The sequence below is a fragment of the Methylobacterium sp. Leaf123 genome, from assembly GCF_001423405.1.
Lineage (GTDB): Bacteria > Pseudomonadota > Alphaproteobacteria > Rhizobiales > Beijerinckiaceae > Methylobacterium.
The window spans coordinates 111,028-159,152 of record NZ_LMNS01000005.1 but is presented as its reverse complement, the minus strand read 5'-3'; the positions used below and the strand labels follow the sequence as shown (position 1 = coordinate 159,152).

40 protein-coding genes, 1 tRNA gene and 1 pseudogene are annotated in these 48,125 nt (G+C 68.3%); 14 read left to right on the top strand and 28 right to left on the bottom strand.

The window, feature by feature from the left end; all coding sequences use genetic code 11:
* Positions 1–500: 500 nt before the first annotated feature.
* The 5 genes from ASF53_RS06970 to ASF53_RS26260 all read right to left on the bottom strand — a co-directional run bounded on the left by ASF53_RS06970 (position 501) and on the right by ASF53_RS26260 (position 4,726).
* The gene (locus ASF53_RS06970; protein WP_200943178.1) at positions 501–1,547 is read right to left on the bottom strand and encodes a sulfate/molybdate ABC transporter ATP-binding protein; all 1,047 of its coding nucleotides are present in this window, start codon (positions 1,545–1,547) and stop codon (positions 501–503) included.
* Between the two features lies 1 nt (position 1,548).
* Positions 1,549–2,448: a sulfate ABC transporter permease subunit CysW gene (cysW, locus tag ASF53_RS06965; protein WP_056195980.1), complete on the bottom strand. Its 900-nt coding sequence runs from the start codon at positions 2,446–2,448 to the stop codon at positions 1,549–1,551.
* Entirely contained in the window at positions 2,441–3,295 is an 855-nt protein-coding gene (gene cysT / locus ASF53_RS06960) for a sulfate ABC transporter permease subunit CysT (protein WP_056195977.1), read from the bottom strand. The genes cysW and cysT overlap by 8 nt, the downstream gene beginning before the upstream one ends.
* A 4-nt stretch (positions 3,296–3,299) precedes the next feature.
* Positions 3,300–4,349 (bottom strand): sulfate ABC transporter substrate-binding protein, encoded by a 1,050-nt coding sequence (locus ASF53_RS06955; protein ID WP_200943176.1) that lies wholly within the window; start codon positions 4,347–4,349, stop codon positions 3,300–3,302.
* A 230-nt stretch (positions 4,350–4,579) separates the two neighbouring features.
* Positions 4,580–4,726, bottom strand: a complete 147-nt coding sequence (locus ASF53_RS26260; RefSeq protein WP_200943175.1) for a hypothetical protein — start codon at positions 4,724–4,726, stop codon at positions 4,580–4,582.
* 277 nt (positions 4,727–5,003) lie between these two features.
* On the opposite strand from ASF53_RS26260, the gene ASF53_RS06950 reads away from it, so the two are divergent.
* A complete protein-coding gene (locus ASF53_RS06950) occupies positions 5,004–5,300 on the top strand; it encodes a hypothetical protein (protein ID WP_056195973.1) in 297 nt (98 codons plus the stop codon).
* Between the two features lie 340 nt (positions 5,301–5,640).
* Here ASF53_RS06950 and ASF53_RS06945 read toward each other — a convergent pair whose 3' ends face one another.
* A complete protein-coding gene (locus ASF53_RS06945) occupies positions 5,641–5,844 on the bottom strand; it encodes a hypothetical protein (protein ID WP_012605665.1) in 204 nt (67 codons plus the stop codon).
* Positions 5,845–6,051: 207 nt separating this feature from the next.
* Here ASF53_RS06945 and ASF53_RS06940 point away from each other — a divergent pair, with 207 nt between their 5' ends.
* Positions 6,052–6,471 carry a cupin domain-containing protein gene (locus ASF53_RS06940; RefSeq protein WP_056195969.1) on the top strand — a complete coding sequence of 140 codons (420 nt, stop codon included), beginning with the start codon at positions 6,052–6,054 and terminating at the stop codon, positions 6,469–6,471.
* A gap of 85 nt (positions 6,472–6,556) precedes the next feature.
* Here ASF53_RS06940 and ASF53_RS06935 read toward each other — a convergent pair whose 3' ends face one another.
* The 3 genes from ASF53_RS06935 to ASF53_RS06925 all read right to left on the bottom strand — a co-directional run bounded on the left by ASF53_RS06935 (position 6,557) and on the right by ASF53_RS06925 (position 9,668).
* Entirely contained in the window at positions 6,557–7,192 is a 636-nt protein-coding gene (locus ASF53_RS06935; RefSeq protein ID WP_056195966.1) for a cyclic nucleotide-binding domain-containing protein, read from the bottom strand.
* A 105-nt stretch (positions 7,193–7,297) separates the two neighbouring features.
* Positions 7,298–8,626, bottom strand: a complete 1,329-nt coding sequence (locus ASF53_RS06930; protein ID WP_056195964.1) for a flavin monoamine oxidase family protein — start codon at positions 8,624–8,626, stop codon at positions 7,298–7,300.
* Between the two features lie 88 nt (positions 8,627–8,714).
* Entirely contained in the window at positions 8,715–9,668 is a 954-nt protein-coding gene (locus ASF53_RS06925) for a Kelch repeat-containing protein (protein ID WP_056195961.1), read from the bottom strand.
* A 177-nt stretch (positions 9,669–9,845) separates the two neighbouring features.
* On the opposite strand from ASF53_RS06925, the gene ASF53_RS06920 reads away from it, so the two are divergent.
* From ASF53_RS06920 to ASF53_RS06910, 3 genes are all read left to right on the top strand, one after another.
* A complete protein-coding gene (locus ASF53_RS06920) occupies positions 9,846–10,571 on the top strand; it encodes a sulfate transporter family protein (protein ID WP_056195957.1) in 726 nt (241 codons plus the stop codon).
* A 274-nt stretch (positions 10,572–10,845) separates the two neighbouring features.
* A complete protein-coding gene (locus ASF53_RS06915) occupies positions 10,846–11,100 on the top strand; it encodes a hypothetical protein (RefSeq protein WP_056195954.1) in 255 nt (84 codons plus the stop codon).
* A gap of 736 nt (positions 11,101–11,836) precedes the next feature.
* Positions 11,837–11,910: transfer RNA gene (locus ASF53_RS06910), tRNA-Gly, on the top strand.
* Positions 11,911–11,995: 85 nt separating this feature from the next.
* Here the strand turns inward: ASF53_RS06910 and ASF53_RS06905 are convergent.
* The 6 genes from ASF53_RS06905 to ASF53_RS06880 all read right to left on the bottom strand — a co-directional run bounded on the left by ASF53_RS06905 (position 11,996) and on the right by ASF53_RS06880 (position 21,887).
* Positions 11,996–13,159 (bottom strand): FAD-dependent monooxygenase, encoded by a 1,164-nt coding sequence (locus ASF53_RS06905; protein ID WP_156635411.1) that lies wholly within the window; start codon positions 13,157–13,159, stop codon positions 11,996–11,998.
* 67 nt (positions 13,160–13,226) lie between these two features.
* Positions 13,227–15,650, bottom strand: coding sequence for a phosphoketolase family protein (locus ASF53_RS06900; RefSeq protein WP_056195950.1), 2,424 nt, complete (start codon positions 15,648–15,650; stop codon positions 13,227–13,229).
* Positions 15,651–15,730: 80 nt separating this feature from the next.
* Positions 15,731–16,906: an ABC transporter permease gene (locus ASF53_RS06895; RefSeq protein ID WP_056195947.1), complete on the bottom strand. Its 1,176-nt coding sequence runs from the start codon at positions 16,904–16,906 to the stop codon at positions 15,731–15,733.
* A gap of 1 nt (position 16,907) precedes the next feature.
* Positions 16,908–19,649, bottom strand: a complete 2,742-nt coding sequence (rbbA, locus tag ASF53_RS06890; protein ID WP_056195945.1) for a ribosome-associated ATPase/putative transporter RbbA — start codon at positions 19,647–19,649, stop codon at positions 16,908–16,910.
* Positions 19,650–19,656: 7 nt separating this feature from the next.
* Positions 19,657–20,688 carry an HlyD family secretion protein gene (locus tag ASF53_RS06885; protein WP_056195942.1) on the bottom strand — a complete coding sequence of 344 codons (1,032 nt, stop codon included), beginning with the start codon at positions 20,686–20,688 and terminating at the stop codon, positions 19,657–19,659.
* Positions 20,685–21,887, bottom strand: a complete 1,203-nt coding sequence (locus tag ASF53_RS06880) for an acetate/propionate family kinase (RefSeq protein ID WP_056196034.1) — start codon at positions 21,885–21,887, stop codon at positions 20,685–20,687. Before ASF53_RS06880 ends, ASF53_RS06885 begins: the two co-directional genes overlap by 4 nt.
* Positions 21,888–22,635: 748 nt before the next feature.
* On the opposite strand from ASF53_RS06880, the gene ASF53_RS06875 reads away from it, so the two are divergent.
* Both ASF53_RS06875 and ASF53_RS06870 read left to right on the top strand, forming a co-directional pair.
* Entirely contained in the window at positions 22,636–25,023 is a 2,388-nt protein-coding gene (locus tag ASF53_RS06875; RefSeq protein WP_056195937.1) for a glycoside hydrolase family 65 protein, read from the top strand.
* Positions 25,007–25,753 carry an HAD family hydrolase gene (locus tag ASF53_RS06870; RefSeq protein ID WP_056195934.1) on the top strand — a complete coding sequence of 249 codons (747 nt, stop codon included), beginning with the start codon at positions 25,007–25,009 and terminating at the stop codon, positions 25,751–25,753. Before ASF53_RS06875 ends, ASF53_RS06870 begins: the two co-directional genes overlap by 17 nt.
* Before the next feature lie 10 nt (positions 25,754–25,763).
* Here ASF53_RS06870 and mltG read toward each other — a convergent pair whose 3' ends face one another.
* The 5 genes from mltG to fabD form a co-directional block, all read right to left on the bottom strand.
* On the bottom strand, positions 25,764–27,179 hold the full coding sequence (mltG, locus tag ASF53_RS06865; RefSeq protein WP_056195930.1) for an endolytic transglycosylase MltG: 1,416 nt from the start codon (positions 27,177–27,179) through the stop codon (positions 25,764–25,766).
* Positions 27,180–27,426: 247 nt separating this feature from the next.
* On the bottom strand, positions 27,427–28,689 hold the full coding sequence (gene fabF, locus ASF53_RS06860) for a beta-ketoacyl-ACP synthase II (protein WP_056195927.1): 1,263 nt from the start codon (positions 28,687–28,689) through the stop codon (positions 27,427–27,429).
* A 138-nt stretch (positions 28,690–28,827) separates the two neighbouring features.
* Complete coding sequence (locus tag ASF53_RS06855) at positions 28,828–29,064, bottom strand: acyl carrier protein (RefSeq protein ID WP_003599981.1); 237 nt, start codon at positions 29,062–29,064, stop codon at positions 28,828–28,830.
* A gap of 263 nt (positions 29,065–29,327) precedes the next feature.
* Complete coding sequence (gene fabG / locus ASF53_RS06850; RefSeq protein ID WP_056195924.1) at positions 29,328–30,068, bottom strand: 3-oxoacyl-[acyl-carrier-protein] reductase; 741 nt, start codon at positions 30,066–30,068, stop codon at positions 29,328–29,330.
* A gap of 111 nt (positions 30,069–30,179) precedes the next feature.
* Complete coding sequence (gene fabD / locus ASF53_RS06845; RefSeq protein ID WP_056195922.1) at positions 30,180–31,112, bottom strand: ACP S-malonyltransferase; 933 nt, start codon at positions 31,110–31,112, stop codon at positions 30,180–30,182.
* Positions 31,113–31,457: 345 nt separating this feature from the next.
* On the opposite strand from fabD, the gene ASF53_RS06840 reads away from it, so the two are divergent.
* The gene (locus tag ASF53_RS06840) at positions 31,458–31,787 is read left to right on the top strand and encodes a hypothetical protein (RefSeq protein WP_056195917.1); all 330 of its coding nucleotides are present in this window, start codon (positions 31,458–31,460) and stop codon (positions 31,785–31,787) included.
* Positions 31,788–31,862: 75 nt separating this feature from the next.
* Here ASF53_RS06840 and ASF53_RS06835 read toward each other — a convergent pair whose 3' ends face one another.
* Both ASF53_RS06835 and ASF53_RS06830 read right to left on the bottom strand, forming a co-directional pair.
* Positions 31,863–33,056 (bottom strand): aminotransferase class I/II-fold pyridoxal phosphate-dependent enzyme, encoded by a 1,194-nt coding sequence (locus tag ASF53_RS06835; protein WP_056195914.1) that lies wholly within the window; start codon positions 33,054–33,056, stop codon positions 31,863–31,865.
* Positions 33,057–33,424: 368 nt separating this feature from the next.
* Positions 33,425–34,498: a hypothetical protein gene (locus tag ASF53_RS06830; RefSeq protein ID WP_200943174.1), complete on the bottom strand. Its 1,074-nt coding sequence runs from the start codon at positions 34,496–34,498 to the stop codon at positions 33,425–33,427.
* A gap of 306 nt (positions 34,499–34,804) precedes the next feature.
* Here ASF53_RS06830 and ASF53_RS26255 point away from each other — a divergent pair, with 306 nt between their 5' ends.
* Positions 34,805–34,969: a hypothetical protein gene (locus ASF53_RS26255; protein ID WP_200943173.1), complete on the top strand. Its 165-nt coding sequence runs from the start codon at positions 34,805–34,807 to the stop codon at positions 34,967–34,969.
* Between the two features lie 59 nt (positions 34,970–35,028).
* On the opposite strand, the gene ASF53_RS06825 is transcribed toward ASF53_RS26255, so the two are convergent.
* The gene (locus ASF53_RS06825; protein ID WP_056195910.1) at positions 35,029–36,393 is read right to left on the bottom strand and encodes an RsmB/NOP family class I SAM-dependent RNA methyltransferase; all 1,365 of its coding nucleotides are present in this window, start codon (positions 36,391–36,393) and stop codon (positions 35,029–35,031) included.
* 89 nt (positions 36,394–36,482) lie between these two features.
* Here ASF53_RS06825 and ASF53_RS06820 point away from each other — a divergent pair, with 89 nt between their 5' ends.
* Entirely contained in the window at positions 36,483–36,710 is a 228-nt protein-coding gene (locus ASF53_RS06820; RefSeq protein ID WP_056196026.1) for a DUF1674 domain-containing protein, read from the top strand.
* Positions 36,711–36,753: 43 nt separating this feature from the next.
* On the opposite strand, the gene ASF53_RS06815 is transcribed toward ASF53_RS06820, so the two are convergent.
* On the bottom strand, positions 36,754–37,524 hold the full coding sequence (locus tag ASF53_RS06815) for an NAD kinase (protein WP_003604954.1): 771 nt from the start codon (positions 37,522–37,524) through the stop codon (positions 36,754–36,756).
* 105 nt (positions 37,525–37,629) lie between these two features.
* Between ASF53_RS06815 and cutA the strand changes: the two genes are divergently transcribed.
* Positions 37,630–37,953 carry a divalent-cation tolerance protein CutA gene (gene cutA / locus ASF53_RS06810; RefSeq protein WP_056195906.1) on the top strand — a complete coding sequence of 108 codons (324 nt, stop codon included), beginning with the start codon at positions 37,630–37,632 and terminating at the stop codon, positions 37,951–37,953.
* A 69-nt stretch (positions 37,954–38,022) separates the two neighbouring features.
* Here the strand turns inward: cutA and ASF53_RS26250 are convergent, their stop codons facing one another.
* The gene (locus ASF53_RS26250; RefSeq protein ID WP_200943172.1) at positions 38,023–38,184 is read right to left on the bottom strand and encodes a hypothetical protein; all 162 of its coding nucleotides are present in this window, start codon (positions 38,182–38,184) and stop codon (positions 38,023–38,025) included.
* Between the two features lie 284 nt (positions 38,185–38,468).
* On the opposite strand from ASF53_RS26250, the gene ASF53_RS06805 reads away from it, so the two are divergent.
* Positions 38,469–39,008, top strand: a complete 540-nt coding sequence (locus ASF53_RS06805) for a PilZ domain-containing protein (protein ID WP_286134182.1) — start codon at positions 38,469–38,471, stop codon at positions 39,006–39,008.
* A gap of 242 nt (positions 39,009–39,250) precedes the next feature.
* Entirely contained in the window at positions 39,251–40,729 is a 1,479-nt protein-coding gene (gene zwf, locus ASF53_RS06800; RefSeq protein ID WP_056195899.1) for a glucose-6-phosphate dehydrogenase, read from the top strand.
* Between the two features lie 64 nt (positions 40,730–40,793).
* Here the strand turns inward: zwf and rocF are convergent, their stop codons facing one another.
* A complete protein-coding gene (rocF, locus tag ASF53_RS06795; protein ID WP_056195894.1) occupies positions 40,794–41,720 on the bottom strand; it encodes an arginase in 927 nt (308 codons plus the stop codon).
* A gap of 243 nt (positions 41,721–41,963) precedes the next feature.
* Here rocF and puuE point away from each other — a divergent pair.
* Positions 41,964–42,875: pseudogene (puuE, locus tag ASF53_RS06790) on the top strand (allantoinase PuuE); the annotation flags it as partial.
* Between the two features lie 6 nt (positions 42,876–42,881).
* Here puuE and ASF53_RS06785 read toward each other — a convergent pair.
* Complete coding sequence (locus ASF53_RS06785; RefSeq protein ID WP_056195887.1) at positions 42,882–45,242, bottom strand: PAS domain-containing sensor histidine kinase; 2,361 nt, start codon at positions 45,240–45,242, stop codon at positions 42,882–42,884.
* 185 nt (positions 45,243–45,427) lie between these two features.
* Positions 45,428–48,064 carry an aminopeptidase N gene (gene pepN / locus ASF53_RS06780; protein ID WP_056195883.1) on the bottom strand — a complete coding sequence of 879 codons (2,637 nt, stop codon included), beginning with the start codon at positions 48,062–48,064 and terminating at the stop codon, positions 45,428–45,430.
* Positions 48,065–48,125: the final 61 nt, after the last annotated feature.

Here is a 48,125-nt window from a genome sequence, read left to right as displayed (position 1 = left end):
GGTGGAGCAGCCCGGTAGCTCGTCAGGCTCATAACCTGAAGGTCGCTGGTTCAAATCCAGCCCCCGCAACCAACACGCTGACACCGATAAACACAGACCGACAAACACACCGACATCGCCGCACACCACCGCAAGCCCGCTGGCCACCATGCCCGCGGGCCTTTTGTCGTTCACGCCAGCAGATGGGGCAGACCAAGCGCGGAAACATCGCGCGGTCAGTGCAATCGCCCCGACGGACGAGAGCAGGTCAACGGGCACCACACCGCCCCCGCCGGCAGGGGAGGGGGCTTCGCACCAATCCAATACGCGACGGCCGTCAAATGCAGAGCAGCGAGCTTCGGTTGAACCAAACACTTCCTCCGCTCGTGCGCCGGTTCACCGCGAGGCGGGCTCACGAGAGGGCTCAGCGATCAGCAAAAAGCCCGCGTCTCGACTTTGAAGTGAGACGCGGGCCGGGGCAGGATTAGTAATCCGAGAGAAAAAACTCTCTGACCTCTGACTCAGGGAAACACGTGTCCGCCGACGATCCGCAGGCCGACCTCGCGGCCGGCGGCGAGGCGGGCGGTGTCGGCGGCCTCCACCACGACCACCTTCGCGCCGGGACGGTCGATCTCGATCCGCTGACGTCCTTGCGTCCGGTACGAGGAGCGCACCGTGCCCGTGAGATGGGCGGTGTCCGCTTCGGCGAACTGGAGCTGCCAGGGGCGAGCGTAGAGCTTGACCGGTCCGACCAACCCCTCTGGGGCCGTCAGCGGTGTGACCCTTCCATTCACCAAGACTTGACCGTTCTGGGCGATCGCTTCGACCTCGATCGTATCACCCAGGAACTTTAGCACCGTCGGCGAGACCGGGTTCTCCTGCACCTCGTCCGGCGTGCCGACCTGTTCCAGGCGGCCGCGGTCGAGCACCGCGACGCGATCGGAGAGTTCGAGCGCTTCGTCCTGATCGTGGGTGACGAAGATCGTCGTCTGTCCGGTGCGGTCGTGGATCTCCCGGAGCCAACGGCGCAGATCCTTGCGCACCTGCGCGTCGAGCGCGCCGAACGGCTCGTCCAGCAGCAGTACGCGAGGTTCCACAGCAAGGGCGCGGGCGAGCGCGATGCGCTGGCGCTGGCCGCCAGAGAGCTGGCTCGGGTAGCGGTCGGCAAAGCCGGAAAGCTTAATGAGGTCGAGCAGATTGCCGACGCGGCGCTTGATCTCGGCCTTGTCCGGCCGCTCGGAGCGTTTCCGGGCGTTGAGCCCGTAGGCGATGTTCTGCGCCACCGTCATATGCTTGAACAGGGCGTAGTGCTGGAAGACGAAGCCGACCGCGCGCCGCTGCACCGGCACCTGCGTGGCGTCGTCGCCGCCGAAGATGATCCGGCCGCGATCGGGGAAGTCGAGCCCGGCAATGATGCGCAGCAATGTGGTCTTGCCCGAGCCCGAGGGGCCGAGCAGCGCCAGCAATTCGCCCGCCCGCACGTCGAGGGTGAAATCGTGCAGCACCGCCGCCGTCTCGAAGGTCTTCGAGACATCCTCGATCCGGATCGCCGTCGCCGCTCCCGCCAGATCAGTGGCGGCGGGCCCCCGCCGCGATGTCGTCGGCGTAGCGCCATTCGAGGACGGATTTGACGGCGAGGGTGACAAGAGCGAGCCCGGCAAGGAGAGAGGCGACGGCGAACGCGGCAACGAAGTTGTACTCATTGTAGAGGATCTCCACGTGCAGCGGCAGCGTATTGGTGAGCCCGCGGATATGGCCGGAAACGACCGAGACCGCGCCGAACTCGCCCATCGCGCGGGCGTTGCAGAGCAGGACGCTGTAGAGCAGGCCCCAGCGGATATTGGGTAACGTCACAGTCCGGAAGGCGTGCCATCCGGAGGCGCCGAGAGTCAGCGCCGCCTCTTCCTCCGCCGTGCCCTGCTCCTGCATCAGCGGGATGAGCTGGCGGGCGACGAAGGGAAAGGTGACGAAGATCGTCGCGAGTACGATGCCGGGCACCGCGAAGATGATCTGAATGTCGTGCTCGACGAGGAAAGGGCCGAACAGGCCGCGCGAGCCGAAGACCAGCACGTAGATCAGACCGGACACCACCGGCGAGACCGAGAAGGGCAGGTCGATCAGCGTCACGAGCAGGTTCTTGCCGGTGAACTCGAACTTGGCGACGGCCCAGGAGGCCGCGACACCGAAGACGAGGTTGAACGGCACGGCGATCGCCGCGACGATCAGGGTCAGGCGGATCGCGGCCTGCGCGTCGGGCTCGGAGAAGGCGGCGAGATAAGCGCCCCAGCCCTTGGCGAGCGCCTGCGCGAACACCGTGAGCAGCGGCAGGACGAGGAAGAGACCGAGGAAGGTCAGCGCGACCGCGATCAGCAGCCAGCGCACGACCCGCCGCTCGGTGACGACGCTGGCAGGGAGCCGCAGCGTCTCGTCCCGCGCCGTGTCGGGGCCTTGAGCGAGCGCCTCAGACATAGCCGAACCTCCGCCGGCTCCAGGCCTGGATCAGGTTGATCGCGAGCAGGGTCACGAAGGAGATCCCCAGCATGATCACGGCGATGGCGCTCGCGCCCGCATAGTCGAATTCCGAGAGCTTGATGACGATGAGCAGCGGCGCGATCTCGGAGACGTAGGGCAGGTTGCCGGCGATGAAGATGATCGAGCCGTACTCGCCGACGCCCCGGGCGAAGGCGAGGGCGAAGCCGGTCAGCACCGCCGGGATCAGCGGCGGCAGCACCACCCGCGTCAGTGTGGTGATCCGCGAGGCGCCGAGGATGGCGGAGGCCTCCTCCACCTCCTTGTCGATCTCGGCGATCAGCGGCTGCACCGTGCGCACGGCAAAGGGCAGGCCGATGAACACCATGGCGATGAAGATGCCGACCGGCGTGTAGGCCGCCTCGATGCCGATGCGGGCGAGCTGCGCGCCGACGAGCCCGTTCGGGGCGTAGAGCGAGGCGAGGGCGATGCCCGCCACCGCCGTGGGCAGGGCGAAGGGCAGATCGACCACGGCGTCGGCGAGCTTGCGGCCGGGAAAGTCGTAGCGGGTCAGCACCCAGGCGACGATGCCGCCGAAGACCGAGGCCGTGAGCGCGGCGAGCAGCGACACGCCGAAGCTCACGCGCAGCGCACTGGCCACGCGCGGATCGGTGGCGACGTCCCAGATGCCGGACAGGCCGAGACCCGACGCCTTCACCACGAGGGTGGCGAGCGGCAGCAGCACGATCAGGCTCAAGCAGGTCAGCGTGTAGCCGAGCGTGAGCCCGAAGCCGGGAATCACGCTCCTCTGGCGAAAGCGCCGCCGGGGTTTTTCAGGTTCGCCCATGCGGTCAGCGTCCGGCCCGGCTCAACTGGTCGAACAGGCCGCCATTGTCGAAATTGGCCTTCTGGATCTCGTCCCAGGAGCCTTGAAGATCCTCGATCTTGAACAGCTTGATCTCGGGGAGTTGCGCGAGATCCTCGGGCTTGGCGGCCTCGCGCTTGATCGGGCGATAATGGTGCTTGGCGAAGATCGCCTGCGCCCGGTCGCCGTAGAGGAACTGGAGATAGGCCTCGGCCTGCTTGCGCGTGCCCTTCTTGTCGACATTGGCCTCAACGAGGGCGACCGGCGGCTCGGCGTAGATCGAGGTCGGCGGCACGACGATGTCGAACTTGTCCTTGCCGAACTCCTCCAGCACGAGGAAGGCTTCGTTCTCCCAGGTCGGCAGAACGTCGCCGAGGCCGCGCTGGGCGAAGGTCACGGTCGAGCCGCGAGCGCCGGTGTCGAGCACGGGCACGTTCTTGTAGAGCTGGCCGACGAAGGCGTTGGCCTTATCCTTGTCCCGGCCGTCCCGCTCGTAGGCGTAGCCCCAGGCCGCGAGGAAGTTCCAGCGCCCGCCGGCCGATGTCTTCGGGTTCGGGGTGATGACCTTCACATCCGGCTTGGCGAGGTCGTCCCAATCCTTCACGCCCTTCGGGTTGCCCTTGCGGACGAGGAACACGACGGTCGAGGTGTAGGGCAGGCCCTCGTTCGGGAGCTTGGTGCGCCAATCCGCCGGGATCTTCTTCGAGATCTTGGCGATGGCGTCGATGTCGGAGGGGATGCCAAGGGTGACGACATCCGCCGGGATGCCGTCGATGACGGTGCGAGCCTGCGCGCCCGAGCCGCCATGGGCGGCGCGCACGGTGATCGTCTCGCCGGTCTTGGCCTTCCACTCCTCGGCGAAGGCCGCGTTGATCTCGCGGTAGAGCTCGCGCGTCGGGTCGTAGGAGACGTTGAGGATCTCGCTCTGCGCCTGGGCGCTGCCGCCGGATGCAAGGCAGACGGCCATCGCGAGACCGAGAAGGACCGCGCGACGATAGGGTGCCGCGCCGGGCTTGATCGGATGTCCGTCGAACACGTCGTCTCGCCTCCATATCGCGGGTCGACACCCGCTACTGGCGACGGAGTGTTCGTTTTAAAGAACGATGTCAAGCGCAGCGCCACGTTGGATGCTTGATGTTCATTTCGAAGATGATGTCGCGCGCAGATCGTCCGAGACGATTGTTCTCCTCGCCGCCGGCGCTATGGAGGGAATTTCTCTCGCGGAGCGTTCTTTTGAAAGAACGTTTTCGGGGATGGAGCGCGGTGTCAGGCCGAAGCCCATTCGACCGCCATCCAGACGCCGCGGGCGATGATGAACCACCACGTCACCGTGACGGCCAGGGCCCCGAGCAGGCCGAGGGCCGCGAAGCGACGCTGGAACGGATTCAGGATGGCTTCGAAAGCGCTCTTCATCGCGGGACGTCTTCTCATCGCGTCGGTGGCTCGGTCTCGAAAGGGATGCCCGCCGTGCCGCGTTGGCCGTGACGGCGTGCCAACGCGAAACATTCAGGGCCCTCTCGGGTCGTCTTGCCCCTGCCGTGGCAAGTGACGAACCAGGGTTGCAACGAGGCCGCTGCCTCGACCGGGCGTACCGCCGCGGGACCATCGCGCCGGGCTTCGGATTTGCAGCGATGCGGAGGACCGTCCCGATTTTGGACGCTCCGATCGGCCCTCGAGAAAGCTTTTGGAAATGTCGTTGCCCAACCTCGCGAAGAACGCCTCGGATCGCGACCTGCAGCCGATCCTGTTCGGATTGCTCGAGGACGGGTCCGGCGAGGCGCGCTTCGCCGGCGCCGGGGGGGCGTTCGAACCCGTCGGTCCATCGTCGGAAGCAGGGTGGTTCTCGCCCTCCCGCGACTGGTACGGCCGCTGGGCGGTGCGGCCCCTGCACGGCATCCTGAAGCCGGATGCAACGCGGGGGGAGCGCGTCGTCTGCCCGGAGGACATCGTGATCCTGGCCCCGCGTCGGTACACCCGGCGCGCCTGAGAGGTCACCGCCGCGCTATGCGCCGCGCGCGCCATCCCTTAAGCTCGGACCATGGAGAATCACGAGCTACGCGAGTCGCGGGCGGCCCTCATCCTGATGGGCGTGGCGGTGCTTGCCGTGCTGCTGTTCGGAGCGGTGACGCTGATCGTGCAGGCGGCGGGGTGAGCGGCTTCAGCTGAGCGAACGATTCGCGTCCTGCAATCCAAGGGGCGAGCCCGCCTCTTGAGAGGCGCTCATGTGCGCGGAGCGTGCCGCCGCTTCACGTCTCTCACGGAAATTCCGCCACGGCTGCGGCCCCAGAAGAAAGATGATCGCCAATTGGGAGTTTAGTGGCGCACGCTCAGTCCGAGAGCGCGCGGAGCTGCCGGTCGAGCGCTTCCAGGGCGCGGGCCTGATCCGGCTCGGGCTCAGGGCCGCTGACATAGGCGAGCGTCACCCGGGCGATGCGCAGAGCCGTCGCGAGATCGCGACCTTCGCGCTGCGCCTGCTCGATCACGGTGGCGACATCCGCCATGACCTGGGCGTTTCCCTCGTATCCGCGCATCGTCTCCGGGTCATCAATGTCCGGGCCGCCAACCGTGCGGCCCTGCGAAAGCGTCGTCGTGTCCCGAAAGCCGGCGATCAACGCTCGGGACGACGCGCCATCCCTAACATTTTCGCCCGGTTGATGAAATGCGTGGGCCGCCGGGCCCTGTGCACCAGACATCTGCGCAGGCATAGTTGCCGCGGGACGAAACGGGAGCACCGCAGAATGGACGAGCAAGGATCGGCCGGACACGCGGTATTCGACGTGGCCGAGAGCGTACGCCGCCTCCCCGAGACTTCGGCGACCATGGTGGCCGACCACCGCTTCACCGACGACGAGGCGGCCAGCGCCCGCGTCTTCCGGGTCTACCGGCCGACGCCGCCGCACTATCACACCACCTGCGACGAGTATCTCTACGCCCTCTCGGGCCGCTGCCGCATGCAGTTCGGCGATGCGGCGCCGGTCGAGGTCGGGCCGGGCATGCTCGTGTTCTTCAAGCGCGGCGTGGTGCATTCCGTGCCGGAGATTTTGGAGGAGCCGGTGGTGTTCCTCTCGGTCGACACGCCCCGGCGCGGGCCCCGCGACATCCAGTTCGTGGAAGCGGGAACGGGCACGCCGGACAGCTTCATGCGGCAGTCCGATTGAGTGTCTCTCACAAAACTCCCGCTGCGCCGGCAGGCCCAGAGGGGACACGTTCGGTGATCGGAAGTTTTGTGAGGCACTCTGAGCCTCACAGCACCTCGCTGCCGGCCGGCGCGGTGTGGTGCGTGCCCGTTACCTCGGCGGCGCTCTGGAACAGGCGGTCGCTCGTCAGCTTCAGGAAGTAGAAGCCGAATTCCGGGTTCTGATAGTAGAGTTGCTTGACCTCGGAATAGGACAGGCAGCGCGCGGTGCCGGCCTCGACGCAGGCCAGCGAGCCGGTGCGGCGATTGCCGGGCGAGAGCATGCCGAGTTCGCCGACGATCTGGCCCGGCCGCACGTCGAGGCCGTGCTCGGCGATGCGGAAGCGCCCGCTCTCGATCAGGTACATCTCCTGGGCCAGGTCGCCCTTCAGGAACAGCACTTCGCCGGCCCTGAAGCGCCGGGAGGTGCCGAAGGATTTCAGCCAGTCGAGGGAAAGGTCGCCGGAGGCGGCCCGCTCGGTCTCGCGCACGAGGCGGACCATCTCGTAGAGCCGCCACGCATTGAACGGGATCTGGATCGCCTCGGTGAGCATCACCGGCACGCTGCCGATCAGGTAGCCGTATGTGATGACGGCGCAGCTCGCGCACAGGGCCACGATCCGCAGCGGGATCATCGTCCCCATCGCCGAGGAGGCGACGGTGAGCGCCGTCCCGAGATAGCCGATGGCTTCGACCCAGTTCATTGCGTCCCCCGACGTTCGGCCGGCCCTCGCTCCCGCGGGCGCTCCTGCGCGTTTGTCGCACCGGCGGTTCGCCCATCCGGGTGGGGGATGCAAGTGCGCGAGCGCTCAGGCGCTCGCGCGCCGTGGGGTACGATCGTCGGCGAGGGTGTCTGCGACGCGATCGGCCGCGCGCTGCCCTTCCTCGTAGGCGCCGCCCGTCGTGCCCCATTGCGCACGGGAATTGGCCTCGCCCGCGAACCAGATCCGCTCGCCGACCGGCTCTTGGAGCGTCGTCCGGGCCGGGGCATGTCCGGGGGGAACCACGGCCCAGGAGCCCCACGACCAGGGATCGTGCCGCCAAGCGGTCAGGGCCGGGATCGCGAGGTCGGCGAGGGCGCTGCGGCCGAAATGCTCGGCCAGCACCGCGCGGGTGAGGCGTCGCGCCCCGTCGGAGCCGGAGCCGGCGGCGTCGAGGGCGCGGGCCAAGGCTGTGTCGAGCTCGAAATAGTGGAACGGCGTGCCGTCGATCCGGGTCAGCATCCCCGGCGGCTTGTGGCGTCCGCCGACTACGCTGGCGAGCCGGTCGTTGCCCCGGAACGGCGCCGAGGGCCAGTGCAGCACGACGTGGTCGTAGATGCCGGACAGGAAGCCGTCGATGGCCGCGCGGGTCCGTTCGGGCAGCGGTGGATCGAAGCGGAAGGCCGCCTGAAGCACCGGCATCGGAACGGTGACGATGACGGCCCGCGCGGCCAGTCGCCCACCGTCGGCGAGTTCGACGCGCACGCCCGGCCCCGACCAATCGAGGCCGGCCACGGGGCATCCGAGCCGGATCGGCAGCCCGAATGCCAACCGAGCCAGATAGGCGCCGTAGCCGCCAGCGATGAAGAAGTTGTCGCCGTATTCCAGGCTCGGCCAGTCGTGCAGCGACACCTCTTCGAGGGGTCGGCCCGAGACCAGGGCGTGAACGCCGGCGATGCGCTGGCGCCAGGGCCCGAGATGACGGGGCAGGGCACCGGAGGCTGGCCCGTCCTGCGAGCGGGACGCCGCACCCGTGATCGCCCGGTCGGCGACGTCGAAGGCGCGGGAGAAGGCGGCTTCCTCATCCGCACGGGCCGGGCGCCGGCCGATCCAGAGATGCTCGTGCTGCGCGGCCCGCCGCAGGGGTTCGCCGCGGCTCCGGGCCAGGGCGACGAGGGGGTTGATCGGTCCGGCATGCAGCCAGTGCGCACCGAGATCGATCGCGTGGCCGCGCAGCTGCGTCGTCACCGCGCGTCCGCCGACCCGCCCGCGCGCTTCCAGAACCGCCACCGACAGGCCGCGCTCGATCAGCCGCCGGGCCGACGCGATCCCGGCGGCGCCCGCGCCGATCACGATCACGTCGGGCGCGGCGGGCACGGGCGCGCCGCGGGGCTCGACGGTCGGGCGGAAGCGGGCATGCTCGGGGGGAGGGCGCATGGTCTCGACGCGGATCCGGGAGGGCAGCGACCCTCATCTCGTCCGCTGAGCCGGCCGCGGCAAGCGTTCGATCGCCGCCTTCCGTCGCTCAGCGCGCCGGCGCGGCACCGTTCGGATCGAGCACCTCGACCGTTCCGGAGCGGTCGCCACCCGGCCGCGGGCTTCCGGTGAGGGTGAAGATGCGGCCCTTGTAGGTGACCGCGCCGAAACCGTGACGGGCGGTGGGAAGCCGGGCCAGGGCGCGCCAGAGATTGCCCGGCAGATCGAAGGCCTCGACCTCGTCATAAGTCTTGCTGTTCGATTCGCCGCCGATGACGAAGACCTCGCGGCCGAGCACGGCGGAGGCGACGCCGCTGCGCGCGGTCGGCAGGGGCGCCGCCTCGCTCCAGGCGTCCCGCGCCGGATCGTAGACCTGATTGGCGGAGAGGTTCTTGCTCGAATCGCCGTCGATCCGGCCCCCACTGGCGACGAGGCGGCCCTCCACCGTCTGCACCGCGAGATGGTCGCGGGGTGTCGGCAGGTCGGCGGCCTTGCTCCACGTATTGTTTGCCGGGTCGTAGACCTCGTGCGAGCGCACATTGCCGCGTCCCGAGCCGCTGCCGCCGACGACATGGATTGTGTCGCCGAGCGGTGACGCTCCGCCCGCGGCCCGCGGGGTCGGCATCGGCGCGCGGGCCTCCCAGGCTTTCGCCTTCGGATCGTACGCCCAGACCTTGTCGCTCGCCTCCCAGCCGTTGACGTAGCCGCCGAACACGTAGATTCGCCCGCCCTGTTCCGCGGCCATGGTGTGGTGGACGGGGTAGGGGAAGGGTGCGCCCTTGCTCCAGCGATCGGCGGCGAGATCGTAGATCAGCAGCTCGGTCGCGCCGTTGTAATCGCCGATGACGTAGGCTTTGCCGTCGAGCGCCGCGACCGCGACCTCGGAGCGCTCCGCCGGGGCGGAGCTGGCCCCCGCCCAGGCGCCGACCTCGTGGGCCGTGGCGGGACATGCGGCGAGCAGGGAGCCGAGCAGGACGAGACGGGGGAGGGACGGGCGGGCCATGGGCGGGTCTCCGGCGGAAGTCTCGGTGGGCATCTGTATTGGCTGGCAACGTCTCAACCGCGCTCAGGAGCCGCGCTTCGTCAGGCTTTCCGGAAAGGCGGGGCTTGCGCCATCCACGCGGAGTGGCGAGAACCCGCCTCGGGTGGGTGCGGATCATCGAGGGGATCGAAGGGCACGATGCTCATCAAGGCCGCTGCCGCCGCTATGCGGCAGGTATTCTCCCCCGCCCTGCGCGGCATCCTGTTCAAATCGCTGGCGCTCACGATCGGGCTGCTGGTGGTCGCGTGGTTCGGCCTGACGCGCCTGATCCAGGCCTTCCAGGCGAGCCACCACATCTCGGCCGACTACCCGTTCCTCGACACCCTGGCCTTCTTCCTGGCCGGTGCCGGGCTGTTCGTGGCCCTGGCCTACATCATGCCCGCGGTGTCGATCCTCGTGGCCGGCTTCTTCCTCGACGACGTCGCCGAGGTGGTCGAGCACAGCGATTTTCCCGGCGACACGCCGGGGCGCGCCTTGCCGTGGGGGCAGGCGCTCGGCTCGGCGTTCCGCTTCGCCGGCCTTGCCCTGATCGTGAACCTCGTGGCGCTGATCCTCGTCTTCGTGCCGGGGGTGAACCTCTTCGCCTTCTTCGGCGCCAACGCCTACCTTCTCGGCCGCGAGTATTTCGAGCTGGCTGCCGGCCGTTTCCGCTCCCTTCCGGAGGCGCGGGCGATGCGCGAGCATCACGGCTTCACGGTGATCGCGGCCGGCTGCCTGCTCGCCGGTCTGATGATCGTTCCGATCGTCAACCTCGTGACGCCGCTCTTCGGCGTGGCGCTGATGGTCCATCTTCACAAGGGCCTGGAACGCCGGGCGCTTCCCGGCCGGGCGGAGACCAATCCCCGCTTGCCGAACCGGCGCTGAGACACCGCGCTCACGGACGATAGGACGCCCAATTTGAGCGAGGTCGCGCGGCCGCGCGCAGCGCGTCCGTGGTGCAACGCAGCCCGCTGCGCGGCCTCCGGCAACCGCGTTCCGTCGGCCGGACCGAGGGGCAAAGGGCGGTTCGGGTTTAATCCCCGACGGTGCGTGTGCCTCGGCACCTCATGCTCAAGCTCGATTGCCTATATCAGTAATACCAGAGGACAAGACCGCGCTTCTCAAGAGAATGCGCAGAACGAGAGAAAGTGAACATCACATGAAGACCCGAGTTGCCGCCGTCGTTGCCGCCGTCATCATCGGCGTGACCGCGCCGGCCTCTTCCGTGATGGCCTTCGACCCGAGTGCTCGCCCCGCCGCAGCCGCCGACGTGGCGGTCACGGGTTCGCTCGGTGTCCACGACAGCCCCATGCACACCGCCTGCCCGATGAGCTCGGCGGCCGAGGGCAACGCGAACCAGCAGAACTTCCCGGTCAAGCAATATGGCCAGACGTCGGGCGGTACGCGCTGCTGAGCCTGGGGCGCCGAACCCAGGCGCCGCGAGGCTGTGATATTGTGCAAGTCGCCATTTCAAGTGGAACTTTATCGACAATAGTGGCCGCGACGGCCTCACATCTTCGCGATTCGAGATACACTTCATCGTCTCGGCGCATTTTTCTTGCACTCTCGACGGAATGACTGAGCGTTTCTGTCGTTGATGCTAATGACCGGGCCTCACTGGCCCGGTTTCTGCCTCTCCCTCCGCCTGCCAGGCAGTCGGTCATTCCGCGGTGACGCGGGGCTGACGCCGCAGGTTGGAGCCACCGACCGTAAGGAGTTGACTGAGCATGCAACTAAAGCCCTTCTCCTACGCCATGATCGCCGTTTTCGCCTGCGGCCTCGTGATGACCTTCGTCGGCTCGATGAACGTCCTGCTCGGCGGCATGTAATCGGCAGAACGGGCGAAAAGCCCGCTTCTCCTCATCCGTAGAGAACCGCGGCACCGGCCCCCCGGTGCCTCGGTCCGAGTTTCGGAAGCAATATCCCCCCGGCGTTCGATGGCCGGTGGGCGTGGGAAGGGTGGCGATCTCGACGCCTGGGCCAGGGGCACGGAACCGCGCCGCAGATCGGTTCGGTTGACGCGCCCGCGAGACGGCATCGAGCCCGTGTCCGCGCTTCTCAAAGCCGCCGGGTCATGCTATCGCCCCCAACACGATGCCGCTCCAGCGGAGGCGTGCCGGCCAGCCGGTCGCCTGACTGAGATGCCATCGGCGGGTGTAGCTCAATGGTAGAGCAGCAGCCTTCCAAGCTGAATACCCGGGTTCGATTCCCGGTACCCGCTCCAACTTTCCTTCTCCGATCCGTCTGAGCCTCCGCAGCCGTTCCGTCCCCGTCGGAACGCACCGCTTCGGCTTTGCCGCGCTCCGGCCTCAGCCCGTCGGCGTACGGAGCGGGCCATAGGTGGCGCTGTAGCTGCGCGGGCCGACGACGGGCAGCAGAAGGTTCCTCGCCCAATCCGGCAACCGCGCCGTGCGCGATAGACGATCCGTCATGGTTTGGACATGCGCAACGCGAGGGCGCCGCAGCCGCTCATAGTCCGGTCCGACCTGATCCCAATCCGCGCGCTCCGCCAGCAAGCGGGCCAGAACCCGTGCATCCTCCAGGGCGAGCGCGGCGCCCTGGGCCCAGACCGGCGCGGTGGCATGGGCCGCGTCGCCCAGCAGGACGACGCGGTCGCGGGTCCAGGCCGGGATGCGAACCTCTTCCAGCGGCGAGTGATAGACCGCATCCGGTTGCGACAGGACCGCATCGAGCGTGTCGCACACCAGGCGGGGAAAGAGCGCGAATGCAGCACGGATCGCGGCCGGATCAGCGCCACGCTCCCGCCCCGTACTCACCGAGGCCCAGCCATAGGCTTCGCCGCGATCGACCGGAATGAGCAGGAACAAGGCACCCGCTCCCGCCCACAACGTCCAGGCCTCGATGCCGGGATTGGACGTCATGAAACGCCAGCTCTGGGACGCCAGCATCGCCGCGCCGAGGGCCTGTTCCCCGAACAGGCTGCGGCGGACCGCCGAGTGAACGCCGTCCGCACCGACGAGCAGCCCGCCGCTTTCCGTCGAGCCATCGGCGAGTTCGGCCGTGACGCCCTGCGGCTCCTGCCGAACGGCGGCGATCTCGACGCCTTGGCGGATGTCACCCGGAGGGCGATCGCCCTGCAACAGGCGCAGCAGGTCGGTGCGGCGCAGGCAATGCGGCCCGGTTTCCGTACCCCAGAACGCGGTCTCGTCCACGGCGAAGAGGAGGCGTCCGCGCTCGGTGCGGTATTCGCGGCGCTGCACCGGCGAGCCGACCGCGCGGAGGGCATCGAGCAAGCCGAACTGGCTCAGCGCCCGCACCGCATTGCCGGGCAGATTGATCGCCAGCCCCGCATCCGCCTGCACGCCGCGCCGCTCCAGCGTGAGCGAGGGGATACCCTGCTGGTGCAGGGCCCGCCGGACGGCGAGACCGGCGATGCCGCCCCCGGCGGCCGGCCTGTTGCGTGTCCATATGTCCTCGCGCCCGTACCGGCACCGTTGCCCGCATCGTGCCATCCGCCGACGCGTGTCGGGTAGACCCGGCAGGGCGCATCGATGCAAGCCCGGAGCGGCCGGTGCCGTCTCAGTGCGGGGTTCCGGTTTCGTCGCGCGTCTCGTAGGGCCATTTCCAGCCCTGGATCTCGGGCATGTCCTCGCCGTGCTCGCGAATGTAGAGCTTGTGCGCGGTCAGGCGGTCCCGGAACGCCTGCTTGGCGCCTGCCGCCCGCGTCACCAGCCCCGGCACCCGGTCGATCGCCTCGATGGCGAGGTGGAAGCGGTCGAGTTCGTTCAGCACCACCATGTCGAACGGCGTCGTCGTGGTGCCTTCCTCGATGAAGCCGCGCACATGCATGTTGGCGTGGTTGGCCCGGGAATAGGTCAGCCGGTGAATGAGATAGGGATAGCCGTGATAGGCGAAGATCACCGGCTTATCGCGGGTGAAGAGGCTGTCGAACGCGGTATCCGTCAGGCCGTGCGGATGACCCCTGTTCGATTGCAGCGTCATCAGATCGACCACGTTGACGACCCGGATGCGAAGGCCGGGAACAGCCTGTTTCAAGAGATCGACGGCGGCCAGGGTTTCGAGCGTCGGCACGTCGCCGGCGCAGGCCATCACCACATCGGGTTCGAGCCCGCTCTCGTCCGTCCCGGCCCAGGGCCAGATGCCGATGCCGGCCGCGCAATGGAGCGCGGCCTCCTGCGCGCCGAGCCATTGCGGCTGCGGCTGCTTGCCGGCGACGATCACGTTGATGCGGTCGTAGGTCTTGAGGCAGTGGTCGGCGACCCAGAGCAGGGAGTTGGCGTCCGGCGGCAGGTAGACCCGGACGATATCGGACTTCTTGTTGGCCACGAGGTCGATGAAGCCGGGATCCTGATGGCTGAAGCCGTTATGGTCCTGGCGCCAGACATGGGAGGTCAGGAGGTAGTTCAGCGAGGAGATCGGACGTCGCCAGCCGAGTTCGCGCGACACCTTCAGCCATTTGGCATGCTGGTTGAACATCGAATCGACGATGTGGATGAAGGCCTCGTAGCAGGAGAACAGGCCGTGGCGGCCGGTGAGCAGGTAGCCTTCGAGCCAGCCCTGGCAGAGATGCTCGCTCAGAACCTCCATCACCCGGCCCTCATGGGCGAGGCTGACGTCGTAGGGCTCGATATTCTCGATCCAGACCCGGTTGGTCGCCTCGAACACGGCGTCGAGACGGTTCGAGGCGGTCTCATCCGGCCCCATGATGCGGAAGTTGCGCGCCTCGGCGTTGAGCCGGACCACGTCGCGGAGATAGCGTCCCAGCGCGCGCGTGGCCTCGCCGACGGAGGCGCCGGGTTGCGGCACGGGGAGGGCGAAATCCTGCCAGTCGGGGACCCGTAATTCGCGCCGCAGGAGACCGCCATTGGCATGCGGGTTGGCGCTCATGCGGCGGTCGCCCTCGGGCGCCAGGGCGGCGAGTTCGGGGCGCAGGCGCCCGGTCGCGTCGAACAGGGTCTCGGGCGCGTAGCTCCGCATCCAGTCTTCGAGGATCCGGCGGTGCCCGTCATCGGTGCGGGCATTGCCGACGGGCACCTGATGCGCGCGCCAGAAGCCCTCCACCCGCTTGCCGTCCACGGTCTTCGGCCCGGTCCAGCCCTTGGGGCTGCGCAGCACGATCATCGGCCAGCGCGGGCGCCGGAAGCCCATGCCGCCGCCTCGCGCTTCGGCCTGGATGTCCTTGATGCGGGCCACCGCGCGGTCGAGCACCGCGGCCATGGCCCGGTGCATGGGTTCGGGCTGGTCGCCCTCGACGAAGAAGGGCTCGTAGCCGAAGCCGGTGAACAGGGCCTCCAACTCGTCGTCGCGCAGCCGGCCGAGGACGGTCGGGTTGGCGATCTTGTAGCCGTTGAGGTGCAGGATCGGCAGCACCGCGCCGTCGGTGACGGGGTTCAGGAATTTGTTGGAGTGCCACGAGGCGGCGAGCGGCCCCGTTTCGGCCTCGCCGTCGCCGACGACGCAGGCGGCGATCAGCTCGGGATTGTCGAACACGGCGCCGAAGGCGTGGACGAGGGCGTAGCCGAGTTCGCCGCCCTCGTGGATCGAGCCCGGCGTCTCGGGGGCGACGTGGCTCGGGATGCCGCCGGGAAACGAGAACTGCCGGAACAGCTTGCGCATGCCCTCGGCATCCTGCGCGATGTCGGGATAGACCTCGCTGTAGGTGCCTTCCAGATAGGTGTTGGCGACGATGCCGGGCCCGCCATGGCCGGGGCCGCAGATGTAGATCGCGTCGAGGTCGCGCGCCCGGATGAGCCGGTTGAGGTGGACATAGATGAAGTTCAGCCCCGGCGTGGTGCCCCAATGGCCGAGGAGCCGCGCCTTGATGTGCTGCGGCTGCAGCGGCTCGCGCAGCAGAGGATTGCCGAGCAGGTAGATCTGCCCGACCGAGAGGTAGTTGGCCGCCTGCCAGTAGCGATCGATCAGGACGAGTTCCTCGCCGTCGAGCGCAGCGGATTGTCCTTGCGGGTTCGTGGATTCGGTCACGGGCTGTCTCCTGGCCGGCGGGGCACGAAGGGCGGCTGCCGGGTTGGCCGCGGCAGCACGGGGAGGGGGCACGGGGTGGCTCAATCTCCGAAGATCACGCGGCGGAAGCGGGCGAGCGCGAAGGCGAAGTAGAGGCTGCCCAGGGCCGCCAGCGCGAGGAGTTGCGGCCAGACGATCGACAGGCCGGCGCCGCGATAGAGCACGGCCTGGGCGAGGGCGACGAAGTGCGGCGTCGGGCTCACGGTCTGGACGACGATTTGCAGCCAGAACGGCATGCTCTCCATCGGCGTGCTGCTGCCCGAAAGAAGCTGCATGAGCAGCAGCACCGGGATCACCAGCAGGCCGAACTGGCCCATGGAGGTGGCGATGGTGCCGAGCAGGATGCCCAGGGCCGCGACCGCGAGGGCGTAGAGGCCCGCGCCGAACAGGAACAGCGCAATCGAGCCGGCGATCGGCACGCCGAGCCACCCTTCCACGACGAAGACCAGCGAGAGCCCGGCTGCCACGAGGATCACGAGCCCGTTGGCGATGACCTTGGCGAGCATGATCTCGACGGGCACCAGCGGCATCACCAGCAGGTGCTCCACGGTGCCCTGTTCACGTTCGCGGATCAGGGCGGCGCCGGTGAGGATCACCGTGAGCAGGGTGATGTTGTTGATCACCTGCATCACGGAGGTGAACCAGCTCGTCTGAAGGTTCGGATTGAACTTGGCGCGGGTGACCACCTGCACCGGCGACGCGATCGTCAGGTCGTTGCGTGAGGCGAAGCTGGCGATCTCCTGGGCGATGATGGTCTGGATGTAGACCGATCCGTTGCCGGCCTGGGTCATGGCCGTGGCATCGACATCGAGCTGGACCGAGGTCGGATGGCCGGACAGCACGTCCCGCTGCAGGCGCGGCGGCAAATCGACGACGAAGACCAGCCGGCCGGTATCCATGGCAGGATCGATCTCGGCGGGGGTGATCGGCACGACCGCCTTGAACAGGGGCGGGTTGAAGGCGCTCACGATCTGCCGCGAGAGGTCGGAATGATCCTCGTCGACGACGCCGATGGAGAGGTTGCGTGCCTCGGTCGAGGCGCCGGAGGCGACGGTGTGGACGGCGATCGAGAAGGCGTAGACGACGAGGAACAGCATCACCGGGTCGGCGCGGATGCTGCGCAGTTCCTTCACGATCAACCGGGCGACGTTCGCGGCATGGGTGCCTAAGCCCAGCTTGGTCCGAGCGGGCGAGGGGGCTTGCGTGAAGGCGGCCATCTCACGCCTCCTGCTTGCGCAGGAGCAACTGCGACAACACGAGGAACAGCAGGGCGAAGCCCGCCAGCACCACGATGTTGAGCCCGAGTTCATCGAAGGGCAGGCCCTTGGTGAAGGTGCCGGCCGTGACCGGCTGATACCAAGCCGGCGGCAGCGAGAGCCCGATCACGCGGGCGCTGCCCGAGAGCGACGAGATCGGGACCAGAAGCCCGGAGAAGTTGACCGCCGGGATGACCGACAGGAGCGCGGTGGCGAAGACCGCCGCCACCTGCGTCTTCATGAAGGTCGAGATGAACTGGCCAAAACCCGTGGTCGCCGCGACGTAGAACAATGTGCCGAGGGCGAGCGCGGTGAACGAGCCCTTCACGGGCACGTCGAACACGATCAGCGCGACCAGGACCAGCAGCACGAAGCTGATCATCGCGATGCCGATATAGGGAAGCTGCTTGCCGACCAGGAACTCGAACTTGGTGACCGGGGTCGAGCGGAAATTGGCGATCGACCCGGTCTCCTTCTCGCGCACCACCGCGATGGCGGACATGATGGCGGGGATCAGGATGAGCAGCAGCATCATCACGCTCGGGACCATGGCGTTGACGCTGCGAAAGGCTTGGTTGTAGCGAAAGCGCGTCTCCACGCTCACGGTCTGGCTGGATGCGCCGCCGCCGGTGCGCTCGATCGTCAGTTGCTGGGCGTACTGACTCGCCAGCCCGGTGACGTAACCCCGGCTGGTCTCGGCCCGGAACGGCATCGCCCCATCGAGCCAGACGGCGACCTCCGGCACCCGGCCGGCCTGGAGGTCGCGGCCGAAGCGGGGCGGGATTTCCAGGGCGATCTGCACGCTGCCGTCGCGGAAGCGCGCGTCGAGTTCGGGCGCGGAATGGATCGGCGGCTGTTCGCTGAAGTAGCGCGAACTGGTGAAAGCCTCGACGAGCCGCCGGCTCTCCGGGCTGTTGTCCTGATCGAAGGCCGAGAAGCGCAGATTCTCGACATCGAAGGAGATGCCGTAGCCAAAGGCGACCATCAGCAGCATCGGGCCGATGAAGGCGAAGACGATGCGGATGGGATCGCGCAGCAGCTCCATCGTCTCGCGCCGGGCATAGGCCCAGAGCCGGCGCGGATCGAACAGGTGGCGCTGCGGCGGCGGGCGCGGAAGCGCGTTCGGAAGATCCGCCGCTGCCGGCTCGGCCGGCGACGCGCGGTCGAGGCCGGCGGCCTCCGCGAGATAGCCGATGAAGCAATCCTCGATCGAGGCGCTCCCGCGCTCGCGCACGAGGTCGGCCGGCGTGCCGACGGCCAGCACCCGGCCGGCATGCATGAGCGAGATGCGGTCGCAGCGCTCCGCCTCGTTCATGAAATGAGTGGACAGGAAGATGGTAACGCCCTCGTCCCGCGAGAGGTCGATCAGGGTGCGCCAGAAGGCGTCGCGGGCGATCGGATCGACGCCCGAGGTCGGCTCGTCGAGGATCAGCATCGCCGGCCGGTGCAGCACGGCGACCGCGAGTTGCAGCCGCTGCTTGATCCCGAGCGGCAGGCTGTCGGGCCGCGCGTCCTTGACGCTCGCGAGTTCGTAGCGGTCGAGCAACTCCCCGATCCGCACCGGACGATCATCCGGCGGGAGGTGGTAGAGCTGGGCGTGCAGTTCGAGGTTCTGGAGAACCGTCAGCTCGCTATAGAGCGAGAAGGCCTGCGACATGTACCCCACGTTGCGGCGCGTCTCGAGATCGTTGCTGCCCACGGGGCGACCGAACAGCTTTGCGCTCCCCTCCGAGGCCGGCAGCAGGCCGGTGAGCATCTTCATCGTCGTGGACTTGCCGCAGCCATTCGAGCCGAGGAAGCCGAAGATCTCACCGCGGGCGATGCGGAAGCTGACGTCATCGACGGCGGTGAAGCTGCCGAAGCGCCGGGTCAGGTGCTCGGCCTCGATCGCCGGTACGGCGTCGAGTGCGGGCGGACGGGGGCGCAGCACGACGGGCTGGTGCAGCGCCTGCTTCTCCGGCGGAAGCAGCGCGATGAAGGCGGCCTCCATGTCGGGCTTGCCCGTCCGGGCGAGCAGGTCGGCGGGGCTGCCGCTGGCGATGACCCGGCCGTCATCCATGGCGACCAGCCACTCGAAGCGCGAGGCCTCGTCCATGTAGGCGGTGGCGACGATCACGCTCATGCCGGGCCGGCGCGCCCGGATCGACCCGATCAAGTCCCAGAACTGCCCGCGCGAGAGCGGATCGACGCCGGTGGTCGGCTCGTCGAGGATCAGGAGGTCGGGATCGTGGATGAGCGCGCAGCACAGGCTGAGCTTCTGCTTCATGCCGCCCGACAGCTTGCTCGCCGGTCGCGCCTCGAAGGGTTCGAGACCGGTCGCGGTGAGCAGGTCGGTGATGCGCTGCCGCCGTTCCCTCGGCCCCTGGCCGAAGAGCCGGCCGTGGAAGTCGATATTCTCGAAGACGCTGAGCGTCGGATAGAGATTCCGGCCGAGGCCCTGGGGCATGTAGGCGATGCGCGCGCCCTCCGCCGCGCGGTGGCGCCGCTCCGCCATGTCGCCGCCGAGCGCCAGAACGGAGCCCCGCTGGATCCGGCGCACGCCCGCGACGAGGGCGAGCAGGGTCGATTTGCCGACGCCGTCCGGTCCGATCACACCGACCATCCGTCCGGCTGGCAGGCTCAGCGACACGTCGTCGAGGGCGACGACCGCGCCGTAACGGTGCGAGACGTGGTCGAGCCGGGTAATCGGGGCCGCGTCGCTCATGCCGGCCTCATGGCAGCTTCACGGCGAGGTCGGGCGGCCACGCGACATCCGCCTTGGTGCGGACGAAGCCCATGCCGCGCACACCGGTCTTCACCCGCTTGCGGTAGGTCTTCAGAACCTGCGGATCGATCTGGAGCTTGATCCGGAAGGTCAGCTTCTCGCGCTCCTCCTCTGTCTCGACGCTTTTGGGCGTGAACTGCGCGTCGGCAGCCACGAAGCTGATCGTCGCTGGAACGACGTATTGCGGAACCGGATCGAGGATGATGCGGGCCTCGTCGTTGAGCGCCAGCGGCCCGGCCTGCGCGGCCGGCAGGTAGATCGTCATGTAGACGTCGGCGAGGTCGAGCAGCGTCAGGATGCGGGTGCCGGCGCCCACCACCTCGCCCTCCCGCGCCAGCCGGTACTGCACGCGCCCGTCACGCGGCGCCCGCAGCACGAGATCGACCAGCACGGCCTCCAGCCGCTGCACGTCGGCCTCGGCGCTCTGCACGGCGAACTTGGCCTGCTCCTCCTGCGCCTTGGCGGCATCGAGGGCGGCCTTGCCCGCCTCCGCCTTGGCCTTGCGCTGGTCGAAGATCTGCTTGGTCATGTAGCCCTTGCCGACCAACTCCTTGCCGCGCTTGAAGTCGGCCTCGGCGAAGGTGAGGTCGCTGGTGCGCTGGGCGATCAGGGCAACCGCCTCCGCGAGGCTCTTCTTGGCCCGCAGCACCTGGGCCTGGGCGCCGCGCAACTGCGCCTCGGTCTCGGGCGAGGAGATCGTCGCGACGACTTGGCCCGCGCTCACCTCGTCGCCTTCCTTGACGAGCAACCGCGCGATCCGGCCCGCATACTTCGCCGCGACATCGACCTGCGTCGCCTCGATGCGCCCGTTCGACTTGGCGATGCCCTCCGGCATCCGCTGGCCGCGCAACCGGTCGATCAACTGCTTCAGGCGCGATTGCGCGAGCGCGGGCGGCGGCGCGGCGACGGCCAAACCCGTGGCGAGCAGGATCGCAAGCAGGGCTCCGCGCGCCCTGAGGCCCGGCCTCGCCCGCCTCATGCGCTCGCCCCTGGCGCGATTCGATCCAGCAGACGCATCGTGTGTCCCGCGATCATGCGCTCTTCGTCGGTCGGGATGATCCAGATCTGCGCCCGGCTTCCCGATGCATCGAGTCTTGCGACGCCCGAGCGGTTGGCGTCATTGTCCAGGATCAAACCGGCCCAACTCAAATCGGCGATGACGCGCTGCCGGATCTCGGGCGCGTTCTCGCCGATCCCGGCCGTGAAGACGAAGGCGTCGAGGCCGCCGAGCGTCACGGCGAGGGCGGCGGCGGCCTGCGCCACACGCCGGCAGAAGAACGCGACCGCCAGGGCGGCCTCGGGCCGGTCGCTGGCCAGCAGCGTCCGCACGTCGTTGCTGAGCCCGGACAGGCCGAGCAGCCCGCTCTCGTAATACAGCATGTGCCCGACCTCGGCCGGCGTCATGCCCCGATGTTCGATGAGGTGCAGCACGACGCCGGGATCGAGGGCACCGCAGCGGGTTCCCATCGGCACGCCGTCGAGAGCGGTGAAGCTCATGGTGGTGTCCTGGCTCCGCCCGCCTGCAAGCGCACAGAGCGAGGCCCCGGAGCCGAGATGGGCGATCACCACGCGCCCGTCCGCCGTCTCCGGGGCGATCTCCCGCAAGCGCCCGGCGACGTATTCGTAGGACAGGCCGTGGAAGCCGTAGCGCCGCACGCCCTCGTCATGGAGGAAGCGGGGCAGGGCGAAGCGATCGGACAATTCCGGATGGCCGCGATGGAAGGCCGTATCGAAACAGGCGACTTGCGGCAGATCGGGCCGGCGCTCGCGCAGCACACGGATCGGATCGAGGTTGCCGAGCTGGTGGAGCGGTGCCAGCGGAATGAAGGTTTCGAGCCGGCGCAGCACGGCGTCGTCGATCAGCACCGGCTCGGCGAAGGCCGCGCCGCCATGGACGACCCGGTGCCCGACCGCGACGATCGTCGCGTCGCCGAGATGGTGCCCGAGCCAATCGGAGAGATGATGCTGGGCCGCTGAAGCATCGGGCACCTCGGCGGCATCAAAACGGCGGTCCTCCAAGACGGCACCCCTCCCGTCCGTCACCCGCAGCGAGGGCGTGCCGCCGATCCCGCTCATCCCCCCGCTGAGGCTCGGCAAGAGATCGGCGCCCTCGATGCGGTACAGCTTGAACTTGATCGACGAGCTGCCGGCGTTCACGACAAGGATGCTGTCGCCCATCTCAACGCCACGCCGGCGCCACGCCATGAGCAGGCGGAGGGACGGCCGCCGGAAACGACGGCATCCGCGCACTGCTTCCCAAAGGGCTATCGTTGGCTTGCTCGGGCAGCGAAATGCAGAATTGCATCAAATTCTTTTCCCTCTCGCGACCGCGTATCCAATCGGGTGAGCCGCTATCGGTTGGACATTGCCGAACGACGCAAACATCCTCCACAGCCAGCAAATGATGATCTCGGGCCTCTCGGTGAAGGCGTAGCAATCAATTGATTGCCAATTGTTCCCGATAACATTTGATGACGGATTGAAATGGTGTGCATGAAGACCCGTGCACCTGTCGTTCAACACGGACAAATCGGTCTGGTTGCGTTGATATGCTGCGATGACGGGACGAGATCTATATCGATTGTTGCCGAGTGCGGGAACCGACGTCGCGCAGCCTGCATTTGCAAAAGCGCAACGCTTTCTACCCCGACTGTTGCGCGCGCTCTCCAACACCCGTCCTTGGGTCAGGCAGGAGCTTTCGGCTCGTATTCCGACAGGTGGTTTCCGACGAGAACAGCAATCGTTTCGCAGAACCCTGGTCTTGCTGCTTCAGCAGACACGCGCGGGCTTAAGCCGAAGTAGGGACCGCTTCAGCGCGCAGGACAATGCGACAGCAGGGTTTGATCACATCAGCCGGTCCGAGGTGGTCGGTCACGATGCGATGGCCATGAAGCCGTCGCTGCGCCCCTGGAGATCATGACGATCGATGCTGCGCCCGCGCCTCATTCCGCCCGCCGACGTCTTTCCCCCGAACCCCTGGGCGGTCGATGCCGTCCGCTACGACGACCGGATGGCGCGCGAACTCACCGGGCAGGCGGAGACGATGTTCGCCCTGTCGAACGGTTATCTCGGGCTGCGTGGGGTCACCGATGAGGGGATGCCGGTCCGTGAGCCGGGCACCTATCTCAACGGCTTCTACGAGTATCGCCCCATCGTCTACGGCGAGCGCGCCTATGGGTTTCCCACGCTCGGGCAAAGCATCCTGAACTGTCCCAATGGGACGGTTCTGAAGCTGTCCGTCGATGACGAGCCCTTCACGCTCCCGGACGCCGAGATCCTGTCGTATCGCCGGGTCCTCGACTTCAGGACCGGCACGTCGAGCCGGGATGTCTCGTGGGTGACACCGGCGGGCAAGCGCCTGCATCTGCGCACGCTGCGCCTCGTCTCCTTCGCGCATCGCCACCTCGCCGCGATCTCTTACGAACTCACGGCCGAAAACGCCGAGGTGGCGGTGGTGATCGCGTCCGAGTTGCGGAACGATCAACCCCTGGCCACCGATACCAGCGATCCCCGTTTGGCGGAGGGGTTCGTCGGGCGCGTCCTGCATCCGACCGGAACGCAGTCGGAGGGGCTGCGCTCGGTCCTCAGCTATCGCACCGGGAGTTCGGGGCTGGTGCTCGGCTGCGGCATGGACCACGCCGTCACGGCCGATTGCCCCCTCGCCGTGCGGGCCACCTGCGACGACGATCTCGCCACTCTCGTCCTACGGGGCGTTCTCGCGCCCGGCGGAGCCATCCGCATCCACAAATACCTGAGCTACCATTACGCCGGCAGCGCAGCGCCCGAGCAGATTCGCTCCCAGGTGGCCTGGACGCTGGACCGTGCGGTCGAGAGCGGCGTCCCCGCGATCCTCGCGCGCCAAAGACGGGACATGGACCGCTTCTGGGAGCGGGCCGACGTGACCGTGGAGTCGGCGAGCCCGCGCACGCAGCAGGTGATCCGCTGGAACCTGTTCCAGTTGATGCAGGCCTCGGAGCGGGCGGAAGGGCACGGCATCGCCGCCCGCGGACTGACCGGGCGGACCTACGAGGGACATTACTTCTGGGACACCGAAATCTACGTCCTGCCGTTCCTGATCTACACGAACCCGCCGATGGCGCGGAGCCTGCTCAAGGTCCGCTACGACATGCTCGACAGCGCCCGCGACCGGGCTCGGGAACTCGGGCAACGCGGCGCGACCTTCCCGTGGCGGACCATCAACGGGCGCGAGGCCTCCGCCTATTACGCGGCCGGTACGGCCCAGTATCACATCAACGCCGACATCGCTTACGCGCTTCGCAAGTATGTGGAGGTGAGCGGGGATGTGGATTTCCTGTGCCGCTACGGCGCCGAGATCCTCGTCGAGACCGCGCGCCTCTGGTGCGATCTCGGCTTCTTCTCCGAGCGGATGGGCGGCCGCTTCTGCATCCACGGGGTGACGGGGCCGGACGAATACACGGCGCTCGTCAACAACAACTGCTTCACGAACCTGATGGCCCGGGAGAACATGCGCTACGCCGCCCAAACCGTGCGGATGCTGGAGCGCGACCACCCCGGCCACTACGATGCCCTCGTGCGCCGCACCGGCCTCGATCCGGACGAACCCGATGCCTGGGATCAGGCGGCCGAGCGGATGTACCTCCCCTATGACGAGGAGCTGAAGGTTCACCCGCAGGACGATACGTTTCTCGAACTGGAAAAGTGGGATTTTGCCGGGACGCCGGACGATCATTACCCGCTTTTACTACACTACCATCCGCTGAACCTCTACCGCGCGCAGGTGATCAAACAGGCCGACATGGTCATGGCCATGTTCCTGCTCAGCGAACAATTCACGCCGGAGGCCAAGCGGCGGAACTTCGCCTATTACGACCCGCTGACCACCCACGACTCGTCTCTGTCCGTCTGCATTCAGAGCATCGTCGCCAACGAGATCGGCCTGCGGGAGAAGGCGTTCCATTACTTCAACTTCGCCGCGGCGATGGACATCTCCGACATCGGCGGAAACATGATGCACGGCGCTCACATCGCGGCCATGGGCGGAACGTGGCTCGCCCTGGTCTATGGCTTTGCCGGGATGCGCGATACGGGCGGGCGCATCACCTTCAACCCCTGCCTGCCCGATGCCTGGGCGGGGCTGAGCTTCACCCTGACGGTGCGCGGACAGACGATCCGCGTCGCGTTGAGCCACGACTCCGCCACCTACAGCCTGGTGGCGGGCGACGGCTTGACCCTCTGGCATGTCGAGGAGGACATCCGCCTGTCGGGAACGGAGCCTTCGGTTACGAAGGCAATCCGCAAGCCGGTCGGGCGCGCCCATGCCGTCGAGCCATGAGGCCGTGCCCCGGATGCTGAGCGCGGTGATCTTCGACGTCGATGGTGTGCTGGTGGATTCGCCCCACGAGCAGGCGTGGCGCGAGGCCCTGACCGGGTTCGCCGATCCGGCCGGCTTCACCACGGCGTTCTACCAAGCCCATGTCGCGGGCAAGCGGCGCCTGGAGGGCGCGCGGGCCGCGCTGGAGCGTCTGGGTGACGCCGAGGCCGCCGCCCATGCCGCCGCGTTCGCGCAGAGAAAGCAGGCGGTGATCGACCGTCTCATTGCCGAGGACCGCTTCGAGGCCTTCCCGGATGCGATGCGCTTCGCGGTCGCGTTGCGGGACACCGGATTGCGCACCGTGCTCGCCTCGTCCTCGAAGAACGCCGACGCGATGCTGGCCCGCGTGATCCTGCCCAACGGGCGCACGCTGCTGTCGCTGTTCGATGCGGATGTCAGCGGCCGCGACGTGCCGCGCGGCAAGCCCGATCCGGCCTTGTTTCAACTCGCCGCCAAAGCCGTGAACGTGTCGCCGGCCCGGTGCCTCGTCGTGGAGGATGCGCCGGCAGGGATCCGGGCGGCGCAGGCCGGCGGGATGGCCAGCCTCGGCATCGCCCGCCTCGGCGACGCGGCCCTGCTGCTTGCGGCCGGCGCCGACCTCGTCGTGACATCCCTGGACCAGATCGATGTCGCCGCGCTGGGTCGCGGGAGCCTTCGCACCCGATCCGCGGATACGGCGCACGACCCGTGACGCGCTACCGTTACGGGTTGCGGAGCGCCGGCACCGTCTTGGGTGAGCCGAGGTCGTAGGTCTTGTTGCGCAGGGGATCGAGGCGGGTGCCCTCGGAGGCGTCGAAGGCCTTCGGGCGCGGGCCGCCCGCGCCGCCATCGGTGGCACCGTCGAGCGCGAAGGCCGAGTTCGAACCCGGCGCGTAGGCCGAGGCGCGGCCGGGAGTGGCGCCGGGCTGGCCGGAGGGCTGCCCGGCATTGGGCTCGGCGGTGTTCGGATCGACCTTGTCGACCGCGCCCGGATCCGCCGGCTGCGATTGCTGGCGGGAGCGCTCGACCTGCCGCCAGCGGGTGACGTTGCGCTGGTGACCCTCCAGCGTGTCGGCGAAGGCGTGGCCGCCGGTGCCGTCGGCGACGAAGAAGAGATCCTTGGTGCGCGACGGGTTGGCGACCGCTTCCAGAGCCGCGCGGCCCGGATTGGCGATCGGGCCGGGCGGCAGGCCCTCGATCACGTAGGTGTTGTACGGGGTCGCCCGCTCGATCTCCGAGCGCATGATGCCGCGCCCGAGGGTGCCGCGCCCGCCGACCAAGCCGTAGACGATGGTCGGATCGGATTGCAGCTTCATCCGCTTCTGCAACCGGTTGACGAACACGCCCGCCACCCGCGGGCGCTCGTCGGCGCGGCCGGTCTCCTTCTCGACGATGGAGGCCAGCGTCACCATCTCGGCCGGGGTCTTGACCGGCACTTCGGGGCTGCGGCGCTGCCAGATCTGGTTCAGCACCTCGCGCTGCTTGGAGCGCATCAGGTTGAGGATCTGCTGGCGGGTGGCGCCGCGCTCGAACTTGTAGGTGTCGGGGAGAAGCGAGCCCTCCGGCGGCGTCTCGGCGATCTCGCCCGAGAGGATGTCGTTCTCCCCGAGCCGGGCCACGATCTGCTCCGAGGTGAGCCCCTCGGGGAAGGTGATGGCGTGCTGGACCTGACGCCCGTTGGTCAGGGTCTCGATCGTGTCCTTCACGCTCGCATGGGCCTTGAACATGTACTCGCCATGCTTGAGCGGCCCCTTGCCGCCGAATCGGGCTGACATCTCGAACAGGGTCGGATGCTCGATCACGCCCTCACGGGCGAGGATGCTGGCGATTTCCGACGTGCCGCTACGGCTGGGAATCACCACGACCTTGTCGGCGGAGAGCGGCCCCGGCTCGGAGGCCTGGCGATTGAGCAGGGTGAGGCCGATCAGGGCGCCGAGCGCGAGGACGACGCCGAGGGTGAGGAACCCGCTGATGGTGGCGAGCAGGCCACCGCGGCGGCGCTCAGGCTTCTCGGGCGGGGGCGGGGCGACGGTGGGCTTGATGGCCTCGCTCGGGCTGCGCGGCGACGGCCGGTTCGGCAGCGACGGCTCCTCGGAAGCGGGCGGCGGAGACGGCGGATCTTGTCGTCTGCGAAACATCCGGAATCCTGCTGTGGCCCTGCGCGAAGGTCCGTCCAGGGCGTTCCGCGCCGGTCGCTCGACCCGAGGGGCAAGCGCACGACGCCGCGGCACGCTGGGCGGAGCCTCGAGTGTCTCTCACGAAACGCTCGCTCGTGGACCGGGCGTTTTGTGAGGCAGTGTAAGCAGTTTTGTGGCGAAATGGCGTTGTCTGCGGCAGAGCCGCCGCACTCGATGCGCCTTCAGGCCGAGCTTGCCCGGGCGGCCGTTACGCGACCCGGCGCATCAGCAGCGAGGCATTGGTGCCGCCGAAGCCGAACGAGTTCGAGAGAACCGTGTCGACGCGCTTGCGCTTGGCCTCGTGCGGGATGAGGTCGATCGCGGTCTCGACCGACGGATTGTCGAGGTTCAGCGTCGGGGGCATCACGCCGTCGCGGATGGCGAGCACGGAGAAGATCGCTTCCACCGCGCCGGCCGCGCCGAGCAGGTGGCCGATGGCCGACTTGGTGGACGACATCGACGCCTTGGAAGCGGCATCACCGAGCAGCCGCTCGACGGCCTTCAACTCCAGCTCGTCGCCCAGCGGCGTCGAGGTGCCGTGCGCGTTGATGTAGTCGATTTCGGACGGGTCGATTCCGGCGCGCTTCACCGCCGCCTTCATGCAGCGGTAGCCGCCATCGCCGTCCGGAGCCGGTGAGGTGATGTGATAGGCGTCGCCGGACAGGCCGTAGCCGATCACCTCGGCATAGATCTTGGCGCCGCGCGCCTTGGCGTGCTCGTACTCTTCCAGCACGACGATGCCCGCGCCTTCGCCCATGACGAAGCCGTCGCGGTCGCGGTCGTAGGGCCGGGAGGCCTTGGTCGGATCGTCGTTGAAGCCGGTCGAGAGCGCGCGGCAGGCGGCGAAGCCCGCCAGCGACAGCCGGTTGACCGGTGCCTCGGTGCCGCCGGCCACCATCACGTCGGCATCGCCCAGTGCGATCAGCCGCGAGGCGTCGCCGATGGCGTGCGCGCCGGTGGAGCAGGCGGTGACGACCGCGTGATTCGGGCCCTTCAGCCCGTGCTGGATCGAGACCTGCCCGGAGGCGAGGTTGATGATTCGGCCGGGAATGAAGAAGGGCGAGATGCGCCGCGGACCCTTCTCGTGGAGGGTCACGGAGGCGTCGTAGATGGTGCCGATGCCGCCGATGCCCGATCCGATCAGGACGCCGGTGGCTTCCTGATCCACATCGGATTTCGGGTGCCAATCGGCATCGTCGAGCGCTTGGCCGGCCGCGACCATGGCGTAGACGATGAAAGGATCGACCTTGCGCTGCTCCTTGGCCTCCATCCACTTATCGGGATTGAAGGTGCCGTTGGAGCCGTCGCCGAAGGGCAGCGTGCAGGCGATCCGGCACGCGAGGTCGTCGGTCTGGAACGCGGTGACCGCAGAGGCGCCGCTGTCACCGGCGATGAGGCGGCTCCAGGTATGCTCGACGCTGCCACCCAGCGGCGAAACCATCCCCAGCCCCGTAATCACCACCCGCCGCATGGCCCGATCCCAACCGATCCGCTTAAGTCCCTATGGGACACTTTTGCCCTGAAGGACCGTTCCGTCCCGCAGGGCGCTTGGTTCAAAACGTGACGGCGTGCGGAGCCTCATCGACCCCGCCCGCACAAGCCCACCGCCTTAGGCGGAGTTCTTTTCCAGGAACTTGATCGCGTCACCGACCGTCTGAATGGTCTCGGCCGCGTCGTCCGGGATCTCGACGTTGAACTCCTCCTCGAACGCCATCACCAGCTCGACGGTGTCGAGGCTGTCGGCGCCGAGATCGTCGATGAAGTTGGAGGCCTCCGTGACCTTCTCAGGCTCGACGCCCAGGTGCTCGACGACGATCTTCTTCACGCGCTCGGCGATATCGCTCATCGTTGTTGGTCCTCGTCTTCTCGATCGTGATGGTGTGTGCTTCTGACGAAAGCGCCGTGGCCGCCTCACCCACTTCGGGGCTTGTTCTGGACGGCCGGTGTTCGATCGCGCGTGGTTTGGAAAAAGCCGCAACCCGCTGAACCGTCAACTCCCCTGCACGGCTGAGCCGGGTGTTAACACAGGGTTTCCGCTCTGGCGAGTGGCGGTTCAGAAAGCGTTCATCGCCGTGGTTTTCCGGTTGGAACACCTCTTTGTGGACATTCTCAGTACATCGCCATGCCGCCATTGACGTGCAGCGTTTGGCCGGTCACGTAACCCGCTTCTTCCGAGGCGAGATAGACTGCGGCGGCCCCGATTTCGGCGCCCGTGCCGAGTCGACCGGCGGGCACGCGGGTGAGAATCGTCTCGCGCTGCTTCTCGTTGAGCGCGTCGGTCATCGCCGAACTGATAAAGCCGGGCGCGATGCAGTTCACCGTGATCCCGCGCGTCGCGACTTCGGCCGCCAGAGCTTTGGTCATGCCCACCAGCCCGGCCTTGGCCGCCGCATAGTTGCCCTGGCCCGGATTGCCGGTGGCGCCGACGACCGAGCCGATGCCGATGATGCGGCCGTGGCGGCGCTTCATCATGCCCCTGAGCGCGGCCCGCGACAGGCGGAAGGCAGCGGTCAGGTTGACGTTAAGCACCGCCTCCCACTCCTCGTCCTTCATCCGCATGAAGAGGTTGTCGCGGGTGATGCCGGCATTGTTGATCAGGATGTCGAGGCCGCCGAGCGCCGATTCGGCCGCCGGAAGCAGCGCTTCCACCGCCTCCGTGTCGGCGAGGTTGGCCTCGACCACCGCGACGCGCTCGCCGCCGAGTTCCGCCGCCAGCTCATCGAGCACCGCGCGGCGGGTGCCGGACAACGCGACATGCGCGCCCTGCGCGTGCAGCGCCCGGGCGATCGCCCCGCCGAGTCCGCCGGTCGCGCCGGTGACGAGGGCCTTGCGGCCGGTGAGGTCGAACATGGTGGCGGCTCTTCTGGTCGTCGTGGAAATTCGGAGTGCCTCACAAGACGCCCGGTCACCGATCGTCTGCCCCTCCGGGCACGACGGCGGCGGGCGTTTCGCCAGAGACGCTCAGGCGTAGGCGGCGACGTCGTCGGGCGTGCCGATCGCGCTCGCGGTCGCGCTCGGCGCAATCCGCTTGACGAGGCCGGTCAGCACCTTGCCGGCGCCGAGTTCGAAGAAGCGATCGACGCCCGCCTCGGCCATGGCGGCGACGCTCTCGCTCCAGCGCACGGTACCGGTGACCTGGGTGATCAGTGCATTGCGGATCGCGTCCGGCTCGGTGAGCGGGCCGGCGGTGACGTTGGCAAAGACCGGTACGGCGGGGGCGTGCATCGGCACCTCGGCCAGCGCCCGGCGCATGGCTTCGGCGGCCGGCGCCATCAGCGCGCAATGGAACGGAGCGGAGACATTGAGGAGCACAGCGCGGCGCACGCCGCGGCTCTGGGCCAGCGCCATCGCCCGCTCCACCGCCTCCCGGTGGCCGGAGAGCACGACCTGTCCCGCGCCGTTGTCGTTAGCGACATCGCAGACCAAGCCCTGTGCCGCCTCACCGGCGATGTCGCGGGCGGTGGCGAGATCGGGCCCGAGCAGAGCAGCCATGGCGCCGATGCCCGGGGCGACGGCCCGCTGCATCGCCTCGCCGCGAATCCGCAGCAGGCGGGCGGTGTCGGAAATCGAGAAGGTGCCGGCGGCGGCGAGCGCCGAATATTCACCCAGGGAATGGCCGGCGACGAAGGCGGCATCGCGCGCCAGATCGAGGCCGCGCTCGGCCTCCAGGGTGCGCAGCACGGCGAGGCTCGCCGCCATCAGGGCCGGCTGGGCGTTGGCCGTCAGCGTCAGCTCGTCGGACGGACCCTCGAACATCAGGCGCGAGAGGTTCTGGCCGAGCGCCGCATCGACCTCCTCGAACACCTGCCGGGCGGCGGGAAAGGCTTCGCTCAGCGCCTTGCCCATGCCGACGGCCTGGCTGCCCTGACCCGGAAAAATGAACGCTCGCGTCATGTCGTCCCGTCGCCTCGGCGCCGGAACGGATGCACCGGCGGATCGGTGTCCCGTCCGATGTCACGCGGTACCGGCACAGTCACGAGAGGGACTGGCAGCACCCGGATCGTCGGGAACGCCGTTTAAGGTGCGGCGCAGTCGCATCACGTGCGGCGGGTGTCAACAATGCGCTGCACAAGATCAGAGCGGCGGAAAAGCCAAGCTCGACCGCGGATTCAGGCCTTCGATCACGGTCGAGCTTGGCTTGGCCCCTCGAACATTATCGATGTCGCGATCAGAACCGGGTCCATTTCCGCGCATTGATCGAAAGGCCCTCGCTTGGATGGGCCCTGCGAGACACCTGCCATGTTCCGCACAATGTATCCCCAGGAGGCGGTCGGGCACGCCCATGCCCTGATCGGTGCCTACGAGACCGCCCATGCCGGGCTCTCTCGAATTTCGCACGAGTTCCGCCGCGACCTGTGTGTCGCGCTCGATCGGCTCGGTCCGGGCGCGGCGCCCTATCTGCGGGCCGTCCGCAGCGATCTTGAGGATCGCACCTCGGCGGCGCGGGCGACATGGCCGCTCTGGATCGACCGGCTCACCGACCCGATGATCGATCGCCGCCTGATCGCGTCCCGTGCGCTGCTCGACACCGTCGAGAGCGAGGCGGACGCGCGTGGGATGATTCTCTGAGGCCCACGTCCCGAATCGTCGGTCGCGAGATTCTTGGGGCAGGCGTTCCCGGCGCCGTCTGAGTGGAGCCGGGATCTAAGCGGCCACGCGCAGGCTCGGTCGGCGTGTGCGCTCGGCAAGATCGGCACGCGCCCGATCCAGCGCCTCGGCGACGCCGATCGCGGCGCGCTGGATCTCCGCATCGGAATGCTCGGCGGTGACGTGCATCCGTAGGCGGCTCGCCTCGGCTGACGCGGTGAGATCGACCAGCAGGCCGAGTTCGATCAGGCGCGGTGCGGCGAGGCGGGCGAGTTCCCCGGCGCCGATCGCGACGGAGACGGTGGTGCAGGGCTCGCCGCAGACGGTGAGCGCCCGCTCCCGCAAGGCCGTGCGCAGGTTGAGCACGTTGCGCATCAGCCGGGCGCGGCGCTCGCGCCCATCGGCCTCGTCGAGGATGGCGAAGGCCTTGAGGATCACCGCGATCTGAATCGGCGAGAGTGCCTGGGCTTCGGCCTCGGCGGTCCGCAGACAGGCGGTCACCGCGCGGGTGCGGGCGGCAACGAAGCCACCATTCGAGGCAAAGCACTTCGAGAAGCTGCCGGTGACCAAGTCGGCCTTGCCCAGCATGTCCTGAAGGCCGAGATGGCCGCGGCCATCCTCGCCGAGGCAGCCCAGATCCTGGGTGACGTCCACGAGAAGCGTCGCGCCGTACTGATCACAGAGCGTGCGCAGCTCGGCGAGGTCCGGCGTTCCGGAATCGAGGGGCGACAGGCTCTCGGTGACGACGAGGATGCCGTTCTCGGAGTCGCGCGCCCGGATCGCCCGGAGCCGTTCGTGGCAATGCTCGGCATCGAGATGGCGGAACGGGTGGAGATGTGCGGTCGCGGCCTCGGCGCTCTCCCGGAGGCCGCTCCGGATGGCAGCATCGATCACCACGTGGTCGGTCGAGCGCACGAGGCCGCGGATTACGGTGCGGGCCGCCGCACGGCCGGTCGCGCAGAGCAGGGCTTCCTCCATCTGGAGGAAGTCGGCGATCCGGCGTTCCAGCGCCACCGAGAGACCGGGATCGCCGGCCTCGGCCGCGGCGCAGACGCTGCGCACGCCGAAGCGGCGCAGTGTGTCGGCGGCGGTGGCCACGATCTCCGGATGGGTCGAGAGGCCGAGGCAATCCTGCGAATTGAAGTCGAGCCCACGGAGCGGGCGGTCGTCGAACGAGGCGGCCTTCGGCAGAAGGTGGACGCCGTCCGTGCGATCCCGGTCCGTCGCGTCGGTCTGTTCACGATGTCTCATGCCATCCCGTCCGATGCCGCGTCGATCTTGAGATCCGACTTTCGGCGGGGGCGGCTTGCCATCGCGTTAAACGGCAACGGTCCAGGGAAAATGCATCGGCGCGTATTTAACGAAATGCTTCTTTGGCCATTTCGAAATGATCGCCGATTTCCCGCTTCACTGCCGAGATGAAGGGGGCGCCGGACCGGCTAAACTTATCGAAACGTGAATCGAGCCTGCCGGAAATCTTTCGCAAACCATTTTGGCGCGGCCGGGATGGTCTGCTGTCCGCCGTTCCTGATGGGTTTTGCCGTCCCGAACGGTTCAGGGGCGCTCCCTTGTCCAGGCGGCGCCCCCGAGCGTCGTGCACAACTGCGTCCAGGGGCGGATCAGATCACCGGAATCCCCGTCATGCTCGCACCGATCCCGTAGCCGTCGCCGAACAGGGCTTCGTGCGCGAAGTAGTAGACGCCGAGGAACAGCATCAGGGCGCTGGCATAATAGACCGGCGCCAGAACTACGTCCCGGCGGGTGGCGGGGACCCGGGCGTCGTCGGCGGCGATGGCGACCAGCACCGCGATGATGCCCGAGTGCCCGATGGCGTCGATCTTGCCGAACTCGACGATGGCCGAGACGAAGACCGCCGTCAGGATGATCGCCGAGGCGCGGCGCACCAGGGGCGTCCAGATCAGGGCGAAGGCCAGCGTGAATTCGATGATGCCGGCGGCCTGCATGAAGAGTTCCGGCGAGGCGCCCATCGTCATGGCCGGTTTGGCGGCGATGAGCGGATCGGTCCAGTGCGGGTAGGCCCACTTCTCGACCGAGGCCCACATCAGGGTGATCGCGGCGGCGATGCGCACCACGTCGATCGGACGCTGGCCGAACAGGTCGCGGTCGAGGGCGGTCAGGGCGAGGAAGGCGGCGACTCCGAGGAAGACCGGATAGTCGGCGAGATGGAAGATGCCGTAATTCCAGACGGCGAAGCCGAACAGGAACACGATACCGGCGGCGGTAAACGGAAGGGTGCGCTTCCACAGTAGCCCGGCGGCCATGGCGAGCTGAAGCCACGGGATCCAGGCCGCGTCGGTCTTCAGTTCCGGCGTCAGGATGATGCCGCCGAGGTTCCAGAGCGAGACGAGGAAGAAGCCGAGCACCGCCCGCACGATCAGGCCGCTATTGACCCGCGCGAAGGCGGTGACGCGGTCCAGGGCGTTGAGGAGTGCGGTGCCGAGCGGCGTGCCTTCCATCAGGCAGCCGAACATCAGGCAGACGAGCGCCAATCCGGTGAGAAGCTCGAAGTCGGCGCAGAGAACCTGTTCGAGGCCGCGGGGCTGGCCGGCGACGTCGAACGCGCAAAACCATTTGACGTGGGCGCTGGCCGCTCCCGTCCCGAACATCAGGAAGCCTGCTGCGCCTGCAAGCATGAGGGGAGAGCGCACCCAGAAGCTGGACACGTGAGACATGGAGCCGCCGAAACGGGAGGGAAGTTCGTTGTGCTTGAAAAACTTAGCGCAACTCGATGGACCTTGCTAAGGCTTTGTTTACCCACTTGAACGGTTGGTTAACGGGGATTGTGTAACAAAAGTTATGCAACCTCAGCGCGTCCGGGGCGGTTCGGCCACGCGCCGTCTGCCGGGGTGATCGGCGAACCTGTGGAAAACGGGGGTAGCGGGGAGGCCCGGCAGCGCGGTGGGCGCGTTAACGCCCTGGAAAGCCGTGTTGATGACGGCTGGACCGGCGCCACGCGGGTCGCTCGATCGGGACAAGGAATGATTGCACTGCTCAGCCTCGTGAGCTTGACCTGCGGCGTCGCTCTCGCCGGACAGGCGCCGCGCTTTCCCGGCTGGACGGCCCGGCTGGAGATGGCCGGCGGGCTCTCGCTCGTGACCGGTCTCGCCACGGTCGGGGCCGGCCTGAAGGCCTATTGCGGCTGAGTCGCGCGTCCTGGGCCCGGCCCACAGGAGGACCGGATCACAGGATCACACGTCCGGGCTTAGTCGCGCCGCCGCAGAAGGCTCGCGAAGAACCCGTCGAGACCGCCCGCACGACCGGTGCTGCCCACGACGTGACTGGGCAAGGTGCGCAGGTCGCCCGCGGCGTCGATCAGTTCGGCATGGCCGGACAGCCGGTCGGGCGTGATCGCAATCCGCTCGAAATCCGGATTGCGAGCTAGGAACGCCGCCACCTGCGCGCTGCCTTCCTCCGGCTCCAGAGAGCAGGTGCAGTAGACCAAGCGCCCACCGGGGCGCGTGAGCCGCGCGGCCTTGTCGAGCAGGCGGCGCTGAAGGCCGGCCAAGCGGATGACATCCGCCTCGCTCTTCGTCCAGACGACATCGGGATGGCGGCGGATCGTACCGGTCGCCGAGCAGGGCGCATCGAGCAGCACCGCGTCGAAGGGCGCGTCCTCCGGCAAAGCGAGGGCATCGGCCGTGACCACCTCGGCGGACAGCCCGAGGCGTGCGAGGTTTCGCTCGAGGCGTTCCAGCCGCATGGCGGACCGGTCCACCGCCGTCACCGTGGCGCCGGCAGCGGCCATCTGTGCCGTCTTGCCACCGGGCGCTGCGCAGAGATCGACGACGCGCTCGCCCGAGACCGGGGCCAGCAGTCGCACCGGCAGGGCGGCGGCGGCGTCCTGCACCCACCACGCGCCCTCCGCATAGCCGGGAAGCTCGGCCACCGCCTGCCGCACTTCGGCGAGCCGCACCGATCCGAGATCGAGCTGGATGCCCCCGAGCCGCTCGGCCCAGATCTCCGGATCGCGCGGAACCGTGAGATCGACCGCAGCGCCGTCGAGATGCGCGACGGCGATCCGGCGCGCGGCCTCCTCGCCATAGGCAGCTTGCCAGCGTCGGGCGAGCCAGTCCGGGGTGTTGTGGGCGAGCGGATCGCTCTCCTGCGCCCGGATCTCATCACGCTCCCGCGCGATCCGGCGCAGGACGGCGTTGACGAGGGGCGCGAGGTGCTGGAGCTGCGGATCGGCTTTCGCAAGGCGTACCGAGAGATCGACCGCGGCGTGGTCGGCCACCGCCAGATCGAGGATCTGCGCGGCGCCCGTCACCAGCAAAGCGAGGAGGTGCGGCCGGTCTTCCGGCAAGCCGTCCCGCAGGCGGGCGGCGAGTGCCGCTTTGATGAAGCCGAGGCGGCGGAAGCTCGCCGTGGCGATCGCCCGAGCGAGTCCGGCTTCTCCCGCATCCAGCCCCGCGCCGCGGGCGGCCTGGGCGAGCGCGTCTTCGAGCGCCAAACCGCGTGCGGGCCCGAGCAAGGTCGCCACGGCTTCCCGCGCCGCATGGCGCGCCGCGAGTCCGGGGACCGACGGATCGAAGGGGGGCGGCGGGCGGCGGTCGGGGGTCGGTGCCACGCGGAAAAGGCCGTTCTGGGCTAAAAGGGATCGGCGGGGTCTCGCCCCGGAGCCGACGCAGTCACATCTGTCGGCGAGGTATGCAAGCGATGAAGGAGATCGGCATGACGCAGGCGGATGCCAAGGAGCCGGATGCGGCCTCACGCACCCTTTCCCCGGCGGCGCAGCGCGCGCTGGCGGAAGCGGCCGAGCGGCGGGCCGCGATCGACGCCCGCGCGGCCAAGATCGCCGAGCGGCCCGAAAGGCTCGGGCGCGGCGGCCTGGAGCCTGTCCGCTACGAGGATTGGGAAGTGAAGGGTCTCGCCAGCGACTTCTGACCGGACACGCCTCGAAAACGTCCGACGCCGGCCGTCGGGCGAATCAGCCGAACTGTTCGCGCAGGATGCGCTCTTCCAGGCTGTGGCCGGGGTCGTGCAGCAGCACGAGGTCGGTGGCGTGGTCGAGCCATGTCTCCACCGTGCAGACCCGGCGGAACTCGGTGTGGTCGGCCACCGCCGCGACGGGGCGGTGTTCGGCGTCGATCACGTCGATGCGGATGCGCGCGTGGTTGGGCAGCAAGGCGCCGCGCCAGCGCCGGGGCCGGAAGGCCGAGATCGGCGTCAGCGCCAAGAGATGCGCGTTGAGCGGCAGGATCGGCCCGCCGACCGAGAGGTTGTAGGCGGTCGAACCGGCAGGCGTCGCCGCGAGGATGCCGTCGGCGATGAGTTCCGGCAGGCGCACATGGTCATCCACCGAGACCCGCAGCTTCGCGGTCTGGTGGGTCTGGCGCAGCATGTAGACCTCGTTGATCGCCCGCGCCGTGTGGCTGTTCCCCTCCGTGTCGGTGGCGATCATCGTCATCGGGTGGATCGTCGAACGCTTGGTCGCCTCCAGCCGTTCGAGCAGGCCTTCTTCCCGGAACTCGTTCATCAGGAAGCCGACCGTGCCGCGGTTCATGCCATAGATCGGCTTGGGCGCGTCCATGAAGCGGTGCAAGACCTGAAGCATCAGGCCGTCGCCGCCGAGCGCGACGACGACATCCGCCTCCTCGGGCGAGACATGGTCGTAGCGGCGCATCAGCAGGTCCGCTGCCTCCCGCGCATCGGCTGTGGGGCTCGCCACGAAGGCGATCCGTGAGAAGCGACGCGGCATCCGTGCTGTCAGCCCTGTTGACGGGAAGAGGCCGAGCCGGTCTCACTCGGGGTTCGAGCCGACCACCCGCGAACGGGCGCCGGCCTGCCGAGGGAGAGCCATAGCATGGAGCGACCGCTCCTCGTCTACACGACCTTTCCCGATGCCCCGACCGCGCTGGAGATCGGGGAGGCCCTCGTGCGCGCCCGCCTTGCGGCCTGCGTGAACGTGATTCCGGGAATGCAGTCGGTCTATGCCTGGAAAGGCGCGGTCGAGCGCGGCACGGAGGTCGTCGCGATCCTCAAGACGCGGGAAGGGCTGGCCGACGCGCTGGCGGCGGAACTGAAGCACCGCCACCCTTACGAAACCCCGATCATCCTGCATTTGCCGGTCTCAGGCGCCGATCCGGACACCGCCGCCTGGATCGAGGCGGAAACCGGCCTCGGCTGAGTGAGCCGACATGCGAAGGGCGCGGACCCCGTCACCGGCGCCGCGCCCTCGAAACGTCGCTCGGGCGCGTCAGGCGCCGAGGAGGGGTGAGAACGCGCGCTGCCGGTGAGCGATGCTCGCCTCGTAGCGCTCGGCCTGCAGCCTCGTCAGACCCGAAACCAGGGCCATCGACCCGCGATAGACGGTGTAGGTGCCGTCCTGGGTCGGTTTCACGCGAATGAGCTCGGACATGGGACCTCTCCCTGCCTGGGGTCAACTTCGAACGCGATACGATGGAGGCAGGTTAATCGGTTGTTCCTGTCTTGCAAGCCGGTTTGAGCTCTGCGTGGCGCACTATTTTTGTTGCGCCGCAAGAAGAGCCGACTTGTTTTGCAGTGCGGCTACGATCGCCGAAAATGAAATCGATTTCGTCTCGAATACAACGCAGGCTTCGCCGCGCGAAGGGCAGCGTCCAGGTTGCCCGGGGTGAGGGGAGGGGCGCGTCTTCGCGAGATTTCGGGTTGTGATGCAGCGAAATGCACGCAGCCAACGGAAATCAATCCCGGTGCACATGTTGCATCAACACTTTGCCGGTAACGTCCGATTCAAGAAGCCTTATGCCATGGGCCCCTATGCCGGATTCCCAGCCCCAGCTCGCCGATTTCCCCTTCGCGCTGACAACCGACGACGCTGCGGCGCAGGTCGAGGCGGCGCTTATCGCGCGGCGCGAGGAACGCACATCCACGAACTGGATTGCACTGATCCGGCTGTTCGACGGCACCGAGATCCCCTGCAATATCAAGGATATCTCCAAATCCGGCGCCAAACTCGGCGTGCCGGCGGCCTATGAATTGCCCGCCGCCTTCATGATCAGAATCATCGGCCGGGACTTCGTGCTGCGGGTCAATCTCGCGTGGCGGCGGGGCAATTACGCTGGCGTGCGCATCGAGCGCATCGCCAAGCTGCCGGTCGTCGAAGAGAAGAAGGCACCGGCCGCCGAGTCGGCCGCGAAGCCGGTCCCGAACCCGAATTACAGCTCCATCGGCTCGCGCCGCAGCCGCATCTCGCCCGAGTGAGACGATGGCGCCGCGCTTCTGCGGACGATGAGAGACGCGCCCCAGCGGTGATCGTCCGGCTCGTTTGTTCGGCAGCGCACTTGCAAGGCATCGCCGTGAACCGATAACCCACGGTGCCGGAGGCGTCCGAGCTTCGGCAACCTCTCGGGTGCGAGCCGCGGGGCCGCAGGAGCCGTTTCTGCCGCCGACCGGCACCTCGAATCCCGCGCGAAACCATCCTGCGCGAACCATGGGAGCCGCGCTTGGCCACCATCATCCCCGTTTCGCCCTTCGATTACGTCGTGTTCGGCGCAACCGGCGACCTGACGCAGCGCAAGCTCCTCCCGGCCCTCTACCAGCGCTACCGCGACGCCCAGATCCCGGAGACGAGCCGCATCATCGGCGCCTCGCGCAGCCATATGAGCGTGGAGGAGTTCCGGGAGCACGCCCGCGATGCCCTGAAGAGCTTCGTGCCGGCGGCCGAGATCGACGACGTGCGCCTCGCCGGCTTCCTCGATCACCTGTTCTACGTGGCGGTCGACGCCCTGGGCGACGAGGGCTGGGACGACCTCAAGAGCCTGCTCGACGAGCGGCCCGACCGGATCCGGCCCTATTATCTCGCCACCTCGCCCGATCTCTACGGTTCGATCTGCCGCAACCTCGACCGCTATGGGCTGATTGGCGAGAACAGCCGCGTCGTGCTCGAAAAGCCGATCGGCAAGGATCTGAAGTCGGCCCGCGCCATCAACGACGCCGTCGGCGCTGTGTTTCCCGAGAGCCAGATCTTCCGCATCGACCACTATCTCGGCAAGGAAACGGTGCAGAACCTGCTGGCCCTGCGGTTTGCCAACACGATCTTCGAGCGGCTCTGGAACGCCGACGTGATCGACCACGTGCAGATCACGGTGGGCGAGACGGTCGGCGTCGAGGGGCGCGGCGGCTACTACGACACCTCCGGCGCCCTGCGCGACATGGTGCAGAACCATATCCTCCAGCTTCTCTGCCTCACGGCGATGGAGAGCCCGATCTCGCTCGACGCCAACTCCGTGCGCGACGAGAAGCTGAAGGTGCTGCGCGCCCTCAAACCCATCACCGCCGCCGATGTGCAGAGCGTGACCGTGCGGGGGCAGTACGTGGCGGGCGCGGTCAGCGGCCGGCCGGTGGAGAGCTACCACACCGATCTCGGCAGCAATGCCGCCAGCCGCACCGAGACCTTCGTCGCCCTCAAGCTCGAAGTGCGCAGCGGGCGCTGGGCCGGGGTGCCGTTCTACGTTCGCACCGGCAAGCGCCTGCCCAAGAAGCTGTCCGAGATCGTGGTGCAGTTCCGCGCCTCGCCTTTCTCGATCTTTCCGACCGACGCCTTCGGGCGCGAGCCGAACCGCCTCGTCATCCGGCTCCAGCCGGAGGAGGGGATGAAGCTCGAAGTGATGACGAAGGATCCGGGCCCCGGCGGCATGCGCCTGCGCCCGACCAATCTCGACATCTCGTTCGAGGAGACGTTCAAGCAGCGCTATCCCGATGCCTACGAGCGGCTTCTGATGGACGTGGTGCGCGGCAACGCCACCCTGTTCATGCGCCGCGACGAGGTGGAGGTGGCCTGGGCCTGGGCCGACACCCTGCTCAAGGCCTGGGCCGACCGTCCGGACCCGCCGCGCCCCTACGCCGCCGGAAGCTGGGGGCCGACCGCCTCGATCGCCCTGATCGAGCGCGACGGCCGCACCTGGCATGAAGAAATCGGCTGACGCCTCAGGGGTACGAGTAAATCGGCTGACGCCAGATTGACGTCAGCCGATCGGCCGAAGTCGGTCACGCTTCCAGCGGCGGCTCGGTCGGCCGGTCGATGATGCGGCGGCCGAACAGGCTTGCCACCAGCTCGACGAGGGCTCGGGCGCTGCGCCCGCGCTCGTCGAGGAAGGGGTTCAGCTCCACCACGTCGAGGGAGCCGACCAGCCCGGAATCGCACAGCATCTCCATGATGAGATGCGCCTCGCGGAAGGTCGCCCCGCCCGGCACCGTCGTGCCGACGCCCGGCGCGATGGCGGGGTCGAGGAAGTCCACGTCGAAGCTGACATGCAGGTGGCCGTTCTCGGCCGCCACCCGGTCGAGGATGCGGCGCAGCGGCGCGACCACGCCGAACTCGTCGATGGTGCGCATATCGACGACGTTCACCTGCCGCTGCGTGACGATGGCCCGCTCGCCGGCATCGATCGAGCGCAGGCCGAACAGGTGGATGCGCCGCGGATCGAGCAGCGGGCGCTCGCCCCCGTCGAACAGGTCGTCGAAACCGGGCTCGCCGCACAGGGCGGCCAGCGGCATGCCGTGGACATTGCCGGAGGGCGAGGTCTCCACGGTGTTGAAGTCGGCATGGGCGTCGAGCCACAGCACGAAGACCGGCTGCCCGGTGCGGCCGCAATGGCGCAGCGCCCCGTCGATCGAGCCGAGCGACAGGCTGTGGTCGCCGCCCGCCACGAGCGGCAGGTGTCCGCCATCCAGGGCCGTTTCCACCGCCCGCGAAATCTCGATCATCCAAGCGCGGATCGCCGGGAAGTCGCGTTGGCCCGGCGCGCAGTCGGGGTTCAAGTCGCCCTGGTCGCGGATTGTGAAGCCCAGATCCCGAAGCACTCGCGCCAATCCGGCGGTGCGCAGGGCCGCCGGCCCCATCACGGCTCCGGGCTCGCTCGTGCCGATCTCGATCGGTGCACCGATGAGATCGATGGTGGACGGTGCGGGCATGGAGGTTTCCGTTTGAGCAGATCGGGTTGAAATCATCGCCGGATCGGGCGCGGCTGCGCGCCGCGCCCGGCCGACGCCCTCTTTGTCTTACGCGCCGCGAAAAGATGCCAAGGACGGGTCCATTCTCTCGCATCGGGTCCTGCGCCCTGTAGAGAAGGTGCCCCGCCGATCGCGGCCGTGACGCGTGTCTTGCTTCCCCGCGTCTTGCTTTGTGAGAATGCGTTCCGTCTCGGAGATCATCCCTTGGGCACACCCGATCCTGCTTATCCCCGTGACCTCTCTGGCTACGGCCGCACCCCGCCCCATCCCCGCTGGCCGAACGGCGCGCGCATCGCCGTGCAATTCGTCGTGAACTACGAGGAGGGGGGCGAGAACTGCATCCTCGACGGCGATGCTGCCTCAGAGGCCTACCTCACCGAAGTGGTCCCCACACTGCCCTGTCCGGGGCGGCGAAACCTGAGCGTCGAGTCGGTCTACGAATACGGCGCCCGCGCCGGCTTCTGGCGCCTGTGGCGGATCTTCTCGCAGCGCGGACTGCCCGTGACGGTGTTCGGCGTGACGCGGGCGCTGGAGCGCAACCCGGAGGCCGTCTCCGCCATGCGCGAGGCCGATTGGGAGATCGCGAGCCACGGCCTGCGCTGGATCGACTACGCCGTCTTCGAGCCCGAGGCGGAGGCCGCCCATATGGACGAGGCGATCCGTCTTCATACGCAGGTGACCGGGAGCCGGCCGCTCGGCTGGTACACCGGACGCTTCTCGGAGCACACGCTGCCGCTGGCAATGGAGCGCGGCTTCACCTATCTCGCCGATTCCTACGCCGACGAGCTGCCCTACTGGCTGACGGGACCGAAGGGGCCGCAACTCGTCGTGCCCTATACGCTCGACGCGAACGACATGCGGTTCGCGACCTCTCAGGGCTTCAACACCTCCGAGCAGTTCTTCGCCTACCTGCGCGACAGCTTCGATCTGCTCTACGCGGAGGGGGAGACGGCGCCGAAGATGATGTCGATCGGCCTGCATTGCCGGCTCGCCGGCCGACCGGGACGCGCGGCGGGATTGCTCCGCTTCCTCGACCACATCGCGGCCCACGACCGGGTCTGGGTGACCCGCCGCATCGACATCGCCCAACACTGGATCGCGATGCACCCGCCGGAGTGATCCTCAGAGGGCCGGGATCGTGTCGCCCTTGGCGCGGGTCGCGCCGGCCATGTCGCCGATCGCCGCGAGCGTGTCCCGCTGGGCCTCCCGTGCGACCTCGGCGAGGCGCTCGGGCGTCGGCATCGGCAGACGCACCAGCACCAGCGTGCCGACCCCTTCCTCGGAGCGGATGCGCAGCGATCCGCCATGCAATTCCGCGGTGGAGCGGGCGATGGCGAGGCCGAGGCCGGAGCCCTTGTAGCTGCGGGTGAGGTTGGTCTCGACCTGCTCGAACGGCCGCCCGAGCTTGGAGATCGCCGCCTTCGGGATGCCGATGCCGGTATCGCCGATGAACAGGTGGACGAAGCCGTTGCAGGATCGGCCGCGCAGGGCGACGCGCCCGCGTTCCGGGGTGAACTTCACCGCGTTCTGGATGATGTTGAGCAGGATCTGCTGAAGCGCCCGCTCGTCGGCCAGCACGTGCAGGGTGCCGGCCAATTCGAGATCGATGGAGACCGATTTGCTCGCCGCCTCCTTGGCGACCAAGCTCAACGCGGAGGCGAGCGCCGTGTCGAGGCTGATGTCGCGGCGCACGAGCTTCACCCGCTTCGCCTCGATGCGCGACATGTGCAGGATGTCGTCGATGACCGAGAGCAGGTAGGTGCCGCTCTGCTGGATGTCGCGGCAATAATCGGCGTAGCGCGGTGAGCCGAGCGATCCGTAGACCTCGCTCTCCATCAGCTCGGCAAAGCCCATGATGGCGTTGAGCGGCGTGCGCAGCTCGTGGCTCATATTGGCCAGGAACTCGGACTTGGCCTGATTGGCGATCTCGGCGCGGCCCTTCTGGTCGAGGTGACGCTCGGCGAGGTCGGCGAGCTGCTGCGTCTGGATTTCCAGGGTGCGGCGGGACCGTTTGAGATCCTTGACCGTCTCGATCAGCTCGCGCTCCGAGGTGACGAGCTGCTCTTGGTGGCGCTTGAGGCTGGTGATGTCGGTGCCGACCGAGACGTAGCCGCCGTCCTTGGTCCGCCGCTCGCTGACCTGGAGCCAGCGTCCGTCCGTCAGTTCCACCTCGAAGGTGCGTGACGGGCCGCGTTCCGAACCCGGAATGCCCCGGCGCACGGGGGGGAGGGCGCCGCGCCCCATGATCTCGTCGTAGCGACGGCCCGGCACCGCATCCTCGCTGGCCAGGGCGTGCAGGTCGCGGAATTTCGAGTTGCACAGCACCAGCCGGTTGCTGGCATCCCACAGCACGAAGGCTTCGGAGACGGCCTCCACCGCGTCGCGCAGGCGCATGTCGGCGGTGGCGGTGAACTCGGCAAGCCGGCGTTGCTCGGTGACGTCCATGGCGATGCCGACGAGATGGCGGCTGCCATCGACCGCATCCTCGACGATCTCGGCGCGGGTGCGCAGCCAGATCCACTCGCCGGCTGCGTCGCGGATACGGAACTCGTGATCGACGGTGGCGTGGCTCGCGGCGAGGTGGCGGGCGAGGCTGTAGAGATCGCCGTCCTCGGTATGCAGCAGGGCGTTCACGTCGCCGAAGGAGAGGAGATCCTTCTCCGGCGTGTAGCCGAGAAGGGCGTACATCGAATCGGACCAGAAGATCGTGCCGCGGGCGATGTCCCAGTCCCAGAGGCCGCAGCGTCCGCGTCCGAGCGCCGTGTCGAGCCGCTGCTTGACGAGATCGCAGACCTCGTCCGCCGCCTGCGCCCGCTGAGTCTGCAGGATGTAGGCGGTGGCCATGCCCGCCAGCACCAGGCCGATGGCCGAGAGGGAAACCGCGTGGTGGCCGAACATCCGCCACCAATTGTCGGCCAGCGGCTCGAACCTCTGGACGACCGCGACTTCGCCCATCCCGTCGGACAGGCGGCGTGCCGCGACGACCGCCTGTCCGCCGGCCTGGAGGTTCACGGTCATCGCCCCGGCGCTCTCGCCGAGGATGGCGATGGGCTCACCCTCGGCGAGATACCCGGCGAAGGTTTCGGCCGGAATCGGCGCGGGATAGGCGGCGCGAATCCGGCCGCCGGGGCCGATCACCAGAACCTCGCGGCCGGCCGGAAGGAGATGGACCGGAAGCACGCGCTCGAGCCGCGTCTCGTCGGCGGACGACGCGTTCGACAAAGCGAGCGCGGCAAGCCGCGCGAAGGCTTCGACCTCTCGGGTGGCCACGCGCATCGCCTCGTCGTGGCGCCCGCGCATCTGCAGGGCCGCCACGCCCAGCAGCGTGAGCATGAACACGACGAGCAAAGCCGGAAGCGCGTAGCGAAGCCACGTTTCCGCCCGGATGAGGCGGGCCTGGGCAGTGCCGGTCGTACGTTGGATCCCGAGGATCGTGTCCGCGCGCGCGCGCGCGGACAGGGACGCGGACACCGCCCCCGACATATCGACACCTCTGCACTGTTTGGAAACGGCGCCTTGGCCTGAGCCGCGTCGGCTGCTTCGAATCGTATTCACAATGGACATCGCGGGCCGGCGTTTGTCCACGCCGTTTTTGGGGTGGAGAATTGACACCGCGCGGCCCGGAAGAGCCGCGCGCCGCCGAAACGCTTTCCTCAACAATCCCTTAACTAGCCGGCCAAGCTACGTGTGCCGATATCGGTCACATCACGAGAAAGTCCGGGCGTGGCCGCGATGCGACGCAGGGCCGTCTCCGCCGCCGCCCGGCGCCCCGGTTCGAGGCGCCGCCAGGGGCCGAAGGCGGTCATCAGGCGTGCGGCGACCTGCGGATTGGTGCCGTCGAGCGCCAGCACGGTCTCGGCCACGAGGGCGTAGCCGGTCCCGTCCGCGCGGTTGAACTGGGTCGGGTTGGCGAGGCTGAAGCTGCCGACGAGGGAGCGCACTCGATTCGGGTTCGTCATGGCGAAGGCCGGGTGGCCCTGAAGGCGGCGGATGCGCGCCACCGTCCCGTCCTCGGGGATCATCGCCTGGATCGCGAACCACTTGTCGAGCACCAAAGGCTCGCCCGCGTAGCGCTCGGCGAAGGCGGACAGCGCCGCCTCCCGCGCCTCGCCCGGCAGGAGCGCGAGGGTGGCAAGCCCGGCGAGCCGGTCGGTCATGTTGGTCGCCTGCGCGATCTGCGCCTGCGCCAGAGCCGTGCCGGCCTCCGGGTCGGCGGCGGCGATCAGGTCGAGGGCGGCGTTGCGCAGGGCCCGCCGCCCGGCCGCGGCCGCGTCGGGCGAGAACGGGGTGCCCGCCGGCTCGGCCAGCGCCTCGCGGAGGCTCAGGAGCCGCGCCCGCAAGCCCGTGCCGAGGCGGCGGCGCAGATCGCGGCGCGCGCGGAAGATGGCGTCCGGATCGATCTCCGTTCCGATCTCGTCGGCGAGGTCGCCCTCGCTCGGCAGGGCCAGAACCTGTGCGGCGAAGGCCGGGTCGCGCAGGGCCTCCGCATCGAGGAAGACGCCGAGGGCAGCCACGAAGTCGTCGGCGCCCGCATGCGCGGCCGGCTCACTGCGCACCTGCGCCGTCATGAGTCCGAGGGCGATGCGCTGGGCCGCCTCCCACCGGTTGAAGCTATCGGGATCGTGGCGCAGCAGGGTCAGGCGGGCGGCGGCGTCGAGGGTGCTCTCGACGCGGATCGGTGCGGAGAAGGCGCGAAACAGCGACGGCACGGGTTCCGCGGCGACATTCTCGAAGGTCACGGCATCCTCGGCCGTCTCGAGCACGAACACGCCGTTCTCGATCCGCTCGGCGCGGGCGCCGTCGAGGGGGCCGTCTGCCCCCACGAGGCCGAGGTCGATCGGGATGACGAGGGGCGGCGCATCCGCCCCGGCGCCGGGCCGCGTCTGGCGGAAGGTGAGGCGGTAGGTCCGGGCGGCCGCGTCGTAGCTGCCGGAGACGGCGACCCGCGGCGTGCCCGGCCGCTCGTACCATTCGGCAAAGCGCGAGAGGTCGCGGCCCGTCACCGCCGCGAAGGCGGCGAGGAAATCCTCGACGGTGGCGGCGGTGCCGTCGTTGTCGGCGAAGTAGCGGTCCATGCCGGCGCGGAACGCGGTCTCGCCGATCAGGGTGCGCAGCATCCGCACGATCTCGGCGCCCTTCTCGTAGACGGTCGCCGTGTAGAAGTTGTTGATCTCGGCATATTGCTTCGGCCGCACCGGGTGGGCGAGCGGCCCGGCATCCTCCGGGAATTGGCGGGCGCGCAGGTTGCGCACCTCGGCGATCCGGTGGACGGGGCGCGAGCGCATGTCGGAGGAGAATTCCTGGTCGCGGAAGACGGTCAGGCCCTCCTTGAGGCAGAGCTGGAACCAGTCGCGGCAGGTGACGCGGTTGCCCGACCAGTTGTGGAAATACTCGTGGGCGATGATCGCCTCGATCGCCGCATAGTCGGCGTCGGTTGCGGTCTCGGGGCTGGCGAGCACGTATTTGTCGTTGAAGATGTTGAGGCCCTTGTTCTCCATCGCCCCCATGTTGAAATCGGAGACAGCGACGACGTTGAACACGTCGAGGTCGTAGGCGCGGCCGAACGCGGTCTCGTCCCAGGCCATGGACCGTTCCACCGCGTCGAGCGCGTAGGCGGCCCGGTCCGCCTTGCCCGGCTCGACATAGACCGCGATCTCGACCGCGCGGCCCTCCATGGTGGTGAAGGACTTCGCCACCCGGTCGAGCCGCCCGCCCACCAGGGCGAACAGGTAGGCGGGCTTGGGCAGCGGGTCGTGCCAGACCGCGTAATGCCGGTCCGTGCCCGGCACCGTGCCGGCCTCGACCGGATTGCCGTTGCCGAGCAGGACCGGGGCGGCTTCCCGCTCCGCCTCGATGCGGGTGGTGTAGACCGACAGCACGTCCGGCCGGTCGAGGAAGTAGGTGATCCGCCGGAAGCCGTCGGCCTCGCACTGGGTGCAGTAGACGCCGCCGGAGCGGTAGAGGCCCATCAATCGGGTGTTGGCGGTGGGGTCGAGCCGCGTCTCGATCCGCAGGGTGAACGGACGCGGCGGGGGCGTGTGCAGCGTCAGGCCCGAGGCATCGGCCCGGACGGCGTCCGACGCCAGCGCCTGCCCGTCGAGTTCGAGCGCCAGCAGCGTGAGGTTGTCGCCGTCGAGAACGAGGGACGCGCCCGCACGGCCCGCCGGATTCGGGCGTAGCGCGAGGGTCGCGGTCACGCGGGTGTCGTGCGGGTCGAGGCGCACGTCGAGTTCAACCCGGTCGATCAGGTGGTCGCTCGGGCGGTAATCTTCGAGGCGAACGGTCGGGGGCGTCTCGGTGCGCATCGGTCTGGGGCTCGCCGTCGGGAAAAGCGTCCCGTCTTCTAGAGGCGATCCCCGCCGAGCG

What these genes read in the sequence shown, in the direction of transcription:
- ASF53_RS06815 (WP_003604954.1), bottom strand. Translation starts at nt 37,524, where the DNA reads ATGCCGCGTCGCTTCTCACGGATCGCCTTCGTGGCGAGCCCCACAGCC.
- ASF53_RS06820 (WP_056196026.1), top strand. Translation starts at nt 36,483, where the DNA reads ATGAAGGAGATCGGCATGACGCAGGCGGATGCCAAGGAGCCGGATGCG.
- cutA (WP_056195906.1), top strand. Translation starts at nt 37,630, where the DNA reads ATGGAGCGACCGCTCCTCGTCTACACGACCTTTCCCGATGCCCCGACC.
- cysW (WP_056195980.1), bottom strand. Translation starts at nt 2,448, where the DNA reads ATGTCTGAGGCGCTCGCTCAAGGCCCCGACACGGCGCGGGACGAGACG.
- ASF53_RS06830 (WP_200943174.1), bottom strand. Translation starts at nt 34,498, where the DNA reads ATGTCTCACGTGTCCAGCTTCTGGGTGCGCTCTCCCCTCATGCTTGCA.
- ASF53_RS06945 (WP_012605665.1), bottom strand. Translation starts at nt 5,844, where the DNA reads ATGCGCGGATACGAGGGAAACGCCCAGGTCATGGCGGATGTCGCCACC.
- fabD (WP_056195922.1), bottom strand. Translation starts at nt 31,112, where the DNA reads ATGACGCGAGCGTTCATTTTTCCGGGTCAGGGCAGCCAGGCCGTCGGC.
- ASF53_RS26250 (WP_200943172.1), bottom strand. Translation starts at nt 38,184, where the DNA reads ATGTCCGAGCTCATTCGCGTGAAACCGACCCAGGACGGCACCTACACC.
- ASF53_RS06950 (WP_056195973.1), top strand. Translation starts at nt 5,004, where the DNA reads ATGTCGTTGCCCAACCTCGCGAAGAACGCCTCGGATCGCGACCTGCAG.
- ASF53_RS06895 (WP_056195947.1), bottom strand. Translation starts at nt 16,906, where the DNA reads ATGGCCGCCTTCACGCAAGCCCCCTCGCCCGCTCGGACCAAGCTGGGC.
- ASF53_RS06855 (WP_003599981.1), bottom strand. Translation starts at nt 29,064, where the DNA reads ATGAGCGATATCGCCGAGCGCGTGAAGAAGATCGTCGTCGAGCACCTG.
- ASF53_RS06870 (WP_056195934.1), top strand. Translation starts at nt 25,007, where the DNA reads ATGCCGTCGAGCCATGAGGCCGTGCCCCGGATGCTGAGCGCGGTGATC.
- ASF53_RS06875 (WP_056195937.1), top strand. Translation starts at nt 22,636, where the DNA reads ATGCTGCGCCCGCGCCTCATTCCGCCCGCCGACGTCTTTCCCCCGAAC.
- ASF53_RS06785 (WP_056195887.1), bottom strand. Translation starts at nt 45,242, where the DNA reads ATGTCGGGGGCGGTGTCCGCGTCCCTGTCCGCGCGCGCGCGCGCGGAC.
- pepN (WP_056195883.1), bottom strand. Translation starts at nt 48,064, where the DNA reads ATGCGCACCGAGACGCCCCCGACCGTTCGCCTCGAAGATTACCGCCCG.
- ASF53_RS26260 (WP_200943175.1), bottom strand. Translation starts at nt 4,726, where the DNA reads ATGAAGAGCGCTTTCGAAGCCATCCTGAATCCGTTCCAGCGTCGCTTC.
- ASF53_RS06835 (WP_056195914.1), bottom strand. Translation starts at nt 33,056, where the DNA reads ATGAGACATCGTGAACAGACCGACGCGACGGACCGGGATCGCACGGAC.
- ASF53_RS06935 (WP_056195966.1), bottom strand. Translation starts at nt 7,192, where the DNA reads ATGAACTGGGTCGAAGCCATCGGCTATCTCGGGACGGCGCTCACCGTC.
- fabG (WP_056195924.1), bottom strand. Translation starts at nt 30,068, where the DNA reads ATGTTCGACCTCACCGGCCGCAAGGCCCTCGTCACCGGCGCGACCGGC.
- ASF53_RS06915 (WP_056195954.1), top strand. Translation starts at nt 10,846, where the DNA reads ATGAAGACCCGAGTTGCCGCCGTCGTTGCCGCCGTCATCATCGGCGTG.
- fabF (WP_056195927.1), bottom strand. Translation starts at nt 28,689, where the DNA reads ATGCGGCGGGTGGTGATTACGGGGCTGGGGATGGTTTCGCCGCTGGGT.
- ASF53_RS06920 (WP_056195957.1), top strand. Translation starts at nt 9,846, where the DNA reads ATGCTCATCAAGGCCGCTGCCGCCGCTATGCGGCAGGTATTCTCCCCC.
- ASF53_RS06930 (WP_056195964.1), bottom strand. Translation starts at nt 8,626, where the DNA reads ATGCGCCCTCCCCCCGAGCATGCCCGCTTCCGCCCGACCGTCGAGCCC.
- ASF53_RS06925 (WP_056195961.1), bottom strand. Translation starts at nt 9,668, where the DNA reads ATGGCCCGCCCGTCCCTCCCCCGTCTCGTCCTGCTCGGCTCCCTGCTC.
- ASF53_RS06940 (WP_056195969.1), top strand. Translation starts at nt 6,052, where the DNA reads ATGGACGAGCAAGGATCGGCCGGACACGCGGTATTCGACGTGGCCGAG.
- ASF53_RS06805 (WP_286134182.1), top strand. Translation starts at nt 38,469, where the DNA reads ATGCACGCAGCCAACGGAAATCAATCCCGGTGCACATGTTGCATCAAC.
- mltG (WP_056195930.1), bottom strand. Translation starts at nt 27,179, where the DNA reads ATGTTTCGCAGACGACAAGATCCGCCGTCTCCGCCGCCCGCTTCCGAG.
- ASF53_RS06880 (WP_056196034.1), bottom strand. Translation starts at nt 21,887, where the DNA reads ATGGGCGACAGCATCCTTGTCGTGAACGCCGGCAGCTCGTCGATCAAG.
- cysT (WP_056195977.1), bottom strand. Translation starts at nt 3,295, where the DNA reads ATGGGCGAACCTGAAAAACCCCGGCGGCGCTTTCGCCAGAGGAGCGTG.
- ASF53_RS26255 (WP_200943173.1), top strand. Translation starts at nt 34,805, where the DNA reads ATGATTGCACTGCTCAGCCTCGTGAGCTTGACCTGCGGCGTCGCTCTC.
- ASF53_RS06905 (WP_156635411.1), bottom strand. Translation starts at nt 13,159, where the DNA reads ATGGCACGATGCGGGCAACGGTGCCGGTACGGGCGCGAGGACATATGG.
- ASF53_RS06840 (WP_056195917.1), top strand. Translation starts at nt 31,458, where the DNA reads ATGTTCCGCACAATGTATCCCCAGGAGGCGGTCGGGCACGCCCATGCC.
- rbbA (WP_056195945.1), bottom strand. Translation starts at nt 19,649, where the DNA reads ATGAGCGACGCGGCCCCGATTACCCGGCTCGACCACGTCTCGCACCGT.
- rocF (WP_056195894.1), bottom strand. Translation starts at nt 41,720, where the DNA reads ATGCCCGCACCGTCCACCATCGATCTCATCGGTGCACCGATCGAGATC.
- ASF53_RS06885 (WP_056195942.1), bottom strand. Translation starts at nt 20,688, where the DNA reads ATGAGGCGGGCGAGGCCGGGCCTCAGGGCGCGCGGAGCCCTGCTTGCG.